We start from the raw sequence: 54,414 nt of genomic DNA, 5'->3' as shown, positions 1-54,414 counted from the left end.
GGATGTGACGGGCGAGGTGCGAGGCGGGCGCAGCGCATGCATTCTGGAGCCCATGACCCGGCAGATCCGTTTCAACGCTTTCGACATGAACTGCGTCGCCCACCAGTCGTCCGGAATGTGGCGGCACCCCGACGACCAGGCCTGGCGCTACAAGGACCTCACCTACTGGACCGAGCTCGCGAAGCTCCTCGAGCGCGGCACCTTCGACGGCATCTTCATCGCGGACGTGCTCGGCACCTACGACGTCTACGGCGGCAGCAACGAGGCCGCCATCCGTCACGGCGCCCAGGTGCCCGTGAACGACCCGCTCCTCCTGGTCTCGGCGATGGCGCTCGTGACCGAGAACCTCGGGTTCGGCGTCACCGCGGGCACCGCCTACGAGCACCCCTACCCGTTCGCGCGCCGCATGTCGACGCTCGACCACCTGACGAATGGCCGGGTCGGCTGGAACGTGGTCACCGGCTACTTGCCGTCCGCCGCGCGCAACATGGGGCACGACGACCAGCTGCAGCACGACGACCGCTACGACCACGCGGACGAGTACCTGGAGGTCCTTTACAAGCTGTGGGAGGGCTCATGGGAGGACGACGCCGTCATCCGCGACCGCGAGTCCGGCGTCTTCACCGACCCGTCGAAGGTGCACGAGATCCGCCACCAGGGAAAGCACTTCACCGTGCCGGGCATTCACCTCTCCGAGCCGAGCCCGCAGCGCACGCCGGTGATCTACCAGGCCGGCGCCTCCAAGCGCGGCATCGGCTTCGCGGCCGAGAACGCCGAGGCGATCTTCGTGGCGGCCTCCACCAAGGAGGGGTTGAAGGAGACCGTCGGCAAGCTGCGCGACGCGCTCGAGGCCGCGGGCCGCGACCGCTACTCCGCCCGGATCTACACCCTCCTCACGATCATCACCGACGAGACCGACGAGAAGGCGCAGGCCAAGTTCGAGGACTTCCTGCAGTACACGAACGACGAGGGCGCCCTGGTGTTCATGTCGGGCTGGATGGGCGTCGACCTGTCGCAGTACGACCTGGACGAGCCGATCGGCAACGTCAAGAGCAACGCCATCCAGTCGGCGGTCGCCAACTTCCAGCGGCCGAACGCCGACGGCGGCGAGTGGACGGTACGCGACATCGGCCGCAACGGGGTGATCGGCGGCCTCGGCCCGTACATCGTCGGCGGCGCGGTCAGCATCGCCGACCAGCTGCAGGAGTGGGTCGAGGAGACCGACGTCGACGGCTTCAACCTGGCCTACGCGATCACCCCCGGCACCTTCGAGGACATCGTCGAGTACGTCATCCCCGAGCTGCGCAAGCGCGGAGCGTACCCGGAGGCCTACGTCGAGGGCACGCTGCGCAACAAGCTGCACGGCGCCGGCGACCGTCTGCCGGCGAACCACCGCGGGGCGCAGTACCGGATCGGGGCGGCCGCGAAGGCGTAGTCGCCCGGGGTGACGACCCGGGTAGACCGGGCGTTCTGTCTGCCCACGGCGCCCCGCGGGCCGCACAATGCGCGCAGGACGGGCATGGGCTTCGAAGATGTCCGTTTTACGCGGCGCCCGGCGTGCGGGTAACACGCCGGACGCCGCGGCTCGGCCGTGCAGGGTCGCGGCGGCACGGGTGACGCGCCACTCCGCCCGGCTACCGCGAGGATGCCCCCGCCTCGCGCGGGGTGATCCCCCGCGCGTCGTCGAGCAACCGCTCGATGGCCGTGAGCGGAATCGGGATCCAGCTGGGCCGGTGCCGCGCCTCGTAGGTGACCTCGTACACGGCCTTGTCGAGTTCGAACGCGGTCAGCAGGTCGGCGAACTCGTGCAGTACGTCGCCCGCGACGGACGCGTAGCCGTCGAGGTAGGCCTCGCGGGCCGCTGCCGCCCAGGCCCGTGCGTCGACGGGAGGCTCGCGCTGGGCGAGGGAGCCGGCGACGTAGTCGAACGACCGCAGCATCCCCGCGACATCCCGCATCGTCGCGTCGGGCAGGGCGCGCTCGGCGAGCGGACGCAGCGGCTCGCCTTCGAAGTCGATGAACTGCCAGCCACGGTCGGGCGAGTAGAGCACCTGGCCGAGGTGGAGGTCGCCGTGGATGCGCTGGAGCACCGGGAGGGGCTCGGCCGCCGCCGCTTCGTACACCGCGGCGATCGCCGCTCGCAGCTGCTCGACCTCGGGCACCTCGGTGGTCGTGACGGTGAGCCTGCGGAACATGCCGTCGAGGGCCGCCCGCACGTCGTCCGCCTCCGCCGGCCGGGTCGGGAGGACGTCGGCCATCAGCCGGTGCAGCTCGGCCGTCCCGGCTCCGAGCGCGTACGCCCGGTCGGTGAAGTCCTCTCCGCGCTCCGCCGCGGTCACCGCCAGCTCCCAGCCATCCTCCGCGCCCGGCACGAAGTCCTGAATGAGCGCGAGCTCGCCCGTCGACCGTCCATCTGCGGCCCCCGGCCAGGAGCCCGACAGCCAGCCGAGCAGCGCGGGCGTGCGCTGCGAGCCGCCCGCGGTCAAGGCGGCGAGGGTGGAGATGTCGGGGTTCTCGCCGTCCTGGACGACGCGGAAGACCTTCACCAGTGTCAGCACCCCGCCGGCGATCTCGGCGACGATGGAGGTGTTCGACTGCTCCGCAGAGAGCCGGCGCGACGACAACACCGGGATACGCCCGCTCAGCGTGTGGCCGATCGCCCGCGCGTGCTCGCCGTCCGCGTTCCCCGCGCCCGTCATCAGTGCGACGAGCGCCGCGACGTATGCCTCCTCGACCGGCCCGTCGTACAGGTGGCGCCCTCCCGCCTCGCCGACGTACCCCGCCGGTTCGCCGTCACGCTGCACCCGCGCGACGAGCGGCACCTGGTAGACCCGCGGGCTGCGCGGGGCGTCGTCGCAGAAGAAGTGGGTGATGATGCGCGAGCCGTCGTCGGGCGACTCCGGCGCCCGCTCGAGCTCGAACGAGCCCAGCAGTCGCAGGCGCGGCTCGACGGCCTTGGTCGAGTACCAGCGTTGGCGGCGCATCCATGAGCCCACCAACTCCGTGAGTTCCGTCATGCCTGAACCGTACGCCCGTCATCGCGTTCCGACGATGACCCCCCGGGCTGCGAGGAAGGGGTACGGATCTATTTGCACGCCGTTAACCCGGACCTCGAGGTGGAGGTGGCAGCCGGTGGAGGCGCCGGTCGATCCGATCTGAGCGATCGGCTGGCCGGCGACGACGTGCTCGCCGACGGTCACCCCGATGCCACCGTCGCGGATGTGCCCGTACGCCGTTTCGACGCCGCCGCCGTGGTCGATGAGGACGAAGTTGCCGTACGAGCCATTGGGACCGGCCTGCACGACGACCCCTGCCGACGCGGCGACGATCGTGGTGCCGCAGGCCGCGCCGATGTCGTCGCCGGGATGGAAGAGCGCGGTGCCGGCCGGGCGCGACGGCCGCGGACCGAACGGATCGGTCATCGGGCCGTGCACGGGAAGCGTCCACCCGGTGGGGATCGCCGAGGGGTCGACGATGAGCGCCTGCCACCCGGTGCCCGCGGTGAGCAGCGTGGGCAGCTGGTTCAGGGCGGCCGAAGCCGTGTCCACCTGGAGCTGCGCATCCGAGACCGCTTGCTCGCTCGCGCCGACGTCGATCCCGGCGAGGGTGTCGGCGGCTCGCTTCGCCTGGTTGGACAACGACTTCGCCGTCGCCGCATCGGCCGCCGCGTCGCGGAGCGCCTGCGCGCGGTCGCCGCTCAGGGTGCGGAGGCGCTGCACGGCGCCGAGCTTGGTCAGGAGGTCGCCGCGCGTTCCGAGCACGGCGCCCAGCGGGTCGTCGGTGATACCTTTCCAGCCCGCGGCCCGGATGAGGGCGGTGGCGAACGCCGCCGAAGCAGCCGCATGCTTCTTCGCGGCTTTCGCCTGGGCGGCGAGGGCGTCGGCCGATGCCTGGGCCTGCTGCTGCTCGTGTTGAGCCGCGACGTTGGCGGCGGTCGCGTCGGCGAGGGCCTGCTGCGCCTCGGCCAGCTGGCTGGCGAGCTGAGCGGCCTGCTCCGCGTCGGCAGTGGCGGCCTGCACGCTGGTGCCGGGAAGGTCGGGCACGAGCAGCGGGATGTCGTCTGTGGGCGCCGGAGCGGGGGGCGGTGTCGGCGTGGGTGTCGGAGTCGGGGTGGGTGTCGGAGTCGGGGTCGGGCACGACGTCGGGACCGGCGTCGGAGTCGGCGTGGGCGTGGGCGTGGGCGTCGGAGCGGATGCCGGCGCGGGAGTGGCGCACGGGGTCGGCGTGGGCGTGGGTGTGGGCGTCGCACTGGGCGTCGGCGTGGGTGTCGGCGCGGGTGATTCGGTCGACCCTGGGGTCGGCGTCGGCGTCGAGGTGGTGCAGCCGTCGCCCGAGCAGTCGTCGGCCGTCGCGGGCAGCGGTGCGAGCGCGAGCCCGACCGCCAGCGCGACCGCGGCCGTGTAGGCCAGGCCGCGCTGCAGCGGCCCCTCCCCGGCCTGTCGGGAGGCGGCCGGTGGGGCGGCACTCGAGGCGGGGGCGGGCAATGGCCCACTGCGAAGCGCGGTCTCGCTGCGGCGAGCGCGACCTCGATCGCCGCGGCGCGGGTGTTCGCGTCGTGTCAGCAGTCTGAAGCGTCCCAACGCGTCACGCATGATCACGCGAGCCCCCGGTCGGGCGCCGGAACGGCCCGTCCTTGCATCCTGTCATCCGAGCGGCCCGCGGACAATCCCTCATGCGGGGGATCGGATGCGTCTCACAGCATCGGCACGCTAGCGTGAACGTTTGTGACCGACAGCACCGAGACCGTCCGACCGCGCCGTTCCACACGCACGACCGGGTGGAAGGCGCTTCTGCGGGATGTCGTGATCATCTTCGTGGTGGCCGTGCTGGTCTCGTTCCTGATCAAGACGTTCGTCGCGCGGTCGTTCTACATCCCCTCCGGGTCGATGGAGAACACGCTGCAGATCAACGACCGGATCATCGTCAACGAACTGCAGCCCAAGGTCTTCCCGCTGCAGCGCGGCGATGTCGTGGTCTTCAAAGACCCGGGAGGCTGGCTTCCGCCCGCTGCCCCCCGCACCGGGAACCCGATCCAGCAGGGCATCGGTGCCGTGCTCGACTTCGTCGGGCTCGGAGCGTCGGACAGTGACCAGCACCTGGTGAAGAGGCTGATCGGGCTGCCGGGCGACACGATCACGTGTTGTAACGCTCTCGGTCAGATGAGCGTCAACGGCGTTCCGCTCAAAGAACCGTACGTTCTCCTCCCCGCGGGTCAGCAGGCGGTATCCGGCAAGCCGTTCAAGGTCACTGTTCCCGCCGGCAAGGTGTGGGTTATGGGCGACAACCGCTACAACTCTGCGGACTCCCGCTATCACATGGACGATCCCACCAAGGGCTTCGTGCCCCTCAGCGATGTCGTCGGGCGCGCCTTCGTGATCAGTTGGCCGGTGAGCCACTGGTCATGGCTGGACAACTACCCGGAGACCTTCGCCGGCACCGAGCGCAAGGACCAGTAGCGCCCTCAGACCTGCTCGGCGCGCCCCAGCCGCCAGTAGCCCATGAAGGCGACCCGTCCGCGGTCGATCCCGTGTCCGCGCACGAGCAGTCGACGCAGGGTCTTGACGACGCCGGACTCCCCAGCGATCCAGGCGTAGAAACCGCCGGCCGCCTCGTCCGGGCGCTCCCAGAGGATGTCGCGGTCGACGTCGACCTCGTCCAAGTGCTGCGCTCGCTCGGCCGCCGCCCGGGCGACCAGCTCCGGACGCTCCGCGAGCCACGAGGTCACGGCCGGCACCAGGCCACAGCCGTGCTCGCCGCCGGCACGGGCGAGCCAGGTGACCTCGATGTTCGGGCCGACCGCGAGCGGCAGGGCGTCCTCCTCGGCGGGGACCTCGATGAACGCGTGGGCGCGACGGGTCGGGGGCAGAGCCTCGAGGATGGAGGCGATGGCCGGCGCCGCCGTCTCGTCGCCGACGAGCAGCAGCTCCGTCGCCGCGCCCGGCCTCCAGTCGATGCCGACGCCGGTGTGCGGGCTGAGCGCGTCGGGGCCGATGACCACGAGTTCGTCGCCGACGGCCGCGGTGCTCAGCCACCCGGCCGCGGGGCCGCCGTCGCCGTGCACGACGAAGTCGATGTCGACGCGGCACTCCTCCTGCGAGACATCGCGCACCGTGTAGGTGCGGAACGGGTTGCGCCGATGCTCGGGAAGTGCACGCCACTGGTCGTACCAGTCGCCCGCGTCGAGCGGGCTGAAGCTGCCGTCCGGCAGCGGGAAGACCAGCTTGATGCGCTGGTCGAGGCGCTCGGTGCCGAACGTCTCGAACTCGGCGCAGGTGAGGCTCACGCGCAGGAACCCCGGGCTCAGGCTGCGCAATCCCGACACGCGCGCACGATACGGCCGGTACGCCGGGCGGTCCGTGAGGGGCGGGGCGAGCACGGTCACGTCGAACCTTCCGGACGAGGGCGGGATGAGTAAGGTTAGGCTACACTAACCACCTCTGTAATGACCGTGCGTCGACGCTGGACGGTCGGGAGCCCGGGCAGTATCGTCGGCCGCGTGACGGTCACGCGCATCCACCCGCTCCTGGGCAGGGATGCGCGCCTCATCCTCCTGATCACCGGCGTCCTCGCGGGTGCGGCCGTCGGCTTCCTGCACATCGTCGACTACGAGTTGGGGAACGACACCAAGCGCGAGCTGCTCAGTCCCCAGCTCTTCCTGTACGGCCCTGCGGCGGCGGCGGTCGGCTTCGTCGCCGCGGCCGCCCTGTACGCCTGGTTCGCAAGGGCGCGACCCGGGGCTGCACTCTGGTGGCGGCACGTCTTCGGCACGGTGAGCGCCATCGCCGCCGCGTTCTCGGGCTACTCGCTGCTCTGGATCACCACCCCGCCGACGTACCTCGGCTGGTTCAGCGAGCCGCTCGGCGCTGTCGTCATCGCGGCGACGGTGGAGGTCGTGCTCGTCCGGCTCCTCCGGTCCGCCCGTAATGTCGAGAGCACGAAGCTCCGTTCGACGTCCCAGTGAACCGACACCGATTCGAAAGGACCGAAAGACCGATGAAGTACATGATGTTCGTGATCACCGACTCGCAGCCCGACACCGAGACGGACGAATCCGACGTCGACCTCTGGGTCGACGAGCTCGACGCGTCCGGCAAGCGCCTCATCGGCGAAGTGCTGGCGCCGCAGACCGAATCCCGGGTGGTGCGCGTCCGCGACGGCAAGCGCTACGTGACGGACGGCCCGTTCACCGAGACCACCGAGGTCATCTGCGGTTTCGACATCCTCGACGTGGACGACCTCGACGAGGCGATCGAAATCGCCTCCCGCCACCCGATGGCGCGCAACGGCCAGCTCGAGCTGCGCCCGTTCATGGTCTGGGAGTGACGCATCGCGCGCGCTGACGCGAACTGAAGCCGACGCGACCTGGAGCTGACGCGGTCCGCCGCCTCCCGCTGCGCCACCCTGGACCGGGAGGCGGCGGGTGTCGCAAGATGGCGTCATGACGATGATCGCCGGCCCCATCGCCTCCACCACCTCCGGGGAGGTCGCCGGCGGCGACGACGGCCGGGTGACCGTCTGGAAGGGCATCCGCTACGGCGAGCCTCCGACCGGGGCGGCGCGCTGGGCGGCCCCCCGTGCCGCGCGCGAATGGGAGGGCACAGCGGGCGCGACCGCGTTCGGCGCTGCGGCGCCGCAACCGTTCAACAGGGTGATGCCGCTCGGTGACGGCGTCCGGACCGACGAGGACTGCCTGTTCCTCAACGTCTGGCGGCGCTCCGACGCGGCGGAGGACCGCCCGGTGATGGTCTGGCTGCACGGCGGCGCCTACACGTTCGGCGCGGCGAGCCAGGCCGTCTATGACGGGACCTCGCTGGTCACCACCGGCGACGTCGTGCTGGTCACGATCAACTATCGGCTGGGCGCCCTCGGCTTCCTCGACCTGCGCTCGCTCACCGGCGGGCAGGATGCCGAACCCAATCCCGCGCTGCGCGACGTCCTGCTCGCCCTGCGCTGGGTGCAGGACAACATCCGCTCCTTCGGCGGCGACCCGGACCGCGTGACGCTCTTCGGCGAGTCGGCGGGCGCCGGCCTCGTCACCGCGCTGCTGGCGACGCCCAGCGCTGCAGGGCTCTTCCACCGGGCGATCGCGGAGAGCTCACCGGCGAGCTCCATGTACGGTCCCGCACGCGCCGAGACCGTCGCCGCCCGATTCGCGGCGGAGGCCGGGGCCTCGACGTTCGAGGAGTTGCAGGCACTCCCCGTGGACGCCGTCGTCGCGGCGGCGGCGCGCGTGTACGACGCGGTGCCGCGCGAGCATCCCGGAACGCTCGCCTTCGCTCCCGTGGTCGACGGAGACCTCCTGCCCGAGCATCCGATCACCGTGCTGAGCGAGGGCCGCGGCCTCCCCGTGCCGCTGATCATCGGCACCAACCGCGACGAGGCCACGCTGTTCCGCTACATGAACTCACCGCTCATGCCGATCGGCGCCGACGCGATCCAGCAGATGTTCGCCACCATGCGCGACGAGCAGCCGGAGCTGCCTTCCCCGACCCGGGAACAGGTCCTGGCGGCCTACGCGAAGGTCAAACGCAAGTCCCTCGGGCTGGGGATCGCCCGCGACATCGGCTTCCGGATGCCCACCGTGTGGCTGGCGGCAGGCCACGCCGCCGTCGCGCCGACCCACCTCTACCGCTTCGACCATGCGACGCCCCTGATGACGCTCTCGGGAATCGGAGCGGCGCACGGTGCCGAACTGGGCTACGTCTGGGGCACGCTCGACGCGGGCGCCGGCCCTGCCTTCCGCCTGGGCGGCCGACGCACGGCGGAGCGCATCTCGGAGCGGATGCAGCGCCGCTGGACCGAATTCGCCAACGGCAGGCCGCCGGGAGCCGATTGGCCGGTCTACGACCCCCGATCGCGTACGTCCCTCGTCATCGCGAGGAACGACCGCGTCGTCGACGACCTGGACGCGTCCCTCCGCACGGGCTGGGGCGACACGGTCCTCGCCTTCCGCTGACCGCCGCTCCCGGCCGCTACGGCCGCTCGACCACCTCGAAACGGTTGCCGTCGGGGTCGGTCGCCTGGAACATCGGCGGGACCCCGGGCCAGCGCAGCAGCTCCCCCACCGCGACCCCGCGCCGCATCAGCTCCGCGTGCGTGTTCCCGGCGTCGAGACTCTCGAACCGGATGCCCGTCTCGATCCCCGCTGGGACGTCGTCGCTCGCGACCACGAGCGACACCGAGACCGTCGACCCGGAGGGCGCCAGCATGATCCAGCGCCCTCCCGTCGGCAGCGGCGCGTCCACCAGCACCGCGAATCCCAGCGCGTCGCGGTAGAACGCCAGAGCGACGTCCTGGTCCGCGACCGGGATCCCGATCGTGTTCACCCCGATGATCCCCGTCTCCGCCATGCGCTCAGCCCCTGCCCACCAGCGGCCGCACCTCGATGCCGCCGTGCCCCTGGCGCGCCTCGGCGAGGGTGGCGGCGAGCGCGACGACCTCGTCGTGGTCGTCGCCCTCGATCAGGTAGAAGCCGCCGACGACCTCCTTCGCCTCGGAGAACGGCCCGTCGGTGGACTGCGGCTCGCCGTCGGCCCCCGTGCGCACCGCCGTGCCGGTGGAGGTCGCCTGAAGCTCGCCCGCGGCACGCACCCGGCCGGCGGCCTTCTCGTTGAACGTCCGGTGACCGGCGTCGATCGCGGCCCGCTCGTCGTCGCTCATCGTGTCCCAGCGGCCCTCGTCGCCGTGGATGAGGATCAGGTACTCGGTCATGTCGTCCCTTTCGTCGGATGTCCTACACCGTCACGTCGAACAGCCGAGGCCGTTTTCGACACCCGCCCCGCGGCTATACTGCTGACGTCCGGCCGTTCATCCGGCCCGGTGCTCGAAAAATGGGCACGAAGCCGCGCTTCGCCAGTCAGCGCGCGAGACACATACGGATCATCGCACCTCCGTTCCCGTCTCGAAAGGCACTCTCATGCCCTCTGTCTCCGCTCACGTCGCCGCCGCTCTCGCCCACCACGTCGACCAGGTCTTCGGCGTCATGGGCAACGGCAACGCCCACTTCCTCGACGCCCTGGAGCGCGACGGGGCCGTCGCGTACACCGCCATGCGCCACGAGGCCGGCGCCGTTGTCGCCGCGGACGCGTACCATCGCGCCTCCGGGCGGCTGGCCGCGGCGACCGCGACCTACGGAGCCGGGTTCACGAACACCCTCACGGCACTCGCGGAGGCGCGGCAGGCGCACATCCCGCTGGTACTGGTGGTCGGCGACGAACCCACCTCCGGTCCGCGACCGTGGGGCGTCGACCAGATCGCGCTGGCCAGCGCCGTCGGCGCGCGCACGTACACCGTCGGCCGCACCGACGCGGCTGCCACGACGGTCATCGCTGTCGAACACGCGCTCACCTACCGGGTGCCGACGGTCCTCGCGATCCCGTACGACGTCGCCACCCGGGAGGCCGGCCCGGTGCCGCAGGCGCCTTCCCCCGCCGCGCCTGCCCCGCTCGCGCCCGCCGGGCCGTTCGCCGCCGGCGCCATCGCCGACGCCGCCGCGGCCCTGGCCGGCGCAGAGCGTCCCTTCCTGCTCGCCGGCAGGGGCGCCTGGATCTCCGGCGCCGGCGCCGCCCTCGGCGAGCTCGCCGCCGCGACCGGCGCGCTCACCGCGGGCACGGCGCTGGGCCGCGGCGTGTTCCCCGACACCCGCTACGACCTCGGCGTCACCGGCGGCTTCGGCGCCGAGCGCGCGATGGAGGCCGTGCGGACGGCCGATGTCGCCGTGCTGTTCGGCGCCTCGCTCAACCAGTTCACGATGCGCTTCGGCGACCTGTTCGCGCCCGGCACCCGCGTCATCCAGGTGGACGTCGCCCCGGCGGCGACGCACCCGCACGTCGGGGCGTACGTGCGCGGTGACGCGCGCCTCGTCGCCGAGGCCCTCGTGCGGGAGCTGCGAACGCTCGGCGCGATGCCCTCCGGCTGGCGCGAGTCCGTCGACCTCGCCGACCTGGTCGCGCGGCCCGCCGGGGACGGCCTGGCGCCCGACGGGCGCCTCGACCCGCGCTCGGCCGCGGCCCGCATCGGCGAGCTGCTGCCCGCCGACCGGGTCGTCGTCTCCGACGGCGGCCACTTCATCGGCTGGGCGAACATGTACTGGCCGGTGGCCTCCCCCGACCGCATGATCATGGTGGGAACGGCGTACCAGTCGATCGGCCTCGGCTTCCCGAGCGTCGCGGGCGCCGCGCTCGCGCACCCGGAGTCGACGGTGGTGCTCACGACCGGAGACGGCGGCGGACTGATGGCGCTTGCCGACCTGGAGTCGGCCGTGCGCGTCGCCGGCGGCCACGGCCTGACCGTGGTCTGGAACGACGCGGCCTACGGAGCCGAGGTGAACCTCTACGGCCTGAAGGGTCTGGCGCAGGGGCCGATGCGCATCCCGGAGGTCGACTTCGCGGCCCTCGGCGCCGCCGTCGGCGCGCAGGGGGTGGTGGTCCGCACGCTCGCCGACCTGGAGGCCTTGGCCGAGTGGGCGGCACGCCCGGCCGACGAGCGGCCGTTCCTGCTACTCGACCTGCGCATCTCCGGCGCGGTGATCGCGCCGTACCAGGAGGAGATCATCCGCGTGAACTCGTGAGGCGGCGGGAGCGCACCGCTACGCTTCCCCCAGCATGATGTTCGAGCCAGACGACGATTTCTTCCCCGTCCTCCCGCAGGCGCGCACCCTCCGCCCGGCCGGGCCGGAGGACCTCGCCGCGACGATCGCGTTCACCGTCCTGCTGTTCGCCGCGGGAGTCGTGCTGTCGTTCGGCGGCGTGCTCCAGCTCATGAGTGTCGACGCCTGCGGCGCGCGCCCGACCGGATGCGACTACGCGCTCCTGGCCTCGACCATCTGGATCACGCCTGCCGCGACCGTCGCCGCTCTCGGGCTCGCCATCGTCGCGCTCGCCCGTCGCCCGCGGAGGCGGCGGCGCACCTGGTGGGTCCCCGTGCTCGGCCTGGCGTTCACAGTGTGCGCCTTCGCGGTCGCGTCCGCCCTGGTCAGGGCCGGCCTCGGAATGTCCACCTGACCGTTCCCCGTCTCCGGCCGATAGTGACGACTGACGTACCTCCCTTCGTTCTTCCGTCGTAGGTCGTGAGGAGTGCCATGCCCGAGTCAGCGCCCCGTTCCGCTCGCCACCGGGAGTCCGGTCGCCGAGGAGCCGCCGATGCCGTCCGCCTCGCGCTCGGCCGGTTGCGACGACGGGGAGTTCAGGAGCGACGTCGGAGGCTCGCGGTCACCGCCGCGCTCGTCACGGCCGCTCTGATCGGCTCGGGGGCGATCGTCACCTCCGGCGCTCTCGCTGCGGCGGCCCCGCGCGTCGACGTCACCTGGACGACGTCGAACTCGTGGACGACGGGCTTCCAGTCGGCTGTCACGATCACGAACGGCGCCGGCACGGGAACCACCCTGAAGCCCTGGCAGGTGCGCTTCGCCTTCCCGCACACGCTCGTCAGCATCTGGTCGGCGGTGTCCGTCGCGTCGCCTGCCGGAACGCTCACGGTCGGCGCGCCATCATGGGCGACGACCCTCGCCCCGGGAGGCTCCGCCCCGTTCGGGCTCACGGCCACCCGCGCGGGTTCCGCCGCGATCGTCCCGACCTCGTGCACCATCATCGGGCTGCCGGCCGGCACCGTCCTGCCGTGCTCGGTGAACGGCGGCGCCGTCGACCAGGCGCCGAGCGCGACTCCGACACCGAGCGCGACCCCGAGTCCCTCCGCCACGCCGACCCCGATCCCCACGCCGACTCCGACGCCCCCGCCGACCCCCGCCCCCGGCACCGGCCTGGCCGTCACCTGGACCGTCACCTCCGAGTGGACGGCCGGCTTCCAGTCGTCCGTCGCGGTCGCCAACACCTCGTCCAGCCTCCTCAGCCCGTGGCAGCTCGCGTTCACGACAGCCGACGGCGTCGTCAGTCTCTGGGACGGCACGGTGGGCACGACGAGCGACGGCTTCAGCGTGACCGCCCCCGCGTACGCACAGACGCTCGCGCCCGGCGCCACGGCGACGTTCGGGCTCACGTCCACGAAGGCAGCGGGAGCGCCGCTGGTGCCGACCTCGTGCCGGGTGATCGGCGCCGAACTGCCCTGCTCCATCAACGGCGGGGCGGCGTCGACCCCGACGCCGACCCCGACCCCGACCCCGACCCCGACCCCCACTCCCACGCCGACCCCCGGCACCTCCGGCCTCCTGGTGGCGCCCTACGTCGACCTGGGCCTGTGGCCGACCGCCGACTTGTCGTCGTTCGCGGCTTCCGCCGGGGTGCGCGCGGTCACCGCGGCGTTCATCGTCGCCGACCGCACGAGCGCGTGCTCTCCCACCTGGGCGGGATACACCGCGTACACGATCGGCGGCAGCCAGGACTTCCAGGCGAACGTCCAGGCGTTCCAGGCGCAGGGAGGCCGGGTCATCGCCTCGTTCGGCGGAGCGGTCAACGACGAGCTCGCCCGCGTGTGCACCGATCCGACGAAGCTGCTCGCTGCCTACAGCACGGTCGTGACGCGGTTCGGCCTCGACCGCGTCGACTTCGACATCGAGGGGGCCGACGTCTCCGACTCCGCGTCCAACCTGCGCCGGGCCCTGGCGGTCGCCGCCCTCCAGAAGCAACGCGCCGCGGCCGGCCACCCGCTCGAGGTCACCCTGACCCTGCCCGTCATGCCCTACGGCCTGCTCGCCAGCGGACTGCGCACCCTCTCGGAGTTCACCTCCTCCGGTGTCCGGCTGTCGGCCGTCAACCTGATGACCATGGACTACGGCACCGGCGTCACGAACATGGGCGCCGCCGCGATCTCGGCGGCCGCAGCGGTCGCCGGGCAGCTGAAGAGCGTCACGGCATACGCATCGTGGACCGACGCGCAGCGTCTCGCTTTGATCGCCGTCACGCCGATGCCCGGCCTCAACGACACCGGCGAGATCTTCACCGTTGCCGACGCGACGACGGTCGGCCGCTACGCCGCGGCGAACGGCCTGGCCGGCCTGTCCTGGTGGGAACTGACCCGCGACCAGCCGTGCGGTCAGGGCATCCCCGCCTACATGTGCTCCGGCACCGCCCAGCCGCGCTGGGCGTATTCCCGCGCATTCGTCGCTGCGGTCGGCTGACGCGGGCCGCGCGGGATCTGGAGCCGACTGCGGGGTTCGAACCCGCGACCGCTCGCTTACAAGGCGAGTGCTCTACCAGCTGAGCTAAGTCGGCGACGACGGGAGCCCGTCGCGAACCATCCTAGGGGACGGCGGTCAGCTGCCCGCGCTCGGCGAGGGGGTCGGAGTGGACGTCGACGAGTACTCGTCGCCCTGCGCCTGCAGCACGAACGCCTTGAAGTCGTCCGCGTTGGTGAGCGAGCCGGTGTACGGCTTGCCGTTCACCAGCACGAGCAGTGCGTTCGTCATCTTCCTCACGTCGGAGTTCGGGATGGGACCGCTCAGAGCGCGGTCGCTCGCCGTGCCGACCCAGGTCTTGAAGCGCCCGTCGTCGATACACGGGTTCACGTCCGACACGGACGCGCCGGCGGACGCGGCGCGCTTCTTGAGCTCCTGGTCGCTCAGCCCGGGGCCGCCCTCGGCCGGCTGGTCCGTGAACAGGGCCTCGTTGAACGCCCAGAAGGCCTTCGGCGAGTAGTTGGCGACACAGGCCGCCGCGTTCGCCGCGCGCAGCGAGTAGCGGGTGCCCGCCGAGTGACTGGTGTAGATGGCGACGGGGTGCATCTCCACCGTCACGGCGCCGTTCTTCACCAGCGGCTCCAGCTGCTTGAGGTTCGTGCGCTGGAACTGGCCGCACAGCTTGCACAGGTAGTCCGCGTAGATGCGGATGTCGACGGTGCTGCCCGTCGGATCGGCGGGGCTGGCGATGGGCTTCGCGTCGGCGGCGAGCGCCGGAGTCGCCTTGACCGTGAGGCCGGACCCGACGACGACGCCGTCGCTGGCCATGTTCTTCGGGCCGGGCACGGTCGGGCGGATGGCGCCCATGATCACCACGGCGACGATGGCGGCGATGGCGAGGACTCCGACGACGATGCCGCCGGAGAGGAGGGTCTTGTTCCTGCGGTCTCTGCGCTGCTGGCTCGTGCGGAGCTGTCGGGCTTTCTCCCTGGCAGCCGCGCGGACGTCGCCGTTGCGGCTCTCGTCGGGGTCGGTCATGGAACTCATAATCCTCAGGCGAATCGGCTCTCGGGGTAGGCGGCGCTGAGCGCGGGGGGACGCATCAGCGGGACGTGCGTGAGCTAGACGCAACCGGACGATCGTATTCCGGCAGTCTGGGAATAGACCAGACATAGGCCGTCGGAGTTCCGAACACCACCTCCACGCCGCCCCCCGAGCGCGGGCCGGCGGCCTCCGCCGGCAGGTGGTCGAGGGCACCCTCGGGATGCCTTACTATGGGGGTCGTGGCATCGACGCCCCTGGACGTCGACGCCACGTCTATTCCATTCACAACGGATCGTCCGGCACGTACCTGCCGGTGAAGGAGACAAAAGAAAAATGGCGACTGTCACTTATGACAAGGCGACCCGGCTCTATCCGGGTTCCACCCGCCCCGCGGTCGACGCTCTCGACCTCGACATCGCAGACGGCGAGTTCCTCGTCCTCGTCGGCCCCTCCGGCTGCGGCAAGTCCACCTCGCTGCGCATGCTCGCCGGCCTCGAAGAGGTCAACGACGGCAACATCTTCATCGGCGAGCGCAACGTCACCGACGTGCCCCCGAAGGACCGCGACATCGCGATGGTGTTCCAGAACTACGCGCTCTACCCGCACATGACCGTCGCCGAGAACATGGGCTTCGCGCTCAAGATCGCCGGCGTTGGCAAGGAGGAGCGCGCCTCCCGCGTCCTGGAGGCCGCCAAGCTGCTCGACCTCGAGCCCTACCTCGGCCGCAAGCCCAAGGCCCTCTCCGGTGGTCAGCGTCAGCGCGTCGCCATGGGCCGCGCGATCGTCCGCTCCCCCCAGGTGTTCCTCATGGACGAGCCGCTGTCGAACCTCGACGCCAAGCTCCGCGTGCAGACCCGCACCCAGATCGCCTCGCTCACCCGCCGCCTGGGCGTCACCACCGTCTACGTCACCCACGACCAGACCGAGGCGCTCACCATGGGCGACCGCATCGCGGTCCTCAAGGACGGCGTCCTGCAGCAGGTCGGCACCCCCCGCGACCTCTACGCGCAGCCGAAGAACGTCTTCGTCGCCGGCTTCATCGGCTCCCCCGCCATGAACCTGTTCACCGCAGACGTCACCGACGGCGGCATCAAGTTCGGCACCACGGTCGTCCCGGTCGAGCGCGACGTGCTCGCCAACGCCGGCAACACCGTCACCATCGGTGTCCGCCCGGAGGACGTCGTCGTCTCCACCGCCGAGAGCGGCGGCCTGAAGGTCGCCGTCGACCTCGTCGAGGAGCTCGGCGCCGACGGCTACCTCTACGGCCACTCGGAGGTCGACGGCAAGCGCACCGACATCGTCGGCCGCGTCGATGGCCGGGTGCACCCGAACGCTGGTGACACCGTCTACATCACCCCGAAGCCGGGCCACGTCCACCTGTTCCACGCGGAGTCGGGCGAGCGTCTCGGCGGCGCGGTCGTCGACTGAGGTCGCAGGAACAATCCCTCACTCTGCCGCAGTCCGGTCTCGGGCTGCGGCAGAGTGGTTTCCGCACCACCTGTTCCTGGAGGCTCTGTCATGGCCGGCTCTGTCAACATCACTGCGGCGACCGTCGATCCCGCTCTGCTCGATCTCCCGTGGAACATCCCGCTGGAGCAGTGGTCGAACGAGCACATCGCGCTGCTGCCGAAGGGCATCAGCCGTCACCTCGTGCGCTTCGCGAACCTCTCCGGCTACGTCATCGCCATCAAGGAGACGACCGCGGAGATGGCGCAGCGCGAGTATGAGATGCTGCGCACCCTCCAGCGCCTCGACGTGCCGTGCGTCGACCCGGTCGCGGTCATCAAGAACCGCACCGACGACAACGGCGACCCGCTGAACGCCGCCCTGGTCACCCGGCACCTCAAGTTCTCCCTCCCCTACCGCGCACTGTTCTCGCAGACGCTGCGGCCCGACACCGCGACCCGTCTCGTCGACGCCCTCGCCGTGCTGCTCGTGCGCCTGCACATCGTGGGGTTCTTCTGGGGCGACGTGTCGCTCTCCAACACGCTGTTCCGGCGTGACGCCGGTGCGTTCGCCGCCTACCTCGTCGATGCCGAGACCGGTCAGCTCTACGACGGCCTCTCCAACGGGCAGCGTGAGAACGACCTCGAGATCGCGCGGGTCAACATCGCCGGCGAGCTGATGGACCTGGAGGCCGGCGGCCGCGTCGACGAAGAGCTCGACCCGATCAAGGTGTCCAACGGGATCGTCGCCGCCTACCGGTCGCTCTGGAAGGAGCTCACCGGCAGCGAGTCGTTCTCGTCGTCGGAGCGCTGGCGGATCAGCCAGCGCGTCGAACGCCTGAACGAGCTCGGCTTCGACATCGAGGAGCTCGCGATCAAGACCTCCGACGAGGGAACGACCGTCCGCATCCAGCCGAAGGTCGTCGACGCCGGGCACCACCAGCGACGCCTGCTGCGCCTGACCGGCCTCGACACCGGCGAGAACCAGGCCCGGCGCCTCCTGAACGACCTCGACTCCTACTCGGCGACCCTCGGCAAGCGCGGGCTCGACGAGGAGGCCATGGCCCACGAGTGGCTCCTGCGCGTCTTCGAACCCGTGGTCCGCGCGATCCCCGCCGAGCTGAAAGGCAAGCTGGAGCCCGCCGAAGTCTTCCACCAGCTGCTCGAGCACCGCTGGTTCATGTCGCAGCGCGAAGGCCGCGACGTGCCGTTGGCGGAGGCGCTCACGTCGTACATCAACGACATCCTCCGACACCGCCGCGACGAGGCCACCGTCGTCGGCCCGCCCACCGAGACGATGAGCATTCCGGTGATCCGCAGCGCCGCCGGACTCGATGACGACGAGGACGACGAGGACGACTGGCGGTCGAAGGTCTGACCGCACGGCAATCGTCGCCAGACCGCTGGCCCTGCGCCGCTCCGCTACGCTCTGAGTAACCAGAACGAGGAGCCCCATGTCGAATCCCGAACAGCCCGCGTACCCGGAGCAGCAGCCCGCCCAGCAGCAGCCCGCCCAGCCGCAGTACGACGTGCAGCAGCCCGCCCAGCCGCAGTACGGCGCGCAGCAGCCCTACGGCACCCAGCAGCCCTACGGAACGCAGCCGCAGTACGGCGCGCAGCCGTACGGCACGCAGCCGGGCTCCCCGTACCCGTACGCCTACGCTCCGGAGCCGCGGACGAACGTTCTGGCGATCATCTCGCTGGTGTCGGCGTTCTTCGTGAGCCTCGCCGCCGTCATCACCGGTCACATCGCGCTGGCGCAGATCAAGCGCACCGGCGAGAACGGGCGCGGTCTGGCACTGGCCGGTCTGATCATCGGCTACGTCGGCATCGCCGCCGGCGTGCTGTTCGTCATCATCTGGTTCACGCTGTTCTTCTCGCTCATGGGCCACAGCATGTCGACCTCGGGGATCTCCAGCTAAGCCGGCCCTGCCTTCGACGTCGCCGACTCAGCCGGAGTCGCGCACCCGGAGCACCGCGTCCACTCCGCGGCGCACCGTCTCGGCCGGGCGGTCCTGGTCCATCAGCTCGAGCAGGAGCTCGCCGCAGGCCCGCCCGAACTCGCGGGGCTGGAGGTCGACGGCGGTGATCGGCGGGGTGTGGAACTCCATGATCAGGCTGTCCACCCCTGACACCAGCTTGATGTCCGCTCCCGGCCGCAGACCCAGCGTGCGCAGCAGCCCGGCGATGCGGACCGCGACGCCGTCGGCGCCGACCAGGATCGCATCGACGCCCTCCGCGTCCGTCCACTCGGAGAGCCGGCGCGCGAGCGTCGCGTTCTCCTCGTGGATGGTCGTCAAGAGCACGCGCGGCTCCCGCCTCCGTTCCGCGCACCAGGCGCGATAGGCAGCCTCGAGCTCCTGCGCCCACGCGGAGACCTGCTCGACCAGTAGAAGCCCCGGCGCCTCCGCGCCGTGGTCGGTGAAGCGGTCGAGCACCTCGCGGGTGGTCCGGGTGTTGGGCGACTCGACGATCCCCCACGGGTCGGGGAACCCGGGCGGCGGGGAGTCACCGGTCACCACGGGCAGGTCTTGGCCGAGGATCATCGCGGCGCCTTCGTCGTCGGCGTGCGGCTCGATCAGGATGAAACCGTCCACCGGAGGGAAGGATTCGATGCGCGGGCTCGTCGGCGTGCTGGGGACGATCAGGAGCGAGAGGTCGGCCGCGTGCAGCCGTTCGGTGAGGCCGAGCGTGGTCTCGGTGTAGTAGCCGAAGTGCACGGCCGACTCGGGCAGGTAGAGCCCGACGGCGCCGGCGCGGGATTGGCGCAGCGCGCGTCCGAGCCGATTGATGCGGTAGCCGGAGGCCTTGGCGATGGCGAGGACCCGCGCGCGGGTGTCCTCGGACACCCCCTTCTTGCCGTTGAGGGCGAGGGAGGCCGCTGCCACGGAGATGCCGGCGCGCTCGGCGATGTCGGCCAGCGTCGTGGTCGGCATCCGCGCTCCTCTCGTCCGCATCCCGCCGCGTTGCGTCGCGGCTTCATCGCATTGTATAGTCCCAGATTAATCGATCAAGTTCTTAATCGATTGAGTTTGGTTTCGACCGAACGGATTCCCCCTCGCCGCACAGCCGCGGCGACGAAACAGACGGGTGGCACGTGGCACAGGAGCTCGACCTCGCATTCGTGGACGGCATGGTGTTCGACGGGGTGTCCGACACCCCCTCGCGCGTCGATGTCGGCGTCGCCGAAGGGCGCATCGCCGCCCTCGGAGCCGACGTGGCCGGCCGCATCGGCGAACACACCAGGATCGTCGACCTCGCCGGGCGGCTTCTGCTCCCCGGACTGATCGACTCCCACGTGCACCCGGTCGAGGCGGGCGTCGAGCGCTTGAACTGCGACCTCTCCTCCGGCTGGACGCGCGAGGACTACCTGCGCATGATCGCGGCGTACGCGGCGGCCCAGCCCGACCGCGAGTGGATCGTCGGCGGCGGCTGGCAGCAGGCCGCGTTCCCCGGCGGCGCACCGCTCGCCGCCGACCTCGACGCCATCTGCGCCGACCGCCCGATCGTGATGTCCAACCGCGACCACCACAGCGCGTGGGTCAACTCCGAGGCGCTCCGCCGCGCCGGCATCGACCGCGACACTCCCGACCCGGTCGACGGCCGGATCGAGCGCGACGCCGACGGCACGCCCACGGGCACCCTGCACGAGGGAGCCAGGATGCTCGCCCTCCGCCTCGCCCCCAGCCCGACCGCCGACGAGCAGTACGCCGGCCTGCTGGAGGCCCAGCGACACCTGCACTCCTTCGGGATCACCGGGTGGCAGGACGCGCTGATCGGCGACTACGGCAACCACTCCTCCGGGATCATCGACGCCTACCAGCGCGCGATGGACGACCGCGCGCTGAAGGCACGGGTGAACGGGGCGATCTGGTGGGAGCGGGAGCGCGGCGCCGAGCAGATCGCGCGCATCCAGGAACTCCGCGAGCGGTTCCAGGACGAATGGTTCCGGGTCAGCACCGTCAAGGTGATGCAGGACGGGATCGTCGAGAACCGCACAGCGGCCATGATCGAGCCGTATGTGCACCGCTGCGGTCCCGGCGAGGCGCACGACGACGGAATCTCGTTCGTCGACCCCGACCTGCTGGCCGACTACGTGACCCGGCTCGACGCCCTCGGCTTCCAGGTGCACTTCCACGCGATCGGAGACCGCGGGGTGCGGGAGTCGCTCGACGCGGTCGCCGCCGCCCGCGCGACCAACGGCGAGAGCGGGATCACCCACCACATCGCCCACCTCCAGGTGGTGCACCCCGACGACCACCCGCGGTTCGCCGCGCTCGGCGTCGCCGCGAACATCCAAGCGCTGTGGGCCTGCTACGACCCTCAGATGGTCGAGCTGAACGTCCCGCTGCTGGGAGCTGAGCGCACGACCACCCAATACCCGTTCGGCTCGCTCCTGGCCAGCGGCGCACACCTGTGCGCCGGGTCGGACTGGCCCGTCACCAGCCCGGACCCGTGGCTCGGCATCCACGTGGCGGTCAACCGCCGGCTGCCCGACTGGCACCCCGACCACAATCCGGAGGCCTTCCTTCCCGGCGAGAGCCTCCGCCTCGCCGACGCCCTGCGCGCCTACACCAGCGGCGCCGCACGCATCAACGGCCGCGACGACCTGACCGGGTCGATCGCGGTGGGCGCCTGGGCCGACCTGGCCGTCGTCGACCGCGACCCGTTCGCCCACCCTGCGGACACCATCGCCGACACCCGCACCATCGAGACCTTCGTCGCCGGGGAGTCCGTCTACACGGCCGCCCCCGTCGCGAGCTGACGGTCGCACCCCCGCACAGCACACCCCAAGGAGACGCACCATGAGAAACCGCACCCTCACCGTCCTCGCCGTGGCCGCCGTCGCCGCCGTGCTCACCGGCTGCTCCAGCGGCGCCGCGGGCAGCGCGGACCGGCAGACCGCGCTGACCGACCTGAAGCTGGACAAGGACAGCTCCGCCGCCGCGATGCTGCCCGCCGACATCCAGAAGGCCGGCAAGCTGGTCATCGGCGTCGACCCGACGTACGCGCCCAACGAGTTCAAGGACAAGGACGGCGCCCCCATCGGCTGGGAGATCGACCTGATCGACGCGGTCGCCGCCAAGCTCGGCGTGAAGACCGACTACCGGGTCGCGAAGTTCGACAACATCGTCCCGAGCATCCTTGGCGAGAAGTACGACATGGGCCTCGGCGGCTACTACGACACGAAGAAGCGCGAGGAGACGCTCGACATGGTCGACTTCTTCACGGCAGGCAACCAGTTCGCCTCGCCCGCCGCGAAGCCGATCACGAACGAGCTGGATGTCTGCGGCCTCAAGATCGCCGTGCAGAACGGCGGCTCGGCACCGCTGGTCTACCTGCCCGAGGTCGACAAGAAGTGCGAGGCCGCCGGCAAGCCGAAGACGAACCAGCTCGGCTACGACACCCAGGACGACGCCACAGCCGCCGTGACGCTGGGCCGGGCGGACGCGATGGTCGCCGACTCCCCCGTCATCGGGTACGCCGCCAAGCTCAGCAAGGGCAAGCTCGTCACCTCGCCGATCTACGACTCGCTCCTCTCCGGCACGCCGGTGAAGAAGGACCGCGGGCAGTTCGCGCAGGCGATCCTCGCCGCCCTGCAGGCCCTGCAGAAGGACGGCAGCTACACGAAGATCCTCAGCTACTGGGGCGTCGAGAACGGCGCGCTCGACACCATGCAGATCAATGGCGCGACCGAGTAGCGCCCCCGAGGCCGGCACCACGACACGTGGTGCCGGCCGCCGGCGATCCGGGGAGCCCGGCCTGCACCCGGTGACCGGTGCCCCCGCCATCCGCTCGACGCCCGTTCGGCACCCCTGGCGGGCGGTGGCGGGCGTGGTGATCATCCTGGCCATCGTGCTGTTCGTCATCGACGCCGGTCGGCGCGAGGCGTACGACTGGGCGGCGTTCGCCCAGTACCTCTTCGACCCGCGCATCGTGCAGGCCGCGGGCGTCACCCTGCTGCTCACAGTGCTCTCGATGGCGATCGCCGTGCTGCTCGGCGTGCTCCTGGCGGTCATGCGGCAGAGCCCCAACCCGATCCTGCGGTGGGCGTCCGGAGTCTTCATCTGGATCTTCCGCGGCACGCCGGTCTACGTGCAGCTCGTGTTCTGGGGCCTGCTCTCGACGATCTACAAGACCATCGAGATCGGCATCCCGTTCCAGCAGCCCTGGCTGGTGTTCGAGAGCATCGACCTGTTCGACGTGTTCTGGATCGCGGTCTTCGGCCTCGCCCTCAACGAGGCGGCGTACATGGCCGAGATCGTGCGGGCCGGCCTCCTCTCGGTCGACCAGGGCCAGAAGGAGGCCTCCACGGCGCTCGGCCTCACCCGGTCGCAGATGATGCGCAAGATCGTGCTCCCCCAGGCGATGCGCGTGATCATCCCGCCGACGGGCAACGAGGTCATCTCCATGCTCAAGACCACCTCCCTGGTCACCGCGGTGCCGTTCAGCCTCGACCTGTACACGCGCTCCAGGGACATCTCGGCCGAGACGCTGAACCCGATCCCGCTCCTGCTCGTCGCCTCGGTCTGGTATCTCGCGTTCACGTCGCTGATGATGATCGGCCAGCACTTCCTGGAGCGGCGGTTCGCCCGCGGCTTCGATCAGCGCGGCGGCGGTCACGTTCCGGAGCCGATGCCGGAGACGGTCGCGATCAGCGCCGCCGAGACCCCGTCGTCCACCCCGACCGAAGGAGCAGACCGATGACCGCGACGACAGCGTCCGCGCGGCCGATGGTCCGTGCGGAGAACGTGCACAAGGCCTACGGTGACCACCACGTCCTGCGCGGCGTCTCCCTCGAGGTGCAGCAGGGCGAGGTCGTCTGCGTGATCGGGCCGTCCGGCTCCGGCAAGTCGACGTTCCTGCGCTGCATCAATCATCTGGAGGGCATCGATGGCGGCCGCATCCTCGTGGACGGCTCCCTGATCGGCTACCGCCAGGTCGGCGACCGGCTGCACGACCTCAAGCCGGCGGAGGCCGCCGCCCAGCGCCGGGACATCGGGATGGTGTTCCAGCGGTTCAACCTGTTCCCGCACCTGTCGGTGCTCGAGAACGTGACCACCGCCCCGATCATGGTCGGCGGGCAGAAGCCGGAGCAGGCCGCCGCCCGCGCCCGCGAGCTGCTCGAGCGGGTCGGCCTGGGGGCCAAGGCGAATGCCTTCCCCGGTCAGCTCTCCGGCGGGCAGCAGCAGCGGGTCGCGATCGCCCGTGCGCTGGCGATGGACCCGAAGCTGATGCTCTTCGACGAGCCCACCTCCGCGCTCGACCCCGAACTGGTCGGCGAAGTGCTCGACGTCATGAAGGGGCTCGCGCAGACGGGCATGACCATGGTCGTCGTCACGCACGAGATCGGCTTCGCCCGGGAGGTTGGCGACACGCTGGTCTTCATGGACGGCGGTGTCGTGGTCGAGTCGGGCGACCCGCGTCGGATGATCGCCGATCCCCAGCACCAGCGCACCCGCACGTTCCTCTCGCACGTGCTCTGACGCACACCGCCGAGTCCGCAGATGATCTGTGGACTCGGCGGTTTCGTGCTGACTTCGCGCGTACTCGCGAGCCGCTCGTACTCGCGAGCAGCGCGTACTCGCGAGCAGCGCGTACTCGCGAGCAGCTAGGGGCGGGCCTTCGCCTCGGACCGGAGCTTCGCGATCTCGTACAGCGTGACGCTGGCGGCGATGCCCGCGTTCAGCGACTCGGTGGAAGCCGAGATCGGGATCGACACGACCGCATCGCACGTCTCGGTGACGAGTCGCGACAGGCCCTTGCCCTCGCTGCCCACGACGATCACGACCGGACGATCCGCGAACGACAGCCCTGGTAGCGAGGTGTCGCCTCCGCCGTCGAGGCCGAGCACGAACACGCCCGCCTTCTTGAACTCCTTGAGCGTCGCCGTCAGGTTGGAGGCCATCGCGACGGGGGTGCGCGCCGCAGCACCGGCGGACGTCTTCCAGGCCGCGGCGGTCATCCCGACCGAGCGGCGCTGCGGGACGATCACACCCTGCCCGCCGAACGCGGCCGTCGAGCGGATGATCGCGCCGAGGTTGCGCGGGTCCGTGATCCCGTCCAGGGCCACGAACAGCGGGGTCTCGCCCTTGCGGAGCGTCAGGTCGAGCAGTTCGCCCGGGTGGGCGTACTCGTACGGCGGCACCTTGAGCGCGACGCCCTGGTGCACGGCGTCGCGGCCGGCGAGGCGGTCGAGCTCCGGACGCATCACCTCGAGCACCGGGATCGCGCGGCCGGTGGCGATCGACAGGATCTCCTTCATCCTGTCGTCCATCTCGGCCCGAGCAGCGATGTACAGCGTGGAGGCCGGGATCGCCGCGCGCAGGGCCTCCAGGACGGAGTTGCGCCCGGTGACGATCTCGCTCTCGTCGCCGCTCTTGGCGCGACGAGCGGCGCCGGAGGCACCGCGCGGTGCGCCGTCTCGGCCGCCGCGCTGCTCGGCCTTCGCCGCGGCGCGCTCGCGCAGCTGCTTGTTCTTGTACGCGACGTGGTACTCGCGGTCCTCGGCCTTCGGGGTCGGACCGCGGCCCTCGAGCGCCTTGCGACCGTGCCCCCCGGTGCCGACCTGGGCGCCCTTCTTGCTCTTCCTCACAGCGCCCGCGCGGGGCTTGCCACCCGAGTTCTTCATGCTTCGATACTCCAATGCGACCCCGTCGGGGTGTCTTCGATACTGATTCCCGCGGCGGTCAACTCGTCGCGGATGCGGTCTGCGGCGGCGAAGTCGCGCGATTGGCGCGCTTCCTGCCGGTCGTCGAGCAACCGCCCGACGAGGGTTCCGAGCGCGTGCTCCGCCGCACTCGAGCCCGTCGAGTGCCACTGCGGCGACAGCGGGTTGATGCCGAGCACCTCGGTCATCGCCAGCACGTGGCCACGGGCGTTGGCGGCGGCCTCCAAGTCTTCCGCATCCAGCGCCGCGTTTCCTGAACGCACGGTGTCGTGGAGCACGGCGAGGGCCTGCGGCACGGCGAGGTCGTCGTCCATCGCCTCTGCGAACGCGCCGGGCACGGTCTCCACACCGCTGCCGGCGAACCGCGTTCCGGCAAGACGGCGGTCGACGCGCTCGAAGAAGCCGGAGATGCGGTCGAGGGCTGCCTCCGCCTCGCTGAGCGACCCGTCGTGGTAGTCGATCGTCGACCGGTAGTGCGCCGAGCCGAGGTAGTAGCGCACCACGAGCGGACGCGCGGCACCCAGCAGGTCGGCGGCGTAGACGGAGTTGCCGAGCGACTTGCTCATCTTCTGCCCGTTGACGTGCACGAGCCCGTTGTGCACCCAGTACGACGCGAAGTCGTCTCCCGCGGCGGTGGACTGCGCGAGCTCGTTCTCGTGATGCGGGAACCGCAGATCGAGGCCGCCGCCGTGGATGTCGAACGCCGCGCCGAGATAGCGGCGCGACATCGCGGAGCACTCGATGTGCCAGCCGGGGCGCCCGTCGCCCCACGGCGACGGGAACGCGGCGGACGCGGGCTCGTCGCTCTTGCGCCCCTTCCAGAGTGCGAAGTCGCGCGGGTCGCGCTTGGCACGCGGGTCGGCGTCGGCCGCGGCCTCCATGTTGTCGATGCTCTGCCTGGTCAGCTCACCGTAGGCCGTCCAGCTCTTCACATCGAAGTACACGTCACCCGAGCCGTCGCCTGCGACGTAGGCGTGGCCGCGCTCGATCAGGCGGCCGATCAGCTCCTGCATCTGCGGGATGCTCGCGGTCGCCCGCGGCTCGTAGGTGGGAGGCTGCACGCCGAGCGCGGTGTAGCCCGCCGTGAACTCCAGTTCGAACCGGTACGCGAGCGCCCACCACTCCTCGGAGCCGCCCTGTTCCTGCGCGGTCATCGCGTTGACGAGGATCTTGTCGTCGATGTCGGTGACGTTGCGCACCAGCGTCACGTCGAGCCCGCGGTAGGTCAGCCACCGCCGCAGCTGGTCGTAGACGAGGGCCGAACGCAGGTGGCCGATGTGCGGCGACGACTGCACCGTCGGACCGCAGACGTACATGCCCACCGCGCCGGCGCGCAGTGGGACGAAGTCGCGCAGGGCCCCGGCCTTGGTGTCGAAGAGTCGCAGAGTCACGGCCTAAGCCTACGGGGCCGCGCGTTGCGCGAGCGCTTCGTTGACGGGCGCGAAGGCCACCCGGTCGAAGATCAGCTCGATCCGGGTGATGGCGTCCCCCTCCACGGTCACCAGCTCGACGCACGGCACCGCGCCGGCCGCCGTGTCCGTGACGAAGTCGTACACCACGCACGCGCGGTCGCCGTCGGCGAACACCTCCCGGACGTCGTTGCGGACCAGGGCGGGAAGCAACCGTTTCAGCGCGGCGAGCCACGCGTCCCTGCCGAGCGTCTGGCCCGCGAAGATCGCGGACAGGTCGTCGGCGAGGAGGCCGCCGACGGTATCGAGGTCGTGCCGCCCGACTCCGTCGATGTACTGGCGCGCGACCGCCGCGCTGTGGTCCGGGATGCTCTGCTGCTGGGTCATGGCGATCCTCTCCACGGGCCAGGCTAGTCAGTCGGCCGGGTCAGTGCAGCAGTGACGTCCGTGCAGCAGCGACGTCAGTGCAGCAGTGCGGTCGCGAAGACCGCGATCCCCTCGCTTCGACCGGTGAAGCCCAGGCCGTCGGTGGTCGTCGCGGCGATCGAGACGGGTGCGCCGAGGATGCCGGACAGCAGTTCCTCGGCCTCCCGCCGCCGTGGCGCGAACTTCGGGCGCTGACCGATGATCTGGACGGACACGTTGCCGATCCTCAGGCCGGCCTCCTCGACCAGCCGCCGCGTCTCGGTGAGGAACACCTCGCCGTGCGCCCCGGCGAACCGCGGGTCGCCCGTCCCGAACGTCCCGCCGATGTCGCCGAGGCCCGCGGCGCCGAGGAGGGCGTCCACGATGGCGTGGCAGGCGGCGTCCCCATCGCTGTGGCCGGAGAGGCCGGGCTCGTCCGGCCAGTGCAACCCGGCGAGCCACAGCTCGGCCGACGGGTCGAACGCGTGGGTGTCGGTGCCGAGGCCGATGCGCGGCAGCTGCGGCGGCTCCGACGCGGACGCGGGCGCGAGGAGGTCGTGCGCCCGCTGGAGGTCGTGCGGCGTCGTGATCTTGAACGCCAACGCCTCCCCGGGCACGACGGTGACAGCGAAGCCGGCAGCGGCGACGAGGCCGGCATCGTCGGTCTCGTCGGTCGTGGCGGCGGCGTAGGCCGCCAACAGCTGGTCGCGCGGGAAGCCCTGCGGTGTCTGCACGGCCGCCAGCGTCGAACGGTCGACCGTCTCGTGCACCGTGCCGTCGTCGGCGACGCGCTTGATCGTGTCGCTCACCGGGAGGCCGGGGATCACCCCGTGCCCCGTCTCGTCGACAGCCGCCACGACCGCATCGAACAGCCCTGAGCTGGTGAGCGCCCGCGCCGCATCGTGCACGAGCACGACCTCGACACCGTCGGCGAGCACGGCGAGCCCCGCCGCCACGGACTGCTGCCTGGTCGCCCCGCCCGGCACGACGCTCACCGGCCGGCCGAATACCGCCACCGCGATCGCGGAGGCCTCCTCGACGCGATCGGCGGGCACCACCAGAACAGGGTCGGCCACGTGGCGCATGCCCCGCACGGAATAGAGAGAGCGCTCCAGGAGCGTCGGACCGTCGAGCCGCACGAACGCCTTCGGCAGCTCGGCTCCCAGCCGCGTGCCCGACCCGGCCGCGACGACGACGACCGCGACGCGCGGCTCAGCGTTCATGCTCATGACCCGAGACTATCGCCCGGCCCGACGCCGACGGCCCCGCTGCTGTGCAGCGGGGCCGTCGAACGCGAATGCATCGCGGAGCGGGTGAATCGCGGGCTAGGAGGCGAGCACCTCGTCGAGGAGGCTCGACGCCTTCTCGTCGTCGGTCTTCTCGGCCAGGGCGAGCTCGGAGATGAGAATCTGCCGGGCCTTGGCCAGCATGCGCTTCTCACCGGCGGACAGGCCGCGGTCCTGATCGCGACGCCACAGGTCGCGGACGACCTCGGAGACCTTGATGACGTCGCCCGACGCCAGCTTCTCGAGGTTGGCCTTGTAGCGGCGGGACCAGTTGGTCGGCTCCTCGGTGAAGGGAGCACGCAGCACCTCGAAGACGCGGTCGAGACCCTCCTTGCCGATCACGTCGCGCACGCCGACCAGGTCGACGTTCTCGGCAGGGACCTCGATGGTCAGATCGCCTTGCGTGACGTTGAGCTTGAGGTACAGCTTCTCTTCACCCTTGATGATTCTTTTCTTGACCTCGGTGATCGTTGCAGCACCGTGATGGGGGTAAACGACGGTTTCGCCAACCTCGAAAAGCATAGATATGTTGTCCCTTCAGCAACGAATAGGATACCACACGAGGCACATGCTAAGGTTCGCCCTCGCACCTCCGGCGGGCGCGGGAACGGCTGGCGGCATACGGTAAACTCGTGCTGAAATCCGCTTCGTAACAGGGCATCAGCGCGCCGTCGAGCGGAACGATTCGGAGGGTCATTCCAGTGAAAGCTCGCGTCGCGGCGTCCATCGTCCTCGCCCTGGCGGTCGCAGTCGGCACGGCCGGGTGCGGTCTCATCGCCCCGCAGGCGACCACGAAGCACTACGACCCGAGCGACGGCGTCGGCGGCACTGTCGGCGCGATCGACGTGCGCAACGCCTTCATCGTCACCGACGGCGTCGGCGGCAAAGTCGGCAACCTCGTCGTCTCGCTGGTCAACACCGACACCAAGAGCCACCGCGTGGCCATCTCCTCCGGATCCTCCGGCGCCGCGGCCGAGATCACCGTCGAGCCGGGCCAGGTCAAGGTCGTCGGCAAGAACCCCGACAAGGCGTCGTCGAGCAACGTCTTCCTGACGCCGTTCGACGCGCTGCCCGGCAGCCTCTACCCGGTCTACTTCCAGTACGGCGACGCGACCGGCGTCAAGCTGCAGGTTCCCGTCCTCGACGGCGGCCTCCCCGACTACAAGAGCCTGGTGCCGCCGGCGATCCTGCCCGGCCAGGGCTGATCGGCCGAGCTCCACACACGTCGAAGCCGCCCTCGCCAATCGCGAGGGCGGCTTCGTCGTTCCCGGGTCAGGCGTTGAAGCGGTAGCCGAGCCCGCGCACCGTGACCAGCATCTGCGGGTCGGACGGGCTCTCCTCGATGCGCGACCGGATGCGCTTGATGTGCACGTCGAGCGTCTTGGTGTCGCCGAAGTAGTCGCTGCCCCACACACGGTCGATGAGCTGACCGCGCGTCAGCACCCGGCCGGCATTGCGCAGCAGCAGCTCCAGCAGTTCGAATTCCTTCAGCGGCATGGAGATCTCGCCGCCGTTGACGGCGACCGTGTGCCGGTCGACGTCCATGCGCACGGTGCCGGCCTCCAGGATGCCGTCGTCCTCCAGCTCGGCCTCGTCCACGCGGCGGCGCAGCACGGCGCGGATGCGTGCCAGCAGCTCGCGCGACGAGTACGGCTTGGTGACGTAGTCGTCGGCGCCGAGCTCGAGCCCTACGACGATGTCCACCTCGGAGTCTTTGGCGGTCAGCATGATGATCGGGACGGTCGAGCGTGTGCGGATCTCACGGCAGACCTCGGTTCCGGGGATGCCGGGGAGCATGAGGTCGAGCAGGATCAGGTCCGCTCCGACGCGGTCGAACTCGGCGAGCGCCGTCGGTCCGTCCTCGGCGACCGTCACCTCGTAACCTTCGCGCTTGAGCAGATACGCGAGGGGCTCGCTGAGGGCGGCCTCGTCCTCGACGAGCAGGATGGCTGTCACAGGTTCTCTCCAATCGGGGGACGCACGGTGGCCGCCTCCGGCAGCCGGATCGTGAAGGTGGAGCCACGCCCGGGCTGGGACCAGACCCGGACCTCGCCGCCGTGGTTCTGCACGGCGTGCTTGACGATCGCGAGGCCGAGCCCGGTGCCCCCGGTATTGCGGGAGCGAGCCTGGTCCACGCGGAAGAATCGTTCGAAGACGCGATCGAGGTCGTCCTCCGGGATGCCCTCGCCCTGGTCGGTGACCGCGATCTCGACGACGCCGTCGACGGTGCGCACGCCGATCCCGACGCGGGAATCCTCGGGCGAGTACTGGATGGCGTTGGAGATCAGGTTGTGCACGGCCGTGACGAGCAGGGCCTCGTTGCCGATGACGCTGGCATCCTTCTCGCCGCGCATCGCGATCTCGATCTGCCGCGCTTCGGCCGCCACCCGGTTCTGGTCGATCGCTGCCTTGACGACCTTCTTGGCCGAGAGCTCCTCCGCGTCACCGAGCGCGTCGGCGGCCTGCAGGCGGCTCAGCTCGATGATGTCCTGAGTGATGCGCGCCAGCCGGGAGGCCTCCTCGCTGAGACGCAGCGCGAACCGGCGCACCTGCTCCGGGTCGTCCGACGCGTCGTCGAGCGCCTCGGCGAGCAGGGAGACCGCGCCGATCGGCGTCTTCAGCTCGTGACTGATGTTGGCGACGAAGTCGCGCCGCACCGACTCGAGCCGGAACGACTCGGTGCGGTCCTCCGCCAGCAGCAGGATGTAGCGCGAGCCCAATCGCGCAGCGCGCACGCTGAGGTGGATGTTGGCGTCGCCGAAGGGCCCGCGCGCGAGTTCGCACTCCTCGGTCACCGGCTCGCCCGTGCGTCGCACGCGGTCGACGAGCTCCACGAGGTGCGGGTGCACGAGCAGCCCGTTCCAGACCAGGCCGATGGCGTGGGCCCCCGGGGAGGCCTTGATCACGTTGTTGGACGGGTCGAGGACGACACCGGCGGACTCCATCGCGTCGAGCACCTGGTCGACGCCGTCCGGCACCGCGGGATTGGACACCGCGGCCGCGTGATCCCCGCGCCGAGCGGCGATGTGGAGGATCCAGACGAACCCCGCACCCACAGCCAGCCCCAGCCCGAGGGAGAGCAGCACCAACCAGGCGGAGTCCATACCCAAAGCGTAGGTGATCCCATCGCGCGCGCTATGACCGATACTGCTCTGCGCCGCGTGTTTTCGCGGGTACGTTAGACAGTGTTCAGGTTGACGGCACCAACCGTTAACCTCCCGAGGCGAGCATGCTCAAGGGGTCGTCCGACCCTCGTATCCCGCGTGCCCGCGCACGCCCAGGAAGGATCCATCCCATGCGCGAAGTTTTCCAGCAGGAGCTGGCCGAAGTCCAGGACCGGCTGGTCGAGATCGCCGAGCTGGTCGTCCGTTCGATCCGCAGCGCCACGCAGGCCTTCAACGAGTCCGATGTGACCCTCGCCGAAGAGGTCATCGCCAACGACCACCGCATCGACGAGCTCACCGTGGTGCTGGACGAGCTGTCCATCCAGATCCTCGCCCGCCAGCAGCCCGTCGCCCGCGACCTGCGCATCGTGGTCAGCGCACTGCGCATCAGCGCGTCGCTCGAGCGGATGGGCGACATGGCGGAGCACATCGCGCAGCTCGCGCGCTACCGCTTCCCCGACAAGGTCGTCCCGAAGAGCCTCCGCTCGACGTTCTCCGAGATGGGGCGCCTCGACGTGCAGATCGCCGAGAAACTCGCCGAGCTGCTGCGCACCCAGGACATCCGCCTGGCCGACGAGATCCGCAACGACGACGACGACATCGACGAGCTGCACGCCAGCGTGTTCGACAAGGTCCTCGGCGAGACCTGGAAGGGCCAGGCGGTCGACACCGTCGACGCGACCCTCGCGAGCCGCTACCACGAACGCTTCGCCGACCACGCGGTCTCGATCGCGAAGAAGGTCCAGTATCTCGCGACCGGCGACTGGGCCCCCGAGCTCGCCGTCTGACCGTCTCCTTCTCGTCAACCGCCGAGGCGGCAGATTCTCTGCCGCCCGGCGGTTTTCGTCTGAGTTCGCGCCGTCTCGACGGGTCAGGCGAGCGGGATGCGGGCGACGACGCGGCGAGGAGCGCCGGGGGTGCGCTCGACGAGCGCGAGCTCGGTGAGCGAGGCATGCTCGCCGGGGGCGAGCGTGCCCAGGCGCTGATCGGAGGCGTGCGGGCGGTAGCCCGAGCGGATGTGCCGCCGGTCGGCGATGACCGCGCCCGCGGCCTCCAGCGCCTCCACGCATGCCAGGTGCAACGCGAGCAGCGCGGGCGACGGCCGGATCAGCGTGACGGGAACGGCGCGGCGATGGCCGAACGAGGCGCGCGCGCCGGCGACCACGGGGATGCGCGGGCCGCGTGGCAACAACGCGGCAATGGCGCCGGCGTCGAGGCCGGTCTCGAACGGCGGCACGATCGTGACGTGCAGCGGCCAGTCGCGCGCTGCGAACTCCGCAGGAACGACGACGTCGCCGCCGCGTTCCGGCAGGAACGCGACGACGACGTAGGAGTGGTCGGTCGTGACCGCTACTTCTTGCCCTGGGCGGCGACGGCCGCTGCCCCCGCGGCCGCGGCCTCCGGGTCGAGGTAGACGGCGGGCTCGATCGGGGCGAACGTCTCGTCGAGCCTGTAGACCAGCGGGATGCCGGTGGGGATGTTGAGCTCGGCGATCTCATCGTCCGAGATGCCGTCGAGGTGCTTCACCAGGGCGCGCAGCGAGTTGCCGTGCGCGGTGACGAGCACGGTCTTGCCCTCGGCCAGGCTCGTCGTGATGTCGGATTCCCAGTACGGCAGCATGCGCGCGATGACGTCCTTGAGGCACTCGGTGCGCGGGAGGTCGTCGCCGAGACCGGCGTAGCGCGGGTCGTTGGCCTGCGACCACTGGCTGTCGTCGGGCAGCGGCGGCGGCGGCACGTCGAACGACCGGCGCCAGAGCTGGAACTGCTCCGGCCCGTACTTCTCGAGTGTGTCGGCCTTGTCGAGGCCCTGGAGGGCGCCGTAGTGCCGCTCGTTCAGTCGCCACGACCGCTCGACCGGGATCCACAGCCGGTCCGACACGTCGAGCGCGTAGTTCGCGGTCTGGATGGCGCGCGTGAGAACCGACGTGTACAGGATGTCGGGCTCGAGGCCGGACTCGGCCAGCAGCTCTCCGGCGCGCTTGGCCTCGGCGACGCCCTGCTCGCTGAGCCGGACGTCGACCCAGCCGGTGAACAGGTTCTGCTGGTTCCACTCGCTGTTGCCGTGGCGGAGGAGGATCAAAGTGTAGGGAGCGGGCATGCGATTAATCTTGTCATATGCCGCCAACGTCCTCCCGCGCCGTCGGCACGGTCACCCGCGGCACGACCAACACGAACCGGCTGCGCCGGGTGGATCGCTGGATCGCCACGCTGCCCGCGCTGCGCCGCACCGGCGATCCGCTCGTCGTCGACCTCGGCTACGGCGCGAGCGGAGTGACGGCGTTCGAACTCCAGCACCGGCTGGCGCGCGTGCGCCGGGACGTCGAGGTGCTCGGCCTGGAGATCGACCCCGGCCGCGTGCGGACGGCTCTCGCTCAGTTGGAGGCGGTCCGAGCGGGCAGCACCGCCTTCGACCCGCTGGCGAGCGTGGACTTCCGGGTCGGCGGCTTCGAGGTGCCCCTTCCCGACGGCCGGCACGCGGCTGTCATCCGTGCCTTCAACGTGCTGCGGCAGTACGACGAGTCGGAGGTCGCCGCGGCCTGGGAGCGGATGCTCGGCCGGCTGCAGCTCGGCGGGGTGCTGGTGGAGGGCACCTGCGACGAGATCGGCCGGATCGCCAGCTGGGTGACGCTCGACGCGACCGGCCCGCAGACCTTCTCGATCTCGCTCCGACTGCGCGGGCTGGAGGCGCCCAGCGTGGTGGCGGAGCGGCTCCCCAAGGCGCTCATCCATCGCAATGTCCCGGGCGAGCGCGTGCACCTGTTCCTCCAGGACCTCGACCGGCTCTGGCGGGTCCATGCACCGCTCGGCGCGTACGGCCCGAAGCAGCGCTGGATCGCGACCGCCCAGGGGATGAAGGAGGCCGGCTGGCCGGTCGTCGGCGGGAGGCCCCGTTGGCGGCTCGGCGAGCTCACCGTCGCGTGGGACGCCGTCGCGCCCGTGTAGCGAACGGAGGAGATCCGCGCCGGCAGGCCGGCTGTGGGCCGCTACCGGAGGAGATCGGGCCGGCTCCCGCTCCAATGTCCTCCGTTACCCGCGCCGCCGCGGTGGGGTAACGGAGGAGATCCGCTCGGCTGGAGCCCGGAACTCCTCCGTTGGCTGCGATCGGGGTGCGGCACGCCGCGGAAGTCCTCCGCTGCCGACGTCAGGCGCGCGGGGTGCGGGTGACGGCGCCCAATCGCGGCAGCCGGGGGACGTGCGCCTCTGCGCCGGCCTCGGGCGGCACCACGACCTCCTGGGCCGCGGCGACGAGGGTGCCGTCGGCCTCGACGGTCAACGTGGCGGCCGCGTCCGTGCCGCGCTTGACCACGGCGAGCGCGATCGGGCCGAGCTCGTAGTGCAGCGCGGAGGAGGTCACGGTGCCGACGACGCGTCCGTCGAGGGTGACCTCCGCGCCCGCGACCGGATGCACGCCCTCCGACCCGTCGAGGTGCAGCATCACCAGCCGCCGTGGCGGGTGCCCGAGGTTGTGGACCTTCGCGACGGTCTCCTGCCCGCGATAGCAACCCTTGGTCAGGTGCACAGCGGTGCGCAGCCAGTCGAGTTCGTGCGGGATGGTGCGTTCGTCCACCTCTGTTGCGAAACGCGGCCGCCAGGCGGCGATGCGCAGGGCGTCGGCGGCGAGGGTGCCCGCAACGGCCAGCTCGCCCGACTCCACGCGCGAGACGATCGACGCGAGCGCCTCCCGCGGAACCAGCCGCTCGCTCCAACTCCAGCCCGCGCCGGGATGATCACCCGTCGCGTACTGGTGGCCTCCCGGCGTCACCGCGTGCCAGGGGTCGTGCCACACCAGCGGCACGCCGTGGGGCGCCGCGAGCGGCAGCGGCGGATCGCCGAGCGTGCCGATCGTCGCCAGGGTCTCGGTGTGGTCGGCGAGCTCGACGCGGAGCATGAACCGCATCGAGTCGAGCCAAGCCAGAAGGCCGGCGGCCTCCGGGCGGTCGACGAGCAGCCACAGCGCCGCGCCGTCCTCGATCAGCCGGACGGCGTGCTCCACCCGCCCGGTGACGTCGAGCAGCAGCGTCTCGGACGACTCGCCCGGCTGGAGGCCGAGCAGCGACTGGCTGGTCAGCGAGTTGAGCCAGCTGAGCCGGTCAGGGCCGGTGATCGACAGGACCGCACGGTCGGACAGGTCGACGATCGCGCCGCCGTCGACGAGCGCGCGCTGCTCGGCCAGCGGGTTGCCGTAGTGCGACGGCACGCCGCTCTCAGCGGTGTCGACAGCGCCGGGGAGCGCGAGGAACGGCGACGAGGACACGTCAGTCGACCTTGGCGAGACGTGCAGAGGCGTGCGTGCGGAGCTCCTGCCCCAGGGCCGCGATGTCCCAGGCCCAGAGCAGGTGTCCCTCCACCAGGCCGTAGAGGCGGGTCGCCGCGCTGTACTCCTTGGCGCCGGCGGTGCGCACGACGGCGTCGGTCGCGAGGTCGATGCGCGGGCCGTTCACCTGGCCGATGTAGAGCTCGCTGACGCCGTCGGGATGGATGATCGCGACGTCGATGTCGAAACCGCCGCTGGAGGAGCGGAGGGTCTCGACGGCCTGGGGGGTGCCGAACGGGCGTGCGCCCTGACCGGGCAGCATCGCGGGGCCGGGGTCGCCCTCCACGAGCGTGCGGCTGAGTCGCCAGTAGCCCGTCTCGGCCGCGAGCGGAGTGCGGTTCTCGTCGAGCACCCACGACGTGGCCGAGTAGTTGAGGTACGCCTCGCCATCCTGGCTGAAGCTGATGCGCTGGCCGAACTCAAGCTGGGTGTGTTCGTCGCCGACGGCGTAGTCGACGACGCCGCTCCCCTCCCAGACCCCGATCAGCCAGGAGAGCGGAACGAGCTCGGCCGGAAGGTCGGTGGGGAGCTCGATCATGCCTAGCGCTGGCCGCGGAAGAGGTTGTAGACCACCACTCCGGAGACACCGAGGATGGCGAGGGTGGCCAGACCCAGCAGGCCGATGAAGAAGAGTTCGAGAGCGACGAGCATAGCGGCAGTCTAGTCGGTTCCGGTCAGTGCCAGAGCGTGGTGGCACCGAGGATCGCGCCGAAGACGCCGAGGATCACGAAGCTGCCGGTGAGCGTCGTCGCGAGCCGGTTGACGAAGCCCTCCTTCTGCTGGGTCGCGAGCTGTGCTCCGAACGACGCGATCACGGACACGCCGAGGGCGAGCGACAGCCACGACGCGTACTGGGCGGGTCGCGACAGCGCAGCGATCAGGATCCCGAGCGCCAGGGCAAGCGCCCACACCGCTCCGACGCTCCACGCGACGGCGGCACGCGGCAGCGGCTCCGGGGGTGGTCCAGCGGCCGCGGCCGGGCCCAGCGGTCCCGGGTCCGGAGCCCCCTGGTCCTGCGGCGTCTCGCTCATCCCCCCATTGTGCCCTGCGGTCGTAGAGTGCGCCTCCCCTGCCCGCTGTCGCCGCTCCGCCGCCGGAGGCTCAGTGTGACCCCGATCCTGGGATGAAAGCGTTTCCGGTAGCATTGCGGCACGAAGAGGCGAGGAGGAACTGGGTGGCGCAGCTGTTGATCCTCACGCCTGCGCCCGATGCAGAGGTGCTTCCGGCCCTCGGTCTCCTCAGCCACCGCACCCGTCAGATCCCCGCCGAACCGGCATCGCTGGTCAACGCTCCCGCGTGCGACCTGATCTTCGTGGACGCCCGTCGCGACCTGGCGAGCGCCAAGTCGCTCTGCAAGATCCTCACGACCACCGGCATCACGGTTCCGCTGCTGCTCGTGCTCACCGAAGGCGGGCTCACGGCGGTGAGCGCCGAGTGGGGCGTCAACGACGTCGTCCTCGACAGTGCGGGCCCTGCGGAGGTCGACGCGCGCATCCGACTGGCGATCGGCCGGCAAGGCCAGGAGCACTCGCAGACGAAGATCCAGGCCTCCGGCGTCACGATCGACGAAGCCAGCTACTCGGCCAAGGCGCACGGGAGGACGCTGGACCTCACCTTCAAGGAGTTCGAGCTGCTCCGGTTCTTCGCGACGCACCCGTCCCGGGTGTTCACGCGCGAACAGCTCCTGAGCGAGGTGTGGGGCTACGACTACTTCGGTGGAACGCGCACGGTCGACGTGCATGTGCGGCGATTGCGCGCCAAGCTCGGCGACCTCGAGTCCCTGATCGGGACGGTGCGCAACGTGGGCTACCGCTTCAACGTCTACGAAGACGAGAACGACCGGCTTCCCTCGTCGGTACATCCCTGATGGCACGGGCTGTGACGGACGGGCTCTGATGCACGGGCTCTGACGCACGGGCCGAGCGAGCACCGCTGAGCGTCCTGCACAGTCCGCGGCGACGCTCGTTTGTCCACAGTTAACCGAGACTCGTGCCGCCGGCCGCTCGTGCGGTGCCATGATGGTTGGCATGGACGGCGAGCGCACCACACTGGAGAACGGCCTACTCGACAACGGGCTGAGCGGCAGCCTGGGCAGCGACTTCGACGACGACTTCGCGCCCTTCATCTACGAGCCGGATCCGACGCTGCCCGACGACCGCTACCTCGACCGTGAGCTGAGCTGGCTGGCGTTCAACCAGCGTGTGCTCGAACTGGCGGAGGATCCGCTGCTGCCGGTCCTGGAGCGCGCCAACTTCCTCGCGATCTTCGCCAGCAACCTCGACGAGTTCTTCATGGTCAGGGTCGCCGGCCTCAAGCGGCGCATCGCCACCGGGCTCGCGGTTCCGACGAACGTCGGCCGGGCCCCGCAGGATGTGCTGGCCGACATCTCGGAGAAGGCGCACGAGCTCCAGGTGCGCCATGCCAAGGCGTACCGCGAACTGGTGCTCCCCGCTCTCGAGGCGGCGGGCATCGCGGTCTCCTCCTGGGATGAGCTCGACGAGGCGGACAAGGTGCAGATGCGCGAGGTCTTCTCGCAGCAGATCTTCCCCGTGCTGATGCCGCTCGCCGTCGACCCTGCGCACCCCTTCCCCTACATCTCGGGGCTGTCGCTCAACCTCTCGGTGCGCGTACGCAACTCGCGGACGGGCAAGGAGCAGTTCGCCCGTCTCAAGGTGCCGCAGATGCTGCCGCGGTTCGTGCGCATCGACGCACGCGAGGGCCTCGGGCAGGTGCGGTTCCTGCGCCTGGAGGATCTCATCGCCAACCACCTGGGCGACCTCTTCCCCGGTATGGAGATCCTCGACCACCACGTCTTCCGCGTCACGCGCAACGAAGACGTCGAGATCGACGAGGACGAGACGGAGAACCTCATCCAGGCGCTCGAGCGCGAGCTGCTTCGTCGCCGCTTCGGGCCGCCGATCCGGCTCGAGGTCACCGACGACATGGACGACGTGACCCTCGGCCTGCTGGTGCGCGAGCTCGACGTGACCGAGCAGGAGGTCTACCGTCTGCCCGCCCCGCTCGACCTCGGCGGACTCTTCGACCTCGCCAGGATCGACCGTCCCGACCTCCACTACCCCAACCATGTGCCCACCACGGCGCCGCAGCTCATGCCGAGCGAGCCGAACGCCAAGCCGGACGTCTTCGCCGCGGTCTCGCGCCAGGACATCCTGCTGCACCACCCGTACGAGTCGTTCGCCACGAGCGTGCAAGCGTTCCTGGAGCAGGCGGCCGCCGACCCGCACGTGCTCGCCATCAAGCAGACCCTGTACCGCACCTCGGGCGACAGCCCCATCGTGGAGGCCCTGATCGACGCGGCGGAGGCCGGCAAGCAGGTCCTGGCCCTCGTCGAGATCAAGGCGCGGTTCGACGAGCAGAACAACATCTCCTGGGCGCGCAAGCTCGAGAAGGCCGGCGTGCACGTCGTGTACGGGCTGGTCGGGCTCAAGACGCACTGCAAGCTCGCGCTGGTCATCCGGGAGGAGAAGGGCGTCCTCAAGCACTACAGCCACATCGGCACGGGCAACTACAACCCGAAGACCTCGCGCATCTACGAAGACCTCGGCCTGCTGACCGCCGACGACCAGGTGGGCAAAGATCTCACCCGGCTTTTCAACGAGCTCTCCGGCTACGCGATCGAGAAGAAGTTCAAGCGCCTCCTCGTCGCCCCGCTGCACCTGCGCAAGGGCCTGCTGAAGCGCATCGACACCGAGGCGGCGAACGCCGCGGCGGGCCGGCCGTCCGGTATCCGGATCAAGCTCAACTCGATCGTCGACGAAGCCATCATCGACGCGCTCTACCGCGCGAGCCAGGCCGGTGTGCCCGTCGAGCTGTGGGTGCGCGGCATCTGCGGCCTCGTTCCCGGGCGCGAGGGGCTGTCCGAGAACATCCGGGTCCGCTCCGTGCTGGGCCGCTACCTGGAGCATTCGCGGGTGTTCTCGTTCGTCAACGACGGCGACCCGCACGTCTACATCGGCAGCGCCGACATGATGCACCGCAACCTCGACCGACGGGTGGAGGCGCTGGTGCGGCTGGCCGACCCCGACCACCTGGCAGAGCTCGACCGCCTGTTCGACCTCGCGTTCGACGAGCGCACCGCCGCCTGGGCGCTGGCCGAGGACGGCGTCTGGACGCGGCACCACCTCGACGAGAACGGCGCACCGCTCACCGACCTCCAGACGAAGCTGCAACAGCAGGCCAGCCACCGTCCCCGCAGCACCCGTACGGGAACGAGGCGGTGAGCCTCGCCGTCTACGCCGCGGGCGCCCTGTGCTGGCGCATCGTGGACGACAAGCTCGTCATGCTGGTCGTGCACCGTACCAAGTACGGCGACGTCACGATCCCCAAAGGCAAGGTGGATCCGGGCGAGACGCTCCCGCAGACCGCCGTGCGCGAGATCCTGGAGGAGACCGGTCTGGCCGTCACGTTGGGCGTGCCGCTGGGCGTCTCGGCGTACCCGCTGACCTCCGGTCGCGAGAAGATCGTCCACTACTGGGCGGCCGAGGTCACGGATCAGGCCATCGCGCAGTCGACGTTCGTGCCCAACTCCGAGATCGCGGCGATCGAGTGGGTCACCCTCAAGAAGGCGCGCGGCTACCTCACCTACGAGCGCGACGTCGAGATCCTCGACGCGTTCGAGGCGCTGGTGAAGCAGGGCATCACCTCCACGTTCGCACTGATCGCGCTCCGCCACGGCAAGGCCGAGCCGCGTGGCGGCTGGCAGGGCCCCGATGCCTCCCGACCGCTCACCGACCGCGGCGTCAAGCAGGCGGCGGGCGACGTTCCCACCCTGCGCGCCTGGCGGCCGAGACGCATCATCACCAGCGACGCGGTGCGCTGCGTCGCCACCGTCGCCCCCTTGGCCGCCGCCACCGGAGTCAAGCCGCGACGGGAGCCCGGCATCAGCCAGGACGCCTACGAGGAGGGCAGAGGCGATGTGCGCAGCGTGGTCGGCAAGCGCGTCCGCTCCCGCAAGACGGCCGTGCTCTGCAGCCACGGGCCGGTGCTTCCCGAGATCCTCCGCGAGATCGCCCTCGCCACCGGCACCATGCCCGGCGGCTACCTCAACGACGCGGCGGACCTCGACACCGGCGGGTTCTCGATCGTGCACCTGTCTGCGACCAACCCGGCGTCGGGAATCGTCTCCATCGAGACCTACGCGCCGGCCGTGGACTGACGAACGCCACGCGGAGTGCCCAGCGGGCCGCTGCCCCAGCGGCAGCGCCGCGTGGCGCAGGGCCAGTGGCCGACGCACCAGCTAGCCAACCCTTGTTTACCTTCCGTTTACCACTGCGGGGGACTCTGGACAGACACCGGGCATAGCGTCTCACGCGGGTCGCACCGACCCCGTCCTGTTGTTACTGATCCCCGGAAGGGACAACTGTGAAACTGAAGCGTCTTGGCGTTCCCGTGGCACTTCTCGCCGCCGCCGCCATCTCCCTCACCGCTTGTGCGTCGAACGAGGGAAGCACCCCGGCGACCACCACGGCCAAGCCGTCGAACCTGTCCGGCACGCTGAACGGCATCGGCTCGTCCGCCCAGGGCGCCGCCCAGACCGTCTGGATCGCCGGCTTCCAGCAGGCCAACCCGAAGGCGACCGTCAACTACGACCCGCAGGGCTCCGGCGCCGGCCGCAAGAGCTTCATCGCGGGCGCGGCGGACTTCGCCGGTTCGGACGCCGCGCTGAAGACCGAGGAGCTCGCCGGCACGTTCGCGGGCTGCGCCGCGGGCACCAAGGGCATCGACCTCCCCGTCTACATCTCCCCGATCGCGATCGCGTACAACGTCGACGGCGTGAAGGACCTCAAGCTCGACGCCGACACGATCGCCGGCATCTTCTCGGGCAAGATCACCACCTGGGACGACGCGAAGATCAAGGCGCTGAACTCGGGCGCGACGCTCCCGTCGGCTCCGATCACCGTCGTGCACCGCTCCGACGACTCGGGCACCACGCAGAACTTCACCGAGTACCTCGCCGCGAACGCGCCGACCGTGTGGACCGCGCCTGCCTCGCAGACGTTCCCGTTCCAGGTCGGTGACGCCGCCAAGGGCACCTCGGGTGTCGCGGACGCCACCAAGAACGCGAAGAACTCGATCACCTACATCGACGAGTCCGGCTCGGCCGGCCTCTCGATCGCTCAGCTGAAGGTGGGCGACAACTTCGAGAAGATCAGCGCCAGCGGCGCGGCCGCCGTGGTCGCCGCCTCGCCGATCGCCTCGGGCCGCGAGACCAACGACCTGGCCATCCAGATCAACCGCAAGGACACCACCAAGGGTGCCTGGCCGCTGGTCCTGGTCTCGTACGTGATCGCCTGCCAGCAGTACACTGACGCCGCCAAGGCAGACCTCGTCAAGGGCTACGTCGACTACATCATCAGCAGCGACGCCCAGAAGGCCGCCGCCGACCAGGCCGGCTCGGCTCCGCTCTCGAGCGACCTGTCCTCCAAGGTCAGCAAGGCTGTCGCCAGCATCAAGTAACACCCCGGCCGCTCGGCCTGGACCGCACGACGGTCCGGGCCGAGCGGCGCATCACCCTCACCCTCCGGGGAACCCGATGAGAGAAAGCTACGAATGACCGCCGGAACCGCAGGAGCCATCAGGCCGAAGGCGAAGGTCCGCCTCGGCGACCGCGTCTTCTCCACCAGCACCGTCGTCGCCGGGTCGCTGATCCTCGCCACCCTCGCCGCCGTGGCGCTGTTCCTCATCATCCAGAGCATCCCGGCCCTGTTCGCCGGCGCAGGCCAGCTGCCCAACAACGCGACCAACTTCTGGTCGTGGGTGTGGCCGCTGGTCTTCGGCACCATCTGGGCTGCCCTCATCGCCCTCCTCATCGCGACGCCGCTGTCGATCGGGATCGCGCTCTTCATCTCTCACTACGCCCCCCGGCGCGTGGCGCAGACCCTCGGCTACATCATCGACCTGCTCGCGGCGGTCCCCTCGGTCGTCTTCGGCCTCTGGGGCATCGCGACCCTGTCGTCGTTCGTGCAGCCCTTCTACGTCTGGCTCGGCCAGTACCTCGGCTGGATCCCCTTCTTCGCACCGCCGGTCTCCGGCACCGGCCGCACCATCCTGACCGCGGCCATCGTGCTCGCGGTGATGGTCATTCCGATCATGACGGCGATCTGCCGTGAGATCTTCCTGCAGACTCCCCGCCTCCACGAGGAGGCCGCGCTCGCTCTCGGCGCGACCAAGTGGGAGATGGTCCGCATGGCCGTCCTCCCCTTCGCCCGCAGCGGCATCGTCTCGGCGATGATGCTCGGCCTCGGCCGCGCCCTCGGCGAGACCCTGGCGATCGCGATGGTGCTGTCGCCGGCGCTGATCGTCAAGTGGGCCGTGCTGCAGGCGCAGAGCCCCAACACGATCGCCGCGAACATCGCGCTCCAGTTCCCCGAGGCCACCGGCGTCGGCGTCAACGCCCTCATCGCCTCGGGCCTGGTGCTGTTCGTGGTGACCCTCCTGATCAACATGCTCGCCCGTTACATCGTCAGCCGCCGTGCGGCCTTCTCTGGAGCGAACTGATGGCCGCCACAACGACCGCGACCGCGGCACCCCGTCCGCTCGCCAACTCCTACACCGCGGGCAAGCTGCCGCGCTGGACCCCCTGGGTGATGCTGGTCGTCTCCTGGGCCATCCTCGTCGCCGTCTTCGCGATGCTCGCCGCCAGCGGCGCCACCAAGGGCTTCAACATCGTCGGCGCGGTCTTCTTCGGCACCGTGCTCTTCGACGTGGCCATCTATTCGACCTCGCTTCTGGTCGAGGGCGCACGCAAGGCCAAGGACCGCCTGGTCACCTCGCTCGTGGCCACCGCCTTCATCATCGCGCTGCTGCCGCTGATCTCGCTGGGCTGGACCGTGCTCGCCCAGGGACTCGCCCGCTTCGACGTCGCGTTCTTCTCCGAGTCGATGCGCAACGTGATCGGCGAGGGCGGCGGCGCGCTGCACGCGATCATCGGCACGCTGATCATCACCGCGCTGACCGCGATCATCTCCGTGCCGATCGGCCTGCTGACCTCCATCTACCTGGTCGAATACGGTCGTGGCACGCTCGCCAGGGCCATCACCTTCCTCGTGGACGTGATGACGGGCATCCCGTCGATCGTCGCCGGTCTGTTCGCGTACGCGCTGTTCGCGCTGATCTTCGGCCCGGCCATCCGCAACGGCTTCATGGGCGCCATCGCGCTCTCGGTGCTGATGATCCCGGTGGTCGTGCGTTCGAGCGAGGAGATCCTGCGGATCGTCCCCAATGAGCTGCGCGAGGCCTCGCTCGCCCTCGGCGTTCCGAAGTGGCTGACCGTGGTGAAGGTCGTCCTGCCGACGTCGCTCGCCGGACTCGTCACCGGTGTGATGCTCGCGATCGCCCGCGTGATCGGCGAGACCGCGCCGTTGCTGATCGTCGCCGGGTTCACGACGAGCATGAACTACGACCCGTTCAACGACCGCATGATGGCCCTCCCGGTGTTCGTGTACACCCAGTACACGCAGGCCGCCGGCCTCCACGCCCAGGCCTCCGTCGACCGCGCGTGGACCGGCGCCCTCACCCTGATCATCATCGTCATGCTGCTGAACCTGATCGGGCGCATCATCGCCAAGGCCTTCGCCCCCAAGTACGGCCGCTGATCCCGACCTCCACCGACTCACCCGAAGAACGCAGACAAGGAAAAACGTGTCCAAGCGCATCGAAGTCAACGACCTGAACGTCTACTACGGCAAGTTCCTCGCCGTGGAGGGTGTGTCGCTCACCATCGAGCCCCGCACCGTGACCGCGTTCATCGGGCCGTCGGGCTGCGGCAAGTCCACCTTCCTCCGCACGCTGAACCGCATGCACGAGGTCATCCCCGGCGCATACGTCGACGGCGAGGTGCTGATCGACGGCAACAACCTGTACGGCACCGGTGTCGACCCCGTGCTCGTGCGCCGCCAGGTCGGGATGGTGTTCCAGCGCCCCAACCCGTTCCCCACCATGAGCATCCGCGACAACGTGCTCGCCGGCGTCAAGCTCAACAACCGGCGCATGTCGAAGAGCGAGAGCGACGACCTGGTCGAGAAGTCGCTGCAGGGCGCCAACCTCTGGAACGAGGTCAAGGACCGTCTGAACCTGCCGGGCTCCGGACTGTCGGGCGGCCAGCAGCAGCGTCTGTGCATCGCGCGCGCCATCGCGGTCTCCCCCGATGTGCTGCTGATGGACGAGCCCTGCTCTGCCCTCGACCCGATCTCCACCCTGGCGATCGAGGACCTCATCGAGGAGCTCAAGAACGACTACACGATCGTGATCGTCACCCACAACATGCAGCAGGCTTCCCGCGTCTCCGACCGCACTGCGTTCTTCAACATCGCGGGCACAGGCAAGCCGGGCAAGCTCATCGAGTACAACGACACCAACATGATCTTCTCGAACCCGACCGTCCAGGCCACCGAGGACTACGTCTCCGGCCGCTTCGGTTGATCGAACGCTCCGTACGACGAGAGGCCCGCGGGATGTCCCTCGGGCCTCTCGTCGTATCCGGGCGATCAGGTGGGGTCAGGGCGATCAGGTGGGGTCAGGGCGATCAGGCCGGGGTGATGGCGAGGATCGGCTGCGTCGTCGGCTTCGGGGAGCCCCCGTCCGGCTCGACGGTCATGCCGACCGTGACGCCCGCTGTCATGTCTCCGTCGAGCACCCGCCAGGAGGCGACGGTGCCGGACGAGTCCATGGTGCCGGCCGGAGTGGCCGCACCGTCTTTGATGTACCAGAGCTCGTACGTCTTGTCGTCCGCGAGCTTCGGGAGGTCGGTGGCGATCACGGCGGACCGGCCCAGCTGAGCGGACCACACCAGGGTCGCGGTGCCGCCGCCGCTGACGGGGGAGGTCGCGCGCTGCGCGTCGGGGGCGGCGTTGATCGCGGCGAGAGCCGTGGCCTGTTCGTGCTGGTAGGTGTCGGTGCCGACCAGGCCGACTCCGACGAACGTGCCGGCGACGAAAAGGACGACCGCTGCGGCCGCCGCGGCGAGGATAACAGCGGGGCGCTGGAACCAGCGGCGGTCGGCGCGACGTTCGGCCGACGTCTGACGTTCGGCGGGCCTCTGGGGCGAGTGCTCGACAGGCGCCGGCGCGGCCTCCTGGGGCCGGTCAGGGGCCTCCTGAACGGTGTCTGCCGGCAGTTGCGGGGTGGAGGCCAGCTTGGCGAACAGGGCCGCCTTCAGCTCGGTTGACGGCTGCACGGGCTCTGCGGCGGCCGCGAGCTGGGCTGCGACCTCTTCGAACTCGCGGGCCTCCTGCTCGTTCCGGGCGCCGAGGCGCGCGCCGAGGCGTTCGGGGTCGACGATTCCACGGTCGTCGTCGGTCATCGGGTCACCCCCAGCTCGTCTCGCAGCCGTATCATCGCATCCCGCAACCGGGTTTTGGCTGTGCCGAGGGGGATGCCGAGCTCGGCCGCGATCTCGCTCTGGCTCAAGCCTCCGTAGTACGCGAGGCCGATGGCCTGCCGTTGCGCGTCGCTCAGTCTCGTCATGGCCACCTCCACCCTCTCGTGTTCCACCCGCACCTCGACCGTTTCGGCCACCACGTCGAAATCCGTCGGCAGGTCGCGGATGCCGATGGCGGTATCCCGATCGTGGGCGGACTGGGACGCCCGGATGCGGTCGACCGCTCGCCGGTGGGCCATCGTGAGGATCCAGGTGAGTGCTCGTCCCTTATTCGGATCGAACCGCGCCGCGGATTGCCACGCTTCGAGGAAGACCTCCTGCGTGACCTCCTCCGACTGCGCCGCGTCGATCACGAGCCGGCGCACCAGGCCGAGCACCCGAGGGGCGGTCCGGTCGTAGAAGTCCGAGAACGCACGCTGATCGCCACGCGCCGTCGCGAGCAGAAGCGCATCGAGGTCGGGTGGCGAGCCGTCGCCCGAGGTGTCGTCCACGTGCTGTTTCTCCGCTCCGGTGCTGCGTTGGTGTCGGGCGCTGTCGAATTCGACAGTAGACCACTCTTCGCGGAGTCTCGTGTCTCCGGGCACGAAAGAGCCGGACCGCAGAACGCCTCTCGGCGCGAGGCCGCTCGAAGCGGCAAGTATTGGAGCCCGGGGTTACTGCGGTCCGGCTTCGTCCATAGTACAGGAGGCGAGGGGTGCGTTCACGGCGTGGCGTTCGCGGCGCGAGAACGCGAACGGGGAATACGGCCTCAGTCGAGCGAGTCGCTGCGCCAGAGCCGCGCGCACGCCGTCAATTCCTCCGCGGTGCGGGTGAAGCGCAGCGCGCGCGTGGTGAGCTCGCTCGCGCGCTCCGGGTCGAGCGGGTCGCGATCGTCGGCGATGGAAAGGCAGCCGGCGGCGGTCACCCGGCAGAACGCGGCGGCCCGGTCGAGAGCGACGGCGAAATCCCCCTCGAACACCCCGCGGAGGATCCGGTCGGCGAGCTCGGTGACCTCCCCCGGCCCGGCCGGCGTCGGCGCCCCGGCGACCACAGGGTCGATGGACGCGATGACCTCGGTGCCGCGCTGGTAGAGCAGGGCGGTGCCGTCGGCGTCCTGCCGGATCAGCAGCCGCAGCAGGTAGATGCGCCAGAGCGCCCCCGGCAGGCTTTTGGCGTTCGACCGCGACCACAACTCGGCGATCGCGTCGATGCCGTGCTCGTCCGTGTAGGCCACCAGCCGATCCACGATCTCTGGGTCGGGATCCTCCCGCACCCGCGCGAGCAGCGCCTGCGCGGTCTCGTGGGCGACCTTGCTGATCTGCGCCGGATCATCCCCACCGAGGAACGCCTCGAACATCCCCCCGGGAAACAGTGTCGGCTTGTGAAAGCGGTCAGACATCCTCCCATTCTGCCCCGGCACGGGAAGGCACGGAATCCACGCTAGATTAGAGGGCGAGGGCCTCTAGCTCAGTCGGTAGAGCATCGGACTTTTAATCCGCGGGTCGTGGGTTCGAGCCCCACGGGGCCCACTCAGTGTGTCAAAGGGATTCAAGCCCACCGGCGGCCGGATCCGGCTCGCCGATTTCGGGATTTGCCCACACTTTGCCCACAACTTCTGGAGAGCCAAGGCGGCTCAATGCGTCTCCAACGGCATCACGGTCGTACGGCGTAGTTGTCGCGGCTCCGCGCCGGCGTCCTAAGCTCCGATCGTGGCAAGCGATGACGACTACTCGGTGATCCGCGTCTTTCCCGACTACGCCGAGAGTGTGATGTGGTTCATCATCGGAACCGTCTCCTACCGCGAGTCCTGCATCAGCGATACCCTCCGGCACGACATGGAGGCGTGGGAGAACCATTACTACGAGGCGATGGGCAACGACCTCGTGTGGCGGTCGCGAGAAGATGAGAAGTACCACGCCGCGGAAGGCCGTCGCCTCGCGGAGGCGCTGTCCGTCGAGGTGGGTCACGCTTTAGAAGTCGAGTACTACGACGAACGCGACCGGAAGGTGCGGGTGCGGTCAGACGAGCCGGCCACGAACGAGCGCGCCGCCCGCGCCTTCGACAGGATTCGTGCCGCGCACCTGGAACTCGTCGTGCGGGTCACACGCGAACCCGAAGCCGCCTTCGGCTGGTTCGCGGACGACCCGAACGACGAACCGCGTCAGTGATGCCGCTCGACGATCGCACGCTCGTGGAGGATTCGACACTCAGCCCAGGTGCGACCGGATGAAGATGACGGCGTAGAGCACGAATCCGATCGCGCCGATGATCATCCCCGCGATCGCCAGCCCGCCGCCGCGGGCCTGGCCGAGCCGCGCTGCACGGTAGCCGCGTCCGGCGATCGCAGCACCGAGCGCTCCGATGAAGCCGAACACGAAGAGGCTCACGCACGAGATCACGAAGCCCCAGATCGCCGGCTGACTGAACGGAAGCCGTTGAGCCTGCGGCGGAAGAGCCGGCGGCGCGGTCGGAATCGGCTGGATCGGCTGGCCGGGTTGGCCGGGCTGGATCGGCTGGATCGGCTGCTGGTACGCGGGCTGTTCGGGGTCGTCCATGTCGCCTCCTGTCGGCCGCGGCATCGTGGGCGGCCGACACGACTGTAGTCCCCGCTACGCCGTCTCCCCCGCCCGGATCGATCGTGTCGACGATCCGGGACACGCCGCACTACCCTCCATCGCGCACTACAACGTATTCCGTGGTACCGTGTGACGCGACACAGTGGGAGGTCGCGTGGATACGACGCAATTGCTCAAGGGGGTGCTCGACGTGGCCGTTCTGGCCGTGGTCCAGCACGAAGACGGCTACGGGTACGACATCGTGCGCCGGCTCCGGGAGGCCGGGCTCGGCGATGTCGGCGACGCCTCCGTCTACGGCACCCTGCGACGGCTGTACACCGCGGGTGCCGTCTCCAGCTACATGGCGCCGTCCGAGGGCGGACCCAACCGCAAGTACTACGCCATCAGCTCCGCAGGCCGCGAGATGCTCGCCAGCCAGCGAGAGACGTGGACGTCGTTCTCGGCCGCGATGTCCGCCCTGCTCGACGAACCCCAGACCCTGACCGCCGTCCACTCGATCGGAGACCGCTGATGACCACGACCACCCTGCGGGACGATGTCGCGGCCTTCGCCGCCGCCGTTCGCGCCCACCTCGACGACCTGCCGTCCGACGAGGTCGAAGACCTCACCGACGGCCTGGAGTCCGACCTCTTCGAGCAGGCCGAGGACAACGGCGGGCGGCTCGCCGAGTCGGATGCCGCGCAGTACGCGGCCGAGCTGCGGGCCTCCGCCGGCCTACCCGAGCGGTCGGCGGCGTCGGCCGCCTCGCTGCGAAGCCGCCTCACCGACTTCGTCGCGCACGCCAGGACGCGGACGTCGGAGCTCGCGCGGTCGAGCAGGTTCGGCGCGTGGCTGACCGACCTGCTGCTCGCGCTACGGCCAGTGTGGTGGCTGTTCCGCGGTTGGGCGGTCTTCTTCCTCGGATGGATGCTCGTCGTGCGCCAATCGCGTCTGCTCCCGGACAGCCTTCCCGGCTGGGTGGTGCTGATCGTGATCATGCTGGTCAGCGTCCAGTGGGGACGCGGTCGGTGGTTGCCGATGGGCTGGCTGAAAGGCGTACGGGTCCTGATGTCCGTCGTGGCCGTCGTCGCGGCGCCGTTCCTCGCCACCGCCGCACTGAACGCCGCCGCCAACGCGTACTCCGGGACGCAGGTCTACTCCGAGCCGGCACCCGTCGGACTCACCCAGGACGGCCAGCCGGTCACCAACATCTTCGGCTACGACGCGGAGGGGAAGCCGCTCGAGCACGTCCAGCTCTTCGACCAGGATGGTGAGCCTCTCGTCACCGTCGGGCGGTCCGCCATCGGGAGCGACTCCGAGTACACCGGAGACCCGAACCGCGTGCGGATCCCGTTCGCGAAGGCAGGCGGCAACTACGTCTGGAACGTGTTCCCGCTGCGCGAGGCGCCGATGTCGGAATCCGGACAGGTCGAGACGGGCAAGGCCCAGGCGGTGCCGCTCCCGTTTCAGTTGACCTCGCCGCTGAGTGCGTACCGGCAGGCGACGACAGGGCCCACACCGGCACCGACGGGGGCGCCGACGCCGACGGCGCCGCCCACTCCGCTCCCGACGCCGACTCCGGCGCCATGACGGCATCGGAGGCGGCGCCGGTCGGCATCGACCCTGCGGCGATCGAGCTGCCGCGGACGGTCTCGATCGACGTCACCGATCTGATGCGGCTCCTGACGGCGCAGTCTGCCTAGCGGTCGGAAGGAAAACGGCGTCCCATTCCCCTGTCTCAGCGCTAAAACAGGAGTTTGCGGGGCGCCCCAGGGGACATCTCCTGCCGGAGGGGCGGGGGGTGGGGGTGGAAAAGGGGGGGGTCAGGCGGCGGGGCCCTGGGCCAGCGTTACGGTCGCGGTGTGGGAGGCGCCGGAGGCGTCCGTCCAGGTGACGCTGACGCTGTCGCCGGGGGCGTGGGCGCCGAGCGCGGCCGTGAGGGCCGACGCCGAGTCGATCGCGGTGCCGTTTACTGCGGTGATGGTGTCGCCGGTGGTCAGGCCCGCGGCCGCGGCGGGGCTCCCGTCGATGACGCCGGCGATCGTCGCACCGGAGGTCGCGGCTCCCGCGGTGTCGCCGGTCGAGGATCCGGAACCGAAGCCGCCGAAGGCGGAACCGTCGCCCGAACCCGAGCTCGCACCAGCCGCGGAATCGACCTCCACGCCGAGGAATGCGGGGTAGCCGATGGTCACGGTCGATGACGACCGGCCCGACTCGATCTGGCCGGCGATGGTCAGCGCGGGCTCGATCGGGATGGCGTAGCCGGCGATCGCACCGCCCTGCTCTGCGGCGGTGTCGATGCCGATCACCTGGTCCGCGGAGTTGAACAGCGGACCCCCGGAGTCGCCGGCCTGGATGTCGGCGTCGGTCTCGATGAGGCCGTTCAAGGTCTCCGAGGCGGCGGTCTGCTCGGCCTGCGTCGTGATGGTCTGGTCGAGCGCCGTGATCGTGCCCGGTGACGCGGACGGCGTCCCTCCCGTTCCGCCGGCGTTGCCGACGCCGGTGACCGCCTCGCCGACCGACGCATCCGACGCGGTGTCGAGGGTGGCGGTGCTGAGACCGGAGGCGTTGCCGAGTTGGAGGACGGCGATGTCGTCCGTCGCGTCGGTGCCCACGACCGTCGCCGTGTACTGCGCGCCGGTCGCGACGACCGTGACGCTGATGCTGGTCGCCCCCTCGACCACGTGGTTGTTGGTCAGGATCTCGCCGTTCGAGGTCAGGACGAGGCCGGTGCCCGCGCTCTCCGCCTGGTCGTAGGTCAGCTGGGAGGTGATGTCGACGACGCCGACCTCCTGAGCGGCCGTCGCGCTCGCCAGGGCGGAGGACCCGGAGGAGGCGGAGGACGAACTGGAGCCGCCGCTGCCGGAACCGTATCCGTATCCGTAGCCTCCCGAGCCGTACCCATACCCGGAGCTGCTCCGCCCGAAAACGGCGTGGATGCTCGCCGACGACGCGGTCGACGTCGATGCTCCGGCGGCGTTGGCCGCACCGCCCGCTGCGAGCCCGAAAGCCGCCCCGACTGCGGCCGTCGCGGCGACCGCCGTCGACAGCACGATCACCCGCCGGCTCCGATGCCTGCGCCGGTCCGGCTGCGCAGCGGCGTTCAGCCGCGCATCGGCGGGCGGCTGCGCGCCCTCGTCGTTCGTACCCGTGGGAACCCCGTCGACGGTGTCCATGGCTCTCGTCCTCTCAGCTGTGTCGCGTGATCGCCACAGCACACCGCAGCCGAGTGAGAGACCCTCATGGACGACCTATGTCCTGACCGGGAGAAACCCAGAGTCCGCTGTGAGGCTATCCCGCCGGGCGATCCGGGTGGTCAGACGCGGCTCTCGTGGCGGACGGGCTTCAGCCGCTCCGGGGCTTCGGTCGCCTCGGGGAACTCGCACCGGAACTCGCCCTCGTACCCGAACAGGAAGCCGAACACCGCGTTGTGCACCTCCATCCGGATCCGGTACACGCCGTCGTCCTCGTCGAACCATTCGTGCAGGCGCGCCCGACCGCTGAACAGCATCGGGAACCGGAACCCGACCAGCGTGCCCTCGTAGAACCGCTGCGCTCCCGAGACGAGGTGCAGCGACCCGTCGTCCCCGACACTCAAGTCGAGATCGACCGCCAGATGCTGATGCGTTCCGAGGTAGTCGACGACGCGTCCGTCGTGGAGGATCATGGTCGCGTCGAAACGGCTGGGCCGACGTCGCACCCGGTACTCCCGCACGAACGTGACGGTCTCGCGTCCGAGCGGATCCCGATACGGGAAGTTCTCGATCGTGAACGGCACGTTCTCACCGACGTCGGCGATCAGGATGTTGCGGAGCCGTCCGAGCTGGAGGAACGGGACGACCCACCACGGGCCGCGGCGGATGCGCGACATGACGCCGGTGCCGACGCACGCGTAGCCGGCATCCAGCCCCACACCGAACCGCTTCTGCATCATCGGCGACAGCCGGGCGAAGTCCTCCCCCAGCGCCCGGGCGAAGATCGAGGTCACGGCGCCTCCAGGGTCACGGTACCTCCAGCGTCACGGCGCCTCCAAGGTGGCCAGGGTCGCGGGCTCGCGGTCCGCCCCGCGAGCGTAGCGCGGGACGCGCAGACACCGGGAAGCGCGCGGCCGATCCCGTCGCCAGAACTGCAGCACCGACCGGAGCGGCCACTCCTCCGGCGGCGTGCCGGTCTCCGCCCAGATCCGCAGCCGGTCGAAGCTCCACGCCGTCATCCACCCGATCAGCGGGCGGGAGACCAGTGCGTCGAGGAACCTCCCCCACCCGGGCACGTAGTCGTAGCCGGTGATGAAGGTGGTGCCCGATTCGGTCGGAAGGTATCGCCAATAGCCCCGTCCTTCACCCAGCGGGGAGAGCCGGTCGCCGGTCGTGAACCGGAGCGCCGAGGTGCGCGTGCCGTCCGGCCGGGTGCGCTCGCCGAGGGAGGTGCCGGTGCCCGCGATCGTGTGCAGCGGGATCCTCCGCTCGTACCGGAACCGGTACCCGCCGCTCGCCAGCCGGTCGGTGGGCACGATCGAACTGAACCGCAGGTCCCAGCGCGCGTGCAGCGCCGGGTCCTGCGTCAGCGCCCAGAGGTCGTCGACGGCGCAGGCGATGTCGATCTCGACGTACACCCGACCTGTCCGCATCCCCTCATCCTGGCCAACATCCGCCGGGCCACGCACGCCCCCGATCGGAGGACAGGCGGCAGGCCGGCGGGTCGACACGGCACCCTGCGTGTCGATTCCGCGCGGGCCGCTAGTCTGACCACACCAGTCGTCACGAACCGGGGGATCACATGCACCGACGAAGCCGCGTCACCACGCTCGCCGCCGCCACCGCCCTCGCCGTCATCGCGCTCGCAGGTTGCGCGTCGCCGCAGGCCGGCCCGACGGCCACCGCGACCGCGAGCTCCGTGCCGACGGCCACCGCGACAGCGACCTCCGCGCCGACACCGACCGCGACCGCCGGCAACGTCCCGACCGACCAGGGCTCCTGGATCATCGACTTCGACACGCTCGCCGGGGTCCGCGTCGGGCAGCCGATCGCATCCTTCGGGCAGGCGGCGGGGCTCGTACGCCAGCAGGATACCGTCGACTGCCCGCCCGGGTTCTCCTCCACGACACCCGTCGACGGCGAACCGGACAACCAGCTGAGCGTCTCCTTCCTGCAGGCGGAAAGCAGGGGCACCGACGTGGCCGATCCCACGCTCACACTCGGCATGGTCTTCGCGCGCACCTCCCCCGACGCCGTGCAGCCGGGATCCCCGGCGACCACCGCGGGCATCCGGGTGGGGTCCACGGAGGCGGCGCTCCTGGCCGCCTACCCGAACGTGAAGAAGGGCAGCTCCAGGTACGACGAGTCCAGCGGCTCCCGAACGTACTTCCTCGGCCCGCAAGGCGGTCGCTACCTCGTCTTCAACGTGCGGCCGACACCGGACGGCTCCGGCGTAACGGTCAACACCATCCAGACCTCGACATACAACAGCATCATCGACGTCTGCGACTGATCGGCCGCGTCGCCGCTCAGGCGACGCCGGTGACCCGGCCGCGCTCGAGCACGTAGCCCACCGCGACCGCGCCCGCCACGCACAGCATGATCGGGGCGAGCAGCTCGGGCCCCTGGTTCGTGAACTCCATCACCAGGAGCAGTGCCGTGAGCGGTGCGCGCATGGTCACCGCCAGAAATGCCGCC

The 54,414-nt window shown here is 70.3% G+C and carries 57 protein-coding genes and 2 tRNA genes (1 of these 59 cut by a window edge); 31 read left to right on the top strand and 28 right to left on the bottom strand.

Annotation, left to right across the window (positions count from 1 at the left end; all coding sequences use genetic code 11):
• The first annotated feature begins 52 nt into the window (after positions 1 to 52).
• On the top strand, positions 53 to 1,435 hold the full coding sequence (locus JNB50_RS09050; RefSeq protein ID WP_208039798.1) for an LLM class flavin-dependent oxidoreductase: 1,383 nt from the start codon (positions 53 to 55) through the stop codon (positions 1,433 to 1,435).
• Between the two features lie 199 nt (positions 1,436 to 1,634).
• Here JNB50_RS09050 and JNB50_RS09045 read toward each other — a convergent pair whose 3' ends face one another.
• Positions 1,635 to 3,017: a phosphotransferase gene (locus JNB50_RS09045; protein WP_208039797.1), complete on the bottom strand. Its 1,383-nt coding sequence runs from the start codon at positions 3,015 to 3,017 to the stop codon at positions 1,635 to 1,637.
• An 18-nt stretch (positions 3,018 to 3,035) separates the two neighbouring features.
• Positions 3,036 to 4,043 (bottom strand): M23 family metallopeptidase, encoded by a 1,008-nt coding sequence (locus JNB50_RS09040; protein ID WP_307794663.1) that lies wholly within the window; start codon positions 4,041 to 4,043, stop codon positions 3,036 to 3,038.
• A 10-nt stretch (positions 4,044 to 4,053) separates the two neighbouring features.
• Here JNB50_RS09040 and JNB50_RS09035 point away from each other — a divergent pair, with 10 nt between their 5' ends.
• Both JNB50_RS09035 and lepB read left to right on the top strand, forming a co-directional pair.
• On the top strand, positions 4,054 to 4,404 hold the full coding sequence (locus tag JNB50_RS09035; protein WP_208039796.1) for a hypothetical protein: 351 nt from the start codon (positions 4,054 to 4,056) through the stop codon (positions 4,402 to 4,404).
• Positions 4,405 to 4,724: 320 nt separating this feature from the next.
• Positions 4,725 to 5,456 carry a signal peptidase I gene (lepB, locus tag JNB50_RS09030; protein WP_208039795.1) on the top strand — a complete coding sequence of 244 codons (732 nt, stop codon included), beginning with the start codon at positions 4,725 to 4,727 and terminating at the stop codon, positions 5,454 to 5,456.
• 5 nt (positions 5,457 to 5,461) lie between these two features.
• On the opposite strand, the gene JNB50_RS09025 is transcribed toward lepB, so the two are convergent.
• Positions 5,462 to 6,322, bottom strand: coding sequence for a siderophore-interacting protein (locus JNB50_RS09025; protein WP_307794662.1), 861 nt, complete (start codon positions 6,320 to 6,322; stop codon positions 5,462 to 5,464).
• A 120-nt stretch (positions 6,323 to 6,442) separates the two neighbouring features.
• Here JNB50_RS09025 and JNB50_RS09020 point away from each other — a divergent pair, with 120 nt between their 5' ends.
• The 3 genes from JNB50_RS09020 (at position 6,443) to JNB50_RS09010 (ending at position 8,956) form a co-directional block, all read left to right on the top strand.
• A complete protein-coding gene (locus JNB50_RS09020) occupies positions 6,443 to 6,961 on the top strand; it encodes a hypothetical protein (protein WP_208039793.1) in 519 nt (172 codons plus the stop codon).
• Between the two features lie 32 nt (positions 6,962 to 6,993).
• Positions 6,994 to 7,323 carry a YciI family protein gene (locus JNB50_RS09015; protein ID WP_208039792.1) on the top strand — a complete coding sequence of 110 codons (330 nt, stop codon included), beginning with the start codon at positions 6,994 to 6,996 and terminating at the stop codon, positions 7,321 to 7,323.
• 115 nt (positions 7,324 to 7,438) lie between these two features.
• Positions 7,439 to 8,956, top strand: a complete 1,518-nt coding sequence (locus JNB50_RS09010) for a carboxylesterase/lipase family protein (RefSeq protein WP_243768255.1) — start codon at positions 7,439 to 7,441, stop codon at positions 8,954 to 8,956.
• A 16-nt stretch (positions 8,957 to 8,972) separates the two neighbouring features.
• Here JNB50_RS09010 and JNB50_RS09005 read toward each other — a convergent pair whose 3' ends face one another.
• Positions 8,973 to 9,350: a VOC family protein gene (locus JNB50_RS09005; RefSeq protein WP_208039791.1), complete on the bottom strand. Its 378-nt coding sequence runs from the start codon at positions 9,348 to 9,350 to the stop codon at positions 8,973 to 8,975.
• A gap of 4 nt (positions 9,351 to 9,354) precedes the next feature.
• Positions 9,355 to 9,711 (bottom strand): YciI family protein, encoded by a 357-nt coding sequence (locus JNB50_RS09000; RefSeq protein ID WP_208039790.1) that lies wholly within the window; start codon positions 9,709 to 9,711, stop codon positions 9,355 to 9,357.
• 205 nt (positions 9,712 to 9,916) lie between these two features.
• Between JNB50_RS09000 and JNB50_RS08995 the strand changes: the two genes are divergently transcribed.
• The 3 genes from JNB50_RS08995 (at position 9,917) to JNB50_RS08985 (ending at position 14,071) form a co-directional block, all read left to right on the top strand.
• Positions 9,917 to 11,569, top strand: coding sequence for a thiamine pyrophosphate-binding protein (locus tag JNB50_RS08995; RefSeq protein WP_208039789.1), 1,653 nt, complete (start codon positions 9,917 to 9,919; stop codon positions 11,567 to 11,569).
• Positions 11,570 to 11,603: 34 nt separating this feature from the next.
• Positions 11,604 to 12,002, top strand: coding sequence for a hypothetical protein (locus tag JNB50_RS08990; RefSeq protein ID WP_208039788.1), 399 nt, complete (start codon positions 11,604 to 11,606; stop codon positions 12,000 to 12,002).
• Between the two features lie 77 nt (positions 12,003 to 12,079).
• The gene (locus tag JNB50_RS08985; RefSeq protein WP_208039787.1) at positions 12,080 to 14,071 is read left to right on the top strand and encodes a cellulose binding domain-containing protein; all 1,992 of its coding nucleotides are present in this window, start codon (positions 12,080 to 12,082) and stop codon (positions 14,069 to 14,071) included.
• Between the two features lie 18 nt (positions 14,072 to 14,089).
• On the opposite strand, the gene JNB50_RS08980 is transcribed toward JNB50_RS08985, so the two are convergent.
• Positions 14,090 to 14,165 (bottom strand) — tRNA-Thr (locus JNB50_RS08980).
• 41 nt (positions 14,166 to 14,206) lie between these two features.
• Positions 14,207 to 15,106 (bottom strand): thioredoxin domain-containing protein, encoded by a 900-nt coding sequence (locus JNB50_RS08975; protein WP_208039786.1) that lies wholly within the window; start codon positions 15,104 to 15,106, stop codon positions 14,207 to 14,209.
• A gap of 339 nt (positions 15,107 to 15,445) precedes the next feature.
• Between JNB50_RS08975 and JNB50_RS08970 the strand changes: the two genes are divergently transcribed.
• The 3 genes from JNB50_RS08970 to JNB50_RS08960 all read left to right on the top strand — a co-directional run bounded on the left by JNB50_RS08970 (position 15,446) and on the right by JNB50_RS08960 (position 18,479).
• Positions 15,446 to 16,540: an ABC transporter ATP-binding protein gene (locus tag JNB50_RS08970; RefSeq protein ID WP_208039785.1), complete on the top strand. Its 1,095-nt coding sequence runs from the start codon at positions 15,446 to 15,448 to the stop codon at positions 16,538 to 16,540.
• A 90-nt stretch (positions 16,541 to 16,630) separates the two neighbouring features.
• On the top strand, positions 16,631 to 17,935 hold the full coding sequence (locus JNB50_RS08965) for a DUF4032 domain-containing protein (RefSeq protein WP_208039784.1): 1,305 nt from the start codon (positions 16,631 to 16,633) through the stop codon (positions 17,933 to 17,935).
• Positions 17,936 to 18,011: 76 nt separating this feature from the next.
• The gene (locus JNB50_RS08960) at positions 18,012 to 18,479 is read left to right on the top strand and encodes a DUF4190 domain-containing protein (protein ID WP_208039783.1); all 468 of its coding nucleotides are present in this window, start codon (positions 18,012 to 18,014) and stop codon (positions 18,477 to 18,479) included.
• Positions 18,480 to 18,506: 27 nt separating this feature from the next.
• Here the strand turns inward: JNB50_RS08960 and JNB50_RS08955 are convergent, their stop codons facing one another.
• Positions 18,507 to 19,493: a LacI family DNA-binding transcriptional regulator gene (locus JNB50_RS08955; protein ID WP_208039782.1), complete on the bottom strand. Its 987-nt coding sequence runs from the start codon at positions 19,491 to 19,493 to the stop codon at positions 18,507 to 18,509.
• Positions 19,494 to 19,654: 161 nt separating this feature from the next.
• Between JNB50_RS08955 and JNB50_RS08950 the strand changes: the two genes are divergently transcribed.
• The 4 genes from JNB50_RS08950 to JNB50_RS08935 are packed head-to-tail and all read left to right on the top strand — an operon-like array spanning position 19,655 to position 24,044.
• Positions 19,655 to 21,322, top strand: coding sequence for an amidohydrolase (locus JNB50_RS08950; RefSeq protein ID WP_307794661.1), 1,668 nt, complete (start codon positions 19,655 to 19,657; stop codon positions 21,320 to 21,322).
• Positions 21,323 to 21,362: 40 nt separating this feature from the next.
• Positions 21,363 to 22,259, top strand: a complete 897-nt coding sequence (locus tag JNB50_RS08945; RefSeq protein WP_208039781.1) for an ABC transporter substrate-binding protein — start codon at positions 21,363 to 21,365, stop codon at positions 22,257 to 22,259.
• Complete coding sequence (locus JNB50_RS08940) at positions 22,243 to 23,265, top strand: amino acid ABC transporter permease (protein ID WP_208039780.1); 1,023 nt, start codon at positions 22,243 to 22,245, stop codon at positions 23,263 to 23,265. Before JNB50_RS08945 ends, JNB50_RS08940 begins: the two co-directional genes overlap by 17 nt.
• Entirely contained in the window at positions 23,262 to 24,044 is a 783-nt protein-coding gene (locus JNB50_RS08935) for an amino acid ABC transporter ATP-binding protein (protein ID WP_279554082.1), read from the top strand. The genes JNB50_RS08940 and JNB50_RS08935 overlap by 4 nt, the downstream gene beginning before the upstream one ends.
• A 125-nt stretch (positions 24,045 to 24,169) precedes the next feature.
• Here JNB50_RS08935 and rlmB read toward each other — a convergent pair whose 3' ends face one another.
• From rlmB to JNB50_RS08910, 5 genes are all read right to left on the bottom strand, one after another.
• Entirely contained in the window at positions 24,170 to 25,189 is a 1,020-nt protein-coding gene (rlmB, locus tag JNB50_RS08930) for a 23S rRNA (guanosine(2251)-2'-O)-methyltransferase RlmB (RefSeq protein WP_208039779.1), read from the bottom strand.
• Complete coding sequence (gene cysS, locus JNB50_RS08925; protein ID WP_208039778.1) at positions 25,186 to 26,619, bottom strand: cysteine--tRNA ligase; 1,434 nt, start codon at positions 26,617 to 26,619, stop codon at positions 25,186 to 25,188. Before cysS ends, rlmB begins: the two co-directional genes overlap by 4 nt.
• Positions 26,620 to 26,628: 9 nt before the next feature.
• Positions 26,629 to 27,024 (bottom strand): nuclear transport factor 2 family protein, encoded by a 396-nt coding sequence (locus JNB50_RS08920; RefSeq protein WP_208039777.1) that lies wholly within the window; start codon positions 27,022 to 27,024, stop codon positions 26,629 to 26,631.
• A gap of 74 nt (positions 27,025 to 27,098) precedes the next feature.
• A complete protein-coding gene (gene ispD, locus JNB50_RS08915; protein WP_208039776.1) occupies positions 27,099 to 28,271 on the bottom strand; it encodes a 2-C-methyl-D-erythritol 4-phosphate cytidylyltransferase in 1,173 nt (390 codons plus the stop codon).
• A gap of 96 nt (positions 28,272 to 28,367) precedes the next feature.
• Positions 28,368 to 28,850: a CarD family transcriptional regulator gene (locus JNB50_RS08910; RefSeq protein WP_021763858.1), complete on the bottom strand. Its 483-nt coding sequence runs from the start codon at positions 28,848 to 28,850 to the stop codon at positions 28,368 to 28,370.
• 179 nt (positions 28,851 to 29,029) lie between these two features.
• Here JNB50_RS08910 and JNB50_RS08905 point away from each other — a divergent pair, with 179 nt between their 5' ends.
• A complete protein-coding gene (locus JNB50_RS08905) occupies positions 29,030 to 29,533 on the top strand; it encodes a hypothetical protein (protein ID WP_208039775.1) in 504 nt (167 codons plus the stop codon).
• Between the two features lie 67 nt (positions 29,534 to 29,600).
• Here the strand turns inward: JNB50_RS08905 and JNB50_RS08900 are convergent, their stop codons facing one another.
• Both JNB50_RS08900 and JNB50_RS08895 read right to left on the bottom strand, forming a co-directional pair.
• A complete protein-coding gene (locus JNB50_RS08900) occupies positions 29,601 to 30,284 on the bottom strand; it encodes a response regulator transcription factor (protein ID WP_208039774.1) in 684 nt (227 codons plus the stop codon).
• Positions 30,281 to 31,432: a cell wall metabolism sensor histidine kinase WalK gene (locus JNB50_RS08895; RefSeq protein WP_208039773.1), complete on the bottom strand. Its 1,152-nt coding sequence runs from the start codon at positions 31,430 to 31,432 to the stop codon at positions 30,281 to 30,283. Before JNB50_RS08895 ends, JNB50_RS08900 begins: the two co-directional genes overlap by 4 nt.
• A gap of 191 nt (positions 31,433 to 31,623) precedes the next feature.
• On the opposite strand from JNB50_RS08895, the gene phoU reads away from it, so the two are divergent.
• The gene (phoU, locus tag JNB50_RS08890; protein ID WP_208039772.1) at positions 31,624 to 32,280 is read left to right on the top strand and encodes a phosphate signaling complex protein PhoU; all 657 of its coding nucleotides are present in this window, start codon (positions 31,624 to 31,626) and stop codon (positions 32,278 to 32,280) included.
• An 83-nt stretch (positions 32,281 to 32,363) separates the two neighbouring features.
• Here phoU and JNB50_RS08885 read toward each other — a convergent pair whose 3' ends face one another.
• Positions 32,364 to 32,804 (bottom strand): 2'-5' RNA ligase family protein, encoded by a 441-nt coding sequence (locus JNB50_RS08885; RefSeq protein ID WP_208039939.1) that lies wholly within the window; start codon positions 32,802 to 32,804, stop codon positions 32,364 to 32,366.
• A 38-nt stretch (positions 32,805 to 32,842) separates the two neighbouring features.
• The gene (locus JNB50_RS08880; RefSeq protein ID WP_208039771.1) at positions 32,843 to 33,592 is read right to left on the bottom strand and encodes a phosphoglyceromutase; all 750 of its coding nucleotides are present in this window, start codon (positions 33,590 to 33,592) and stop codon (positions 32,843 to 32,845) included.
• Between the two features lie 17 nt (positions 33,593 to 33,609).
• Between JNB50_RS08880 and JNB50_RS08875 the strand changes: the two genes are divergently transcribed.
• Positions 33,610 to 34,437 (top strand): class I SAM-dependent methyltransferase, encoded by an 828-nt coding sequence (locus tag JNB50_RS08875; protein ID WP_208039770.1) that lies wholly within the window; start codon positions 33,610 to 33,612, stop codon positions 34,435 to 34,437.
• Between the two features lie 199 nt (positions 34,438 to 34,636).
• Here the strand turns inward: JNB50_RS08875 and JNB50_RS08870 are convergent, their stop codons facing one another.
• From JNB50_RS08870 to JNB50_RS08860, 3 genes are all read right to left on the bottom strand, one after another.
• Entirely contained in the window at positions 34,637 to 35,749 is a 1,113-nt protein-coding gene (locus JNB50_RS08870; protein ID WP_208039769.1) for a folate-binding protein YgfZ, read from the bottom strand.
• A gap of 1 nt (position 35,750) precedes the next feature.
• Complete coding sequence (locus JNB50_RS08865) at positions 35,751 to 36,347, bottom strand: FABP family protein (RefSeq protein ID WP_208039768.1); 597 nt, start codon at positions 36,345 to 36,347, stop codon at positions 35,751 to 35,753.
• A gap of 136 nt (positions 36,348 to 36,483) precedes the next feature.
• A complete protein-coding gene (locus JNB50_RS08860) occupies positions 36,484 to 36,840 on the bottom strand; it encodes a hypothetical protein (protein WP_208039767.1) in 357 nt (118 codons plus the stop codon).
• Between the two features lie 143 nt (positions 36,841 to 36,983).
• On the opposite strand from JNB50_RS08860, the gene JNB50_RS08855 reads away from it, so the two are divergent.
• From JNB50_RS08855 to pstB, 7 genes are all read left to right on the top strand, one after another.
• Positions 36,984 to 37,676, top strand: a complete 693-nt coding sequence (locus JNB50_RS08855; RefSeq protein WP_208039766.1) for a response regulator transcription factor — start codon at positions 36,984 to 36,986, stop codon at positions 37,674 to 37,676.
• Between the two features lie 160 nt (positions 37,677 to 37,836).
• Positions 37,837 to 40,050 (top strand): RNA degradosome polyphosphate kinase, encoded by a 2,214-nt coding sequence (locus JNB50_RS08850; RefSeq protein ID WP_208039765.1) that lies wholly within the window; start codon positions 37,837 to 37,839, stop codon positions 40,048 to 40,050.
• Positions 40,047 to 40,985 (top strand): NUDIX domain-containing protein, encoded by a 939-nt coding sequence (locus JNB50_RS08845; protein WP_208039764.1) that lies wholly within the window; start codon positions 40,047 to 40,049, stop codon positions 40,983 to 40,985. Before JNB50_RS08850 ends, JNB50_RS08845 begins: the two co-directional genes overlap by 4 nt.
• Positions 40,986 to 41,191: 206 nt before the next feature.
• Positions 41,192 to 42,286, top strand: a complete 1,095-nt coding sequence (gene pstS, locus JNB50_RS08840) for a phosphate ABC transporter substrate-binding protein PstS (RefSeq protein ID WP_208039763.1) — start codon at positions 41,192 to 41,194, stop codon at positions 42,284 to 42,286.
• 93 nt (positions 42,287 to 42,379) lie between these two features.
• On the top strand, positions 42,380 to 43,327 hold the full coding sequence (gene pstC / locus JNB50_RS08835) for a phosphate ABC transporter permease subunit PstC (RefSeq protein ID WP_208039762.1): 948 nt from the start codon (positions 42,380 to 42,382) through the stop codon (positions 43,325 to 43,327).
• Positions 43,327 to 44,424, top strand: a complete 1,098-nt coding sequence (pstA, locus tag JNB50_RS08830; RefSeq protein WP_208039761.1) for a phosphate ABC transporter permease PstA — start codon at positions 43,327 to 43,329, stop codon at positions 44,422 to 44,424. Before pstC ends, pstA begins: the two co-directional genes overlap by 1 nt.
• Before the next feature lie 46 nt (positions 44,425 to 44,470).
• Positions 44,471 to 45,250 (top strand): phosphate ABC transporter ATP-binding protein PstB, encoded by a 780-nt coding sequence (pstB, locus tag JNB50_RS08825; protein WP_208039760.1) that lies wholly within the window; start codon positions 44,471 to 44,473, stop codon positions 45,248 to 45,250.
• A gap of 103 nt (positions 45,251 to 45,353) precedes the next feature.
• Here the strand turns inward: pstB and JNB50_RS08820 are convergent, their stop codons facing one another.
• The 3 genes from JNB50_RS08820 to JNB50_RS08810 form a co-directional block, all read right to left on the bottom strand.
• Positions 45,354 to 46,130 carry an anti-sigma factor gene (locus JNB50_RS08820; protein WP_208039759.1) on the bottom strand — a complete coding sequence of 259 codons (777 nt, stop codon included), beginning with the start codon at positions 46,128 to 46,130 and terminating at the stop codon, positions 45,354 to 45,356.
• Positions 46,127 to 46,699, bottom strand: coding sequence for an ECF RNA polymerase sigma factor SigK (sigK, locus tag JNB50_RS08815; RefSeq protein ID WP_208039758.1), 573 nt, complete (start codon positions 46,697 to 46,699; stop codon positions 46,127 to 46,129). Before sigK ends, JNB50_RS08820 begins: the two co-directional genes overlap by 4 nt.
• Before the next feature lie 257 nt (positions 46,700 to 46,956).
• On the bottom strand, positions 46,957 to 47,586 hold the full coding sequence (locus JNB50_RS08810) for a DNA-directed RNA polymerase subunit beta (protein WP_208039757.1): 630 nt from the start codon (positions 47,584 to 47,586) through the stop codon (positions 46,957 to 46,959).
• Positions 47,587 to 47,643: 57 nt separating this feature from the next.
• Here JNB50_RS08810 and JNB50_RS08805 point away from each other — a divergent pair.
• Together JNB50_RS08805 and JNB50_RS08800 are read left to right on the top strand one after the other, a co-directional pair.
• Positions 47,644 to 47,716 (top strand) — tRNA-Lys (locus JNB50_RS08805).
• A 180-nt stretch (positions 47,717 to 47,896) separates the two neighbouring features.
• Positions 47,897 to 48,355: a hypothetical protein gene (locus JNB50_RS08800; protein WP_208039756.1), complete on the top strand. Its 459-nt coding sequence runs from the start codon at positions 47,897 to 47,899 to the stop codon at positions 48,353 to 48,355.
• A gap of 39 nt (positions 48,356 to 48,394) precedes the next feature.
• Here the strand turns inward: JNB50_RS08800 and JNB50_RS08795 are convergent, their stop codons facing one another.
• A complete protein-coding gene (locus tag JNB50_RS08795; protein WP_243768254.1) occupies positions 48,395 to 48,742 on the bottom strand; it encodes a DUF4190 domain-containing protein in 348 nt (115 codons plus the stop codon).
• A 175-nt stretch (positions 48,743 to 48,917) separates the two neighbouring features.
• Here JNB50_RS08795 and JNB50_RS08790 point away from each other — a divergent pair, with 175 nt between their 5' ends.
• Together JNB50_RS08790 and JNB50_RS08785 are read left to right on the top strand one after the other, a co-directional pair.
• Positions 48,918 to 49,274 (top strand): PadR family transcriptional regulator, encoded by a 357-nt coding sequence (locus JNB50_RS08790; RefSeq protein WP_208039755.1) that lies wholly within the window; start codon positions 48,918 to 48,920, stop codon positions 49,272 to 49,274.
• Positions 49,274 to 50,332, top strand: a complete 1,059-nt coding sequence (locus tag JNB50_RS08785) for a hypothetical protein (RefSeq protein ID WP_208039754.1) — start codon at positions 49,274 to 49,276, stop codon at positions 50,330 to 50,332. Before JNB50_RS08790 ends, JNB50_RS08785 begins: the two co-directional genes overlap by 1 nt.
• Positions 50,333 to 50,565: 233 nt before the next feature.
• On the opposite strand, the gene JNB50_RS08780 is transcribed toward JNB50_RS08785, so the two are convergent.
• From JNB50_RS08780 to JNB50_RS08770, 3 genes are all read right to left on the bottom strand, one after another.
• On the bottom strand, positions 50,566 to 51,918 hold the full coding sequence (locus tag JNB50_RS08780) for a S1C family serine protease (RefSeq protein WP_208039753.1): 1,353 nt from the start codon (positions 51,916 to 51,918) through the stop codon (positions 50,566 to 50,568).
• 140 nt (positions 51,919 to 52,058) lie between these two features.
• Entirely contained in the window at positions 52,059 to 52,730 is a 672-nt protein-coding gene (locus tag JNB50_RS08775) for a DUF4166 domain-containing protein (RefSeq protein WP_208039752.1), read from the bottom strand.
• A gap of 30 nt (positions 52,731 to 52,760) precedes the next feature.
• On the bottom strand, positions 52,761 to 53,369 hold the full coding sequence (locus JNB50_RS08770) for an SRPBCC family protein (protein ID WP_208039751.1): 609 nt from the start codon (positions 53,367 to 53,369) through the stop codon (positions 52,761 to 52,763).
• 149 nt (positions 53,370 to 53,518) lie between these two features.
• Between JNB50_RS08770 and JNB50_RS08765 the strand changes: the two genes are divergently transcribed.
• Positions 53,519 to 54,229, top strand: a complete 711-nt coding sequence (locus JNB50_RS08765) for a hypothetical protein (RefSeq protein ID WP_208039750.1) — start codon at positions 53,519 to 53,521, stop codon at positions 54,227 to 54,229.
• Between the two features lie 16 nt (positions 54,230 to 54,245).
• Here JNB50_RS08765 and JNB50_RS08760 read toward each other — a convergent pair whose 3' ends face one another.
• On the bottom strand, positions 54,246 to 54,414 hold the final stretch of the coding sequence (locus JNB50_RS08760; RefSeq protein WP_307794657.1) for a chloride channel protein. It continues 1,109 nt past the right edge of the window; the window shows 169 of its 1,278 coding nt (coding positions 1,110–1,278); its start codon lies off the right edge, out of view; it ends in the stop codon at positions 54,246 to 54,248.

Source organism: Leifsonia sp. TF02-11 (assembly GCF_017565305.1).
Classification (GTDB): Bacteria; Actinomycetota; Actinomycetes; order Actinomycetales; family Microbacteriaceae; genus Leifsonia.
The sequence above is the reverse complement of the archived record's forward strand: the minus strand, read 5'-3'. Positions and strand labels throughout refer to the sequence as shown.

Excerpts from the sequence above, each read along its gene's own strand:
- JNB50_RS09050 (WP_208039798.1), top strand. The coding sequence starts at position 53 with ATGACCCGGCAGATCCGTTTCAACGCTTTCGACATGAACTGCGTCGCC.
- JNB50_RS09045 (WP_208039797.1), bottom strand. The coding sequence starts at position 3,017 with ATGACGGAACTCACGGAGTTGGTGGGCTCATGGATGCGCCGCCAACGC.
- JNB50_RS09035 (WP_208039796.1), top strand. The coding sequence starts at position 4,054 with ATGTCGTCTGTGGGCGCCGGAGCGGGGGGCGGTGTCGGCGTGGGTGTC.
- JNB50_RS09020 (WP_208039793.1), top strand. The coding sequence starts at position 6,443 with ATGACCGTGCGTCGACGCTGGACGGTCGGGAGCCCGGGCAGTATCGTC.
- JNB50_RS09015 (WP_208039792.1), top strand. The coding sequence starts at position 6,994 with ATGAAGTACATGATGTTCGTGATCACCGACTCGCAGCCCGACACCGAG.
- JNB50_RS09010 (WP_243768255.1), top strand. The coding sequence starts at position 7,439 with ATGACGATGATCGCCGGCCCCATCGCCTCCACCACCTCCGGGGAGGTC.
- JNB50_RS09005 (WP_208039791.1), bottom strand. The coding sequence starts at position 9,350 with ATGGCGGAGACGGGGATCATCGGGGTGAACACGATCGGGATCCCGGTC.
- JNB50_RS09000 (WP_208039790.1), bottom strand. The coding sequence starts at position 9,711 with ATGACCGAGTACCTGATCCTCATCCACGGCGACGAGGGCCGCTGGGAC.
- JNB50_RS08995 (WP_208039789.1), top strand. The coding sequence starts at position 9,917 with ATGCCCTCTGTCTCCGCTCACGTCGCCGCCGCTCTCGCCCACCACGTC.
- JNB50_RS08990 (WP_208039788.1), top strand. The coding sequence starts at position 11,604 with ATGATGTTCGAGCCAGACGACGATTTCTTCCCCGTCCTCCCGCAGGCG.
- JNB50_RS08985 (WP_208039787.1), top strand. The coding sequence starts at position 12,080 with ATGCCCGAGTCAGCGCCCCGTTCCGCTCGCCACCGGGAGTCCGGTCGC.
- JNB50_RS08975 (WP_208039786.1), bottom strand. The coding sequence starts at position 15,106 with ATGACCGACCCCGACGAGAGCCGCAACGGCGACGTCCGCGCGGCTGCC.
- JNB50_RS08970 (WP_208039785.1), top strand. The coding sequence starts at position 15,446 with ATGGCGACTGTCACTTATGACAAGGCGACCCGGCTCTATCCGGGTTCC.
- JNB50_RS08965 (WP_208039784.1), top strand. The coding sequence starts at position 16,631 with ATGGCCGGCTCTGTCAACATCACTGCGGCGACCGTCGATCCCGCTCTG.
- JNB50_RS08960 (WP_208039783.1), top strand. The coding sequence starts at position 18,012 with ATGTCGAATCCCGAACAGCCCGCGTACCCGGAGCAGCAGCCCGCCCAG.
- JNB50_RS08955 (WP_208039782.1), bottom strand. The coding sequence starts at position 19,493 with ATGCCGACCACGACGCTGGCCGACATCGCCGAGCGCGCCGGCATCTCC.
- JNB50_RS08945 (WP_208039781.1), top strand. The coding sequence starts at position 21,363 with ATGAGAAACCGCACCCTCACCGTCCTCGCCGTGGCCGCCGTCGCCGCC.
- JNB50_RS08940 (WP_208039780.1), top strand. The coding sequence starts at position 22,243 with ATGGCGCGACCGAGTAGCGCCCCCGAGGCCGGCACCACGACACGTGGT.
- JNB50_RS08935 (WP_279554082.1), top strand. The coding sequence starts at position 23,262 with ATGACCGCGACGACAGCGTCCGCGCGGCCGATGGTCCGTGCGGAGAAC.
- rlmB (WP_208039779.1), bottom strand. The coding sequence starts at position 25,189 with ATGAAGAACTCGGGTGGCAAGCCCCGCGCGGGCGCTGTGAGGAAGAGC.
- JNB50_RS08920 (WP_208039777.1), bottom strand. The coding sequence starts at position 27,024 with ATGACCCAGCAGCAGAGCATCCCGGACCACAGCGCGGCGGTCGCGCGC.
- ispD (WP_208039776.1), bottom strand. The coding sequence starts at position 28,271 with ATGAGCATGAACGCTGAGCCGCGCGTCGCGGTCGTCGTCGTCGCGGCC.
- JNB50_RS08910 (WP_021763858.1), bottom strand. The coding sequence starts at position 28,850 with ATGCTTTTCGAGGTTGGCGAAACCGTCGTTTACCCCCATCACGGTGCT.
- JNB50_RS08895 (WP_208039773.1), bottom strand. The coding sequence starts at position 31,432 with ATGGACTCCGCCTGGTTGGTGCTGCTCTCCCTCGGGCTGGGGCTGGCT.
- phoU (WP_208039772.1), top strand. The coding sequence starts at position 31,624 with ATGCGCGAAGTTTTCCAGCAGGAGCTGGCCGAAGTCCAGGACCGGCTG.
- JNB50_RS08880 (WP_208039771.1), bottom strand. The coding sequence starts at position 33,592 with ATGCCCGCTCCCTACACTTTGATCCTCCTCCGCCACGGCAACAGCGAG.
- JNB50_RS08875 (WP_208039770.1), top strand. The coding sequence starts at position 33,610 with ATGCCGCCAACGTCCTCCCGCGCCGTCGGCACGGTCACCCGCGGCACG.
- JNB50_RS08865 (WP_208039768.1), bottom strand. The coding sequence starts at position 36,347 with ATGATCGAGCTCCCCACCGACCTTCCGGCCGAGCTCGTTCCGCTCTCC.
- JNB50_RS08860 (WP_208039767.1), bottom strand. The coding sequence starts at position 36,840 with ATGAGCGAGACGCCGCAGGACCAGGGGGCTCCGGACCCGGGACCGCTG.
- JNB50_RS08850 (WP_208039765.1), top strand. The coding sequence starts at position 37,837 with ATGGACGGCGAGCGCACCACACTGGAGAACGGCCTACTCGACAACGGG.
- pstC (WP_208039762.1), top strand. The coding sequence starts at position 42,380 with ATGACCGCCGGAACCGCAGGAGCCATCAGGCCGAAGGCGAAGGTCCGC.
- pstA (WP_208039761.1), top strand. The coding sequence starts at position 43,327 with ATGGCCGCCACAACGACCGCGACCGCGGCACCCCGTCCGCTCGCCAAC.
- JNB50_RS08820 (WP_208039759.1), bottom strand. The coding sequence starts at position 46,130 with ATGACCGACGACGACCGTGGAATCGTCGACCCCGAACGCCTCGGCGCG.
- JNB50_RS08810 (WP_208039757.1), bottom strand. The coding sequence starts at position 47,586 with ATGTCTGACCGCTTTCACAAGCCGACACTGTTTCCCGGGGGGATGTTC.
- JNB50_RS08795 (WP_243768254.1), bottom strand. The coding sequence starts at position 48,742 with ATGGACGACCCCGAACAGCCCGCGTACCAGCAGCCGATCCAGCCGATC.
- JNB50_RS08785 (WP_208039754.1), top strand. The coding sequence starts at position 49,274 with ATGACCACGACCACCCTGCGGGACGATGTCGCGGCCTTCGCCGCCGCC.
- JNB50_RS08780 (WP_208039753.1), bottom strand. The coding sequence starts at position 51,918 with ATGGACACCGTCGACGGGGTTCCCACGGGTACGAACGACGAGGGCGCG.
- JNB50_RS08770 (WP_208039751.1), bottom strand. The coding sequence starts at position 53,369 with ATGCGGACAGGTCGGGTGTACGTCGAGATCGACATCGCCTGCGCCGTC.
- JNB50_RS08765 (WP_208039750.1), top strand. The coding sequence starts at position 53,519 with ATGCACCGACGAAGCCGCGTCACCACGCTCGCCGCCGCCACCGCCCTC.